Consider the following 55044-nt stretch of genomic DNA (forward strand, 5'->3'; position numbering starts at 1 on the left):
TGCCCCAGCCCGTGCAAGGGGCCATCACGCTGCAGGACGTGGGCTTTCGCTACGGCAGCCGCCAAGTCATCCGCCAGCTCAACCTGCACATCCGCCCGGGCGAAATGATCGGCCTGGTCGGCCACAGCGGCTCGGGCAAATCCACGTTGGTAAACCTCATCAACCGCTTTTACGACGTGACCGAAGGCAGCATCCAGCTCGACGGCATCGACGTGCGCCGCCTGGCCGTGGCCGACTACCGGCGCAACATCGGCCTGGTGCTGCAAGAGCCGTTTTTGTTTTTTGGCACCGTGGCCGAGAACATCGCCTACGGCAAGCCCGAGGCCACGCGCCAGGAAATCATCGCCGCCGCCCGCGCCGCGCACGCGCACGACTTCATCCTGCGCCTGCCGCACGGCTACGACTCGGTGGTAGGCGAGCGCGGCCAGGGCCTCTCGGGCGGCGAGCGCCAGCGCATCAGCATCGCCCGCGCCCTGCTCATCAACCCGCGCCTGCTCATCCTGGACGAGGCCACCTCGGCCGTGGACACCGAAACCGAAAAAGAAATCCAAAAAGCCCTGGACAACCTGGTGCAAGGGCGCACCACGATTGCCATTGCCCACCGCCTCTCCACCCTGCGCAAGGCCGACCGGCTGGTGGTGATGGACCGGGGCGAAATCGTCGAAGTCGGCCCGCACGACGAACTCATGGCCGCCCAGGGCGCGTACTGGCGGCTGTACCAAGCCCAGGCCCGCCGCGCCGAAGAAGATGCCCATGCCGCCGGCCTGGTGCTGGCCCAAGATCAATAAAACAGAAGCTGCACGCGCTTGTATATCAATCAATTAAAGGCTTTATCTTTATAAAAACCTTGTAGATCAAGTGCAAACAGCTCTTTATTTAACCAAGCCTATGTCCATCACCCTCTACCACAACCCCCACGGCCAACTGTGCTGGCGGGCCCCCGATGGCACCGAGCACCGTGGCCTGGTGCCCGTGCGGGCCTTTCCCATCCAGGCCCCCCAAGAAGGCATCTCCTTGGTCGGCCCCGATGGCAAAGAAGTGCTCTGGGTGGCCCACCTGAACGAGCTGCCGCCCGCCACCCGCCAAGTGCTGGAAGCCAGCTTGGCCGAGCGCGAATTTATCCCGGTGATTGAGCGCATCGACGCCGTCGACTCCATCTCCACCCCCAGCCACTGGCAGGTCCGCACCGATCGGGGCCCGGCCACCTTGGTGCTCAAGGGCGAGGAAGACATCCGCCACCTCAGTGCCCAGCACCTGCTCATCACCAGCCGCGAAGGCGTGCAGTTTCGCATCCCCGATTTAAGCCAGCTGGACCGCCCCTCGTTCAAACGCATCGAGCGTTTTCTCTGAACTTTGCGCCGCCGTGGCCGATATCCCCTACAGGCGACACAGGCCGGGGGGTGTAAAAAATTGCAACCAAGCTAAACTTTGGCTGAAGCCTGCCGATAAGGCGTACGAGGCACCATTATTTTCATCCAAATGTTTGATGTAGTTTGATTTTTTCACGAGAGGCACACCATGCAAATTTCACCACTAGACCGCCAACCCATCGAATGGGCCAACCCGCAAGGTGCCAATTTGTATTCCACCGGTGCCTCGGGGCCTGCCGCCGTGCGCCCCCCCCACGCGGTCAATGCCGTGGAATCGACCGACAAACTGGGCGAAGGGGTGACCGTCAGCATCAAAACCCCAGAAAAGCCCACCGATGCCAGCGCCCAAGACCTAGACTGGACGGCCAAGCCCGAAGAGTTGGAAACAAAAAAATCGCTCAAGGAAATTCAAGAAGAGCAAAACAAAGAGCCTTTGTCCAAGCAGCTCATCGAATTCATCCAGTCCATGTGGCGGGCCAGCGCCATGGCGGTGGAGGCGGCCGAGCAAGCGCAAAAAACCGACCAGCAAGAGCGCAATATGCTGCAGGTGCGCACCCAGCCCCTCACCTACGAAGAGCCCAAAGTCAAACGCACCGGCGGGCTGTAAATGGCTGCACAACACCCCCGTACCCCGCCCCACCGCCTGCTGCCCTAGCAGGCGGTTTTTTTATGGGCCAGCCTGTTAGAACGTGTTCACGTTCTTAGCTTTGCAGCGCCCCCTCGACCAGAAACTGCACCTTGCGTTCGCCCTTCCACTCATTGATATCCAGGCGAAAGGCCAGGTGCTCCCAAGCGTCCAGCGGCTCGGTGCGGCCAAACCAGATGCCATCGACCACCTCGCCCTGGTGGCGCAGTTGCAGCTTCAGGTGTTTTTCGCCCACCAGGCGCTGCGAGACGATTTCCATGTCCTCGCTGAACGTGGGCGGCTCAAAGCCCTGGCCCCAAACTTGCAAATTGAGCTGTTCGACCACGGCCGAGTGGCGAAACTCGGCCGGCAGTGCGCCATCGGTGTGCAGGCAACGGGTGAGCACGTCGGCACTGAGCAGCTCCTGCGCCACCTGGGCAAAGGCGCTGCTAAAGCGCTCAAAATGTTCCATGCGGATGGTGCAACCAGCGGCCATGGCGTGGCCGCCAAAGCGCAGCAACACATCGGGGTGGCGTTTGGCGAGCAAATCCAGCGCATCGCGCAAATGAAAACCGGGGATGGAGCGGCCCGAGCCCTTGAGCTCATGCGTCTTGCCCTCGGCCTGGCTGGCGGCAAACACAAAGGTGGGGCGGTGCAGCCGGTCTTTGATGCGCGAGGCGACGATGCCGACAACGCCTTCGTGAAATTCGGGGTCGAACACGCTGATGGCCGCCGGGGCGCTGCCGCTGTCCTGGCACAGCCCCTCGGCCAGGGCAAAGGCTTGCTGGCGCATGTCACCCTCCAGGTGCTGGCGCTGGCGGTTGATGCGGTCCAGCGCCTGGGCCAGTTCCAGCGCCTGGCCAAAATCGTCGGTCAGCAGGCATTCGATGCCGATGGTCATGTCCGCCAAGCGCCCTGCCGCATTGATGCGCGGCCCCAGGGCAAAGCCAAAATCCTGCGTGCTGGCTTGCTGCCAGGTTTTGCCCGCCGCCTGGTACAGCGCCCGCATGCCGGCGGGCATGTGGCCTTTGCGAATGCGCAGCAGCCCCTGATCGACCAGGCGGCGGTTGTTCGTGTCCAGCCGCACCACGTCGGCCACCGTCCCCAGGGCCACCAGGGGCAGCAGGGTATCGAGCTTGGGCTGGGGCGCGGCGGCGTAGGCCCCGCGTTCGCGCAGCAGCGCCCGCAGTTGCAGCAGCACATAAAACATCACGCCCACCCCGGCCAGGCTTTTGCTGGCAAAGCTGCAGCCGGGCTGGTTGGGATTGACCATGGCCTCGGGCGTGGGCAGCTCGGCACCGGGCAGGTGGTGGTCGGTCACCAGCACCTGCAGACCCAGGCGCTGCGCCTCGCGCACCCCGGCGATGCTGCCAATGCCGTTATCCACGGTGACCAGCAGGCCGTAGCCCTGGGCGGCCACGCGCCGGGCGATGGCGGGCGAGAGGCCGTAGCCGTCCTGCACCCGGTCGGGCACTTCGTAGCTGACGTGCTGCGCCCCCAGCATGCGCAGACCGCGCACGGCCACAGCGCAGGCGGTGGCACCGTCGCAGTCGTAATCGGCCACGATGCAAATGCGTTGCTGCGCGGCAATGGCTTGGGCCAGCAGTTGGGCGGCGGCCTCAATGCCCTTGAGGCCACTGGGCGGCAGCAGGTGCTGCAGGCCAGTGTCCAGCTCCTGTGGCGATTGCACGCCCCGCGCCGCAAATAAGCGCGCCAGCAGCGGCGCAACGCCGTTTTGCACCAGCGCATCGACCTGGGCCTGGGAAATTTCCCGTTCAATGATTTTCATAGCTGGTTGCGCAGAGAATTAAATGTTTTTTGCTTAAAAAGGCTCTGAAAGCGCTGCATCAAAGCGGAACGCGCTCTTTTAAAGTGCAGCGCTTGGGCTTCGCCGCACAGCGTCAGCGTGGCCTGGCCACCGGCGCGCACATGGGCCAGCAGCTGGGCAATCGGCCCGGCCTCGGCCTGCTGCCAGGCCTGCTGCCAGGCGGCCCAGTCTTGGCGCAAGGCGGCTTGGCGCAAGCCATCGACCAAGAGGATGGGTGTGGGGATGGGGGTGGGCCCCTGCGCCAGCGCCCCGGCCCCGTGCAGCCAAAAGCCATTGACGGGCGGCAGCCCCCGCGCCTCGCGCGCGTCGTTGAAGGGATGGCTGTACAGCAGCATTTGCGCCTCGCTGTGCAGGCGCTGAAAGGGCTGGGTCTGCGGCAGCCAGCGGCTGGCATCGCGCAGCAGCACCCGGTCAAGCGATGCGGTGCTTAAACCGGCCAGCGGTGCGCCGCTGACGCGCCACAGCAGGGGCGAGAGCACTTGCAATTGCAGCCCGTCCTCGGCCCACCAGGGGGCCAGGATGGCGCACAGCGCCTGCGCCTCGGCCAGGGTGAACTGCAGCTGCGCCGGGTCGTCCAGCCGCACCTGGTCGGCCCCGGCGTGCAGGTGGCAGGGCGTGAGCCAGGCATGGGGCAGCCGTGCTGGCGCGCCCACCGCAGCCCAAGCGGGGGCGGCCGCGTTCAAACCCCAGGCTTGCGCCACGGCGCGTTCGTGCGGGGGAATGGGAAAATCGTACTCCTGCCCGTCGCGCTCGGTCTCCTGCAATAAAGCCAGCAGCGCATCGAGCTGCGGCGTGGCCACGGCCGGGGCGTTTTCGGCCGCCGCATAGGGCAGGATCAGGTGGGGCACGGCGGCAGCAGGGGCGCGGTTGGGCCCATCAAGGGGCGCAGGCAGGGCAAAAGGCAAGGGCAGGTTGGCAGCAGGCATGGGGGGTGATTGTCGCCAAACTGGCGCAGGGCTGCCCGCACGGTTTGCCAAGCCTGTGGGGCGACTGGTGCCACAATCCACCCGCTATGCAAATACCTTTTGAAATTGCCTTGGGCTGGCGCTACACGCGGGCGGGGCGGGCCATGCGGCGCAATGGCTTTATCTCGTTCATCTCGGGCGCGTCGATGCTGGGCATTGCGCTGGGGGTGGCGGCGCTGATCATCGTTTTAAGCGTGATGAACGGTTTCCAAAAAGAGGTGCGCGACCGCATGCTCAGCGTGGTTTCGCACATCGAAATTTTTGCCCCCAATGGCCAGCCCATGCAGGACGTGGCCGGGGCCATGGCGCAGGCCAAGCAGCATCCTGAAGTGGTGGGCGCGGCCCCCTTTGTGGCTGCCCAGGCCCTGCTGGCACGCGGCGAGGACATGCAGGGCGTGCTGGTGCGCGGCATTGACCCCGCGCACGAGGGCGAGGTGACCGACTTGGCCGCCACCAACACCGAGGTGCTGCAAGCCTTGCAGCCGGGCAGCTTTGCCATCGTGCTGGGCGTGGAGCTGGCGAAAAACCTGGGCGTGGCGGCGGGCGATACCGTCACCCTGATCGCCCCCAGCGGCCAGGTCACCCCGGCCGGGGTGGTGCCGCGCATGAAGCAGATGCAGGTGGCCGGGGTGTTTGACTCGGGCCATTACGAGTACGACGCCAATTTGGCCATGCTGCACTACCAAGATGCGCAAAAGGTTTTTCGCCTTGAAGGCCCAACAGGCGTGCGTTTAAAGCTACAAGATTTGCACCAAGCCCCGCGCGTAGCCAAAGAGCTGGCCAGCCAGTTGCAAGAATTTTTGTACCTGCGCGACTGGACGCAGCAAAACAAAACCTGGTTTGCCGCCGTGCAGGTGGAAAAACGCATGATGTTCATCATCCTCACGCTGATCGTGGCGGTGGCCGCGTTCAACCTGGTGTCCACCCTGGTGATGACGGTGCAGGACAAGCGCTCGGACATCGCCATCCTGCGCACCCTGGGCGCATCGCCCGCCTCCATCATGGGCATTTTTGTCGTGCAAGGGGCGATGGTGGGCGTGCTGGGCACGCTGGGCGGGTTGGCGCTGGGGCTGCTGGTGGCGTGCAATATTGACGTGATCGTTCCGGCCATCGAGCAAGCGCTGGGCGCGAGCTTTTTGCCCAAAGACATTTACCTCATCAGCCGCATGCCCAGCGAGCCGCTGGCCAGCGACATCGTGCCGATTGCGCTCATCGCCCTGCTGCTGGCCTTTGTCGCCACCCTCTACCCCAGCTGGCGCGCCAGCCGCGTGAACCCTGCGGAGGCCTTGCGCTATGAATAACAAAGCAAACACCGTCGTTTTGGCCGCCCAGGGCCTGTCCAAACGCTTTGACGACGGCGCGGTGCAAGTGCAGGTGCTGCAGGGTGTGGACATCCAGGTGCATGCGGGCGAGACGCTGGCCATCATCGGTGCCAGCGGCTCGGGCAAAAGCACGCTGCTGCACCTGCTGGGCGGCTTGGACGCGCCCAGTGCCGGCCAAGTGGTGCAACTGGGGCGCAATCTGCACAGCATGAACCCGCGCGAACAAGGCCAGTGGCGCAACCAGCACCTGGGCTTTGTGTACCAGTTCCACCACCTGCTGCCTGAATTTACCGCCCAGGAAAACGTCGCCATGCCGCTCTTGATCCGCCGCATGGAGCGGGCGCAGGCACTCAGCCAGGCCGATGCCATCTTGGCCGCCGTCGGCCTGGGCCAGCGCACGGCGCACAAACCGGCCCAGCTCTCGGGTGGCGAGCGCCAACGCGTGGCGATTGCCCGCGCCCTGGTCACGCAACCGGCCTGCGTGCTGGCCGATGAACCCACCGGCAACCTCGACCGCAGCACGGCCGACAACGTTTTTGCCCTGATGCTGGAACTGGCCCGCGCACGCGGCACGGCCTTTGTACTGGTCACCCACGACGAAACCCTGGCCGCACGCTGCGACCGGCAACTGCGCCTGGTGCAAGGGCAGCTGCAATGAGCATGGGCACGCGCCCCGGCACCACCCTTTGGCAGCCCATCACCGATTGCGCCGACTTGCAAACCCGGCTGCCGTCAGCGCCCACAGCGCTGGTGCTGTGGGGCGGTACGCACTGCGGGGTGTGCCAAGCCATTGCGCCGCGCTTGGCCGCCATGGCCGCAGAACATTTCCCACAGCTGCCTCTGCTCTACGTGGACTGCCAGGCCACCCCTGCCGCCTGCGCCCAATACGGCGTGTTCACCCTGCCGGTGCTGCGCCTGTACGTGAACGGGCACAGTGCGCTGGAATACGCCCGCGCCTTTGGCGTGGCCCAGGTGCAGCAGGAGGTGGCAGCGGTGCTGGCGCGGCTGGCAGCGCTGGAGGATTGAAGAGCGCCATGCCCCTTTCCTGGATCGACACCCACTGCCACCTGGACGCGCCCGCGTTCGCCGCCGACCGCCTGGCCGTGCGGGCCGCAGCGCGGGCTGCCGGGGTAGCGCATTGCGTGCTGGTGGCGGTAGAGCGCAGCAACTGGCAGGCGGTACGCGATCTGGCGCACGCCACGGGGGACAGCTACGCGCTGGGCATTCACCCGCTGTTTACCCCGCAGGCGCAGGAGGGCGACATCGCCGCGCTGCGGGCCCAGCTGGAACAGTGGCAGGGTGACCCGCAGCTGGTGGCGGTGGGCGAGATTGGGCTGGATTTTTTCGTCCCCGCGCTGACCACGCCTGCGGCCCGCGCCCGGCAGGAATGGTTTTATGCGCAGCAGGTGCATTTGGCGCGGGAGCTGGCGCTGCCGGTGATCGTGCATGTGCGCCAAAGCAGCGATGCGCTCTTGAAAGTATTGCGGGCCATGCCTGTTATTAGCGGCATTGCACATGCTTTTAATGGAAGTTTGCAGCAAGCCCAAGCGTTTACAGCTCTTAACTTTAAACTAGGCTTGGGTGGGGCCATGACCCATGCCCGGGCGCTCAAGCTGCGCGATCTGGCCCAGCGCCTGCCGCTGGACAGCCTGGTGCTGGAGACCGATGCCCCCGACATGCCCCCGCAGTGGCTCTACCGCACCGCCGCCGAGCGTGCCGCTGGCCAGCCCCAAGGGCGCAACACCAGCGCCGAACTGCCGCGCATTGCCCAGGTGCTGGCCGACTTGCGCGGCCTGCCGCTGGCCGCCTTGGCACAGGCCACCACCGCCAACGCCCGCGCGGCGCTGCGGGGGCTACCCGCTTGCCCCTAAGAACGTGTTCACGATCTCCTCATGGGTGTGCGGGCGCGGCTTCGGGCGGTCTGCGTCGTTGCAAATCCTCGCAATAGCCAAGCTATTGCTGTGGTTTGCGCCTCGCAACCCATCCCGAACCGCATCCCCCACACCTTCATTCGAGATCATGAACACGTTCTAAGATCAACCCCATTTCAACCCCGTTCCACCCCCCTGCGCTACGCGGAAGAATTTCGCCCGCTGGGGAACAAACCAGCGCTCAGCAGCTTCTGAACAAGCCTCTTGCTGATGAAAAAATGCCCAAAGAAAGGATACCCCCCATGCCCCGATTCAAACCCCTGCACGCCGCCTTGCTGTCCGTTGCTTTTCTGGGTGGAGCCGCTGGCGTAGCAGGTTGGGAACATTTCTCGCCTCCGCTGGCGGCCGCCCAGGCCCAGGCCCCGGCGGCCAATCCGCTGTTGGTGCAAGGCCTGCCCGATTTCAGCCCCCTGGTCGATGCCGTCGGCCCCTCGGTGGTGAATATCCGCACCATGGAAAAAGTCACCCGCCAAGGGGTGGAGTTCCAGGGCTTTCCGGGCATGGACCCGGACATGCTCGAATTCTTCCGCCGCTTTGGCCTGCCCGTGCCGAATATGCCGCCCCAGCAACGCCCCGGCCCCCAGGGCAATGAGGGCGGCGATGACGGTGAGAGCCAGCCCAGCGGCGTCGGCTCGGGCTTTATCCTGAGCAGCGATGGCTACATCATGACCAACGCCCACGTGGTCGAGGGTGCCAGCGAGGTCATGGTCACCCTGGCCGACAAGCGCGAATTCAAGGCCAAAATCGTCGGGGCCGACAAACGCACCGACGTGGCCGTGGTCAAAATCGATGCCAAGGGCCTGCCCGCCATCAAAATTGGCGATGTCAATCGCCTGAAAGTGGGTGAATGGGTCATGGCCATTGGCTCGCCCTTTGGGCTGGAGAACACCGTCACCGCCGGCATCGTCAGCGCCAAGCAGCGCGACACGGGCGATTACCTGCCCTTTATCCAAACCGACGTGGCCATCAACCCCGGCAACTCGGGCGGGCCGCTGATCAATATGCGCGGCGAAGTGGTCGGCATCAACAGCCAAATCTATTCGCGCTCGGGCGGCTTTATGGGCATCAGCTTTGCCATCCCCATGGATGAAGCCATTCGTGTCAGCGACCAACTGCGCGCCACCGGCAAAGTCTCGCGCGGGCGCATTGGCGTACAAATTGGCCCGGTTGATAAAGAGGTGGCCGAATCCATCGGCCTGGGCAGCGCCACCGGGGCCTTGGTGTCGGCGGTCGAACCCGACTCGCCCGCGGCCAAAGCCGGTTTACAAGCGGGCGATGTGATCGTGCAGTTCAACGGCACCAAGATCGACAAAGTCTCCGACCTGCCGCGCCTGGTGGGCAACACCAAGCCGGGCAGCAAGGTCAGCCTGACCATTTTCCGCCGGGGCAAGCAGCAGCAGCTGGCCATCACCGTGGCCGATGTTCCGGCCGATGAAAGCCAAGTCGCCCAAGCCCCTGAGGCCAGCGGTGCCACGGCCAACGCCAAAACTTTGGGCCTGCGCGTCACCGACCTGACGGCAGCGCAGAAAAAAGCCTTGGGCGTGCGCGGCGGGGTGCAAGTGGCCGAAGCCAGCGGCCCGGCCGCGCGGGCCGGTATGCGCCCCGGCGATGTGGTGCTGGCCATTGCCAACACCGAGGTGGCCAGCGTGAAAGACTTTGAAGCCGCCTTGGCCAAGGCCGACCAAAGCAAGCCGGTCAACGTCCTGGTGCGCCGCGATGAATGGGCACAGTACCTGCTGATTCGCCCGCAAAAATAAAGCAGCACCAGCAAAGGGGTGGGCTTGGGTAAAATGCGCTGTTTTTTTGCAGGCTTACCCGCCCATGCCTGCCCCTGACTGTGCGGCCGCTGGCCCAGCGGTCTTCCACCTCCCAGCCCGGATTGACAAGCAAGGTGCGCTGCGGGCGCACTTTTTTTTATCCAGGCCTAGCTTTTTATTGTTGATGAAACACATCCGTAATTTCTCCATCATTGCGCACATTGACCACGGCAAATCGTCCCTGGCGGACCAACTGATCAAGCGCTGCGAAGGCCTGGCCGCACGCGAGATGGAGGCCCGTGTGCTCGACTCGATGGACATCGAGAAAGAGCGCGGTATCACCATCAAGGCGCAAACGGCCTCCTTGCAATACCACGCCAAAGATGGTCAGGTCTATAACCTGAACCTGATCGACACCCCCGGCCACGTGGACTTTTCTTACGAAGTCAGCCGCTCGCTGTCGGCCTGCGAAGGCGCTTTGCTGGTGGTCGATGCCAGCCAGGGCGTCGAGGCGCAAACCGTGGCCAACTGCTACACCGCCCTGGATTTGGGGGTGGAAGTGACCGCCGTGCTCAACAAGATGGACCTGCCCCAGGCCGACCCGGACAACGCCAAGGCGGAGATCGAGGACGTGATCGGCATTGATGCCAGCGATGCCATCCCCTGCTCGGCCAAAACCGGCATGGGCATTGACGACATTTTGGAAGCCATCGTCGCCAAAGTGCCGCCCCCGGTGGGCGATGCCGATGGGCCGCCACGGGCCATGATCATCGACAGCTGGTTTGACAGCTATGTGGGCGTGGTGATGCTGGTGCGCATGGTCGATGGCCAGATCAAAAAAGGCGAGCGCATCAAAATGATGGCCACCAACGCCGCCTACGAGGTAAACCAGCTGGGCGTGTTCACCCCGGCCAACCAGCCGCGCGAGGTGCTCAAGGCGGGCGAAGTGGGTTACGTGATCTGCGGCATCAAAGAATTGAAAGCCGCCAAGGTGGGCGACACCATCACGCTAGAGAAAAAGCTGCCCAACAACATGGGCCCGGCCGCAAAACCCCTGCCCGGCTTTAAAGAAGTCAAGCCCCAGGTGTTCGCCGGCCTGTACCCCACCGAAGCCAGCGAGTACGACCAGCTGCGCGATGCGCTGGAAAAACTGCAGCTCAACGATGCTTCGCTGCACTTCGAGCCCGAAGTCTCGCAAGCGCTGGGCTTTGGCTTTCGCTGCGGCTTTTTGGGCCTGCTGCACATGGAAATCGTGCAAGAGCGCCTGGAGCGCGAGTTTGACCAAGACCTCATCACCACCGCCCCCAGCGTGGTTTACAAGGTGGTCAAGGGCGATGGCGAAATCATCGACGTGGAAAACCCGGCCAAAATGCCCGACCAGGGCCGCCTGCAAGAGGTGCAAGAGCCCATCGTCAAGGTCAGCCTGATGATGCCGCAAGATTATGTCGGCCCGGTCATGACGCTGTGCAACCAAAAGCGCGGCATCCAGGTGAACATGCAATACCACGGCCGCCAAGTGGTGCTGATCTATGAGCTGCCGCTGGGCGAGATCGTGCTGGACTTTTTCGACAAGCTCAAATCCGTCTCGCGCGGCTATGCCTCGATGGATTACGAGTTTTTGGAGTACCGCACCTCCGACGTGGTGAAGGTCGATATCTTGCTCAACGGCGAGAAAGTCGATGCCCTGTCCATCATCGTGCACCGCAGCCAGGCCACCTACCGTGGCCGCGCCGTGGTGGCCAAGATGCGCGAAATCATCAGCCGCCAGATGTTTGACGTGGCCATCCAGGCGGCCATCGGTGCCAACGTCATCGCCCGCGAAACCGTCAAAGCGCTGCGCAAAAACGTGCTGGCCAAGTGCTACGGCGGCGACGTGTCGCGCAAGCGCAAGCTGCTGGAAAAGCAAAAAGCCGGCAAAAAGCGCATGAAGCAAATCGGCTCGGTCGAAGTGCCGCAAGAGGCCTTCCTGGCCATCTTGCAAGTGGAGGAGTAAGCCCATGACCAAGCTCATGTCGGCCATGCCGGCCCTGACCGCCGTGGTGTTGGCCGCTTTTGTCGGCTACATCGGCGCGTGGTACACCGGGGCGATCGAGGGCAACTTTGCCCTGGTGATGCTGCTGGCCACTTTTGTCACGGGGGTGTACTGGGTGGCCGAGAAGCTCCTGTTTCTGCCCCAGCGCCAACGCGCAGCACAAAAACTAGAGCAGCAAGCGCAGGCCCGTACTGCGCAATTGCAGCGCCAAGGCATTGCCCAGCACGATGTGAATGTGGATGCAAGCAAAGAGCACCTCCTGCGCCAGCCCTGGTGGCTGGACTGGACAGCGGGGCTGTTCCCGGTGCTGTTCGTGGTGTTTGTGCTGCGCTCGTTTTTGTTTGAGCCGTTCAAAATTCCCTCGGGCTCCATGATCCCCACCCTCTTGGTGGGCGACTTGATTTTGGTGAACAAATTCACCTACGGCGTGCGCCTGCCGGTGATCAACAAAAAAATCACCGAAGGCCAGGCAGTCGCACGCGGCGATGTCATCGTCTTTCGCTACCCGCCCCAGCCCAGCCTGGACTACATCAAGCGCGTGGTCGGCCTGCCCGGCGACAAGGTGGAGTATTTGAACAAGCGCCTGCGCATCAATGGCCAAGAGGTCCCCACCGAGGCCCTGCCCGACTTTTTCGATACCGACGCCATGCGCTATTTCCAGCAGTTCGAAGAACGCCTGGGGCCCCAGCCGCACCGCCTGCTCAACACCCCCGGCATTGCGGGCTACATCCAAGGGGCCAGCGACTTTGCCGGGCGCGACCAATGCACCTACAGCGTCGAGGGCGTGACCTGCACCGTGCCGCCGGGGCAGTATTTTGTGATGGGCGACAACCGCGACAACTCCCTGGATTCGCGCTACTGGGGGTTTGTGCCGGACGAGAACCTGGTGGGCCGGGCCTTTTTCGTTTGGATGAATTTCGGTAACCTCAAGCGCATTGGCAGCTTCCACTAGCGACCAAGCCGTCCATTTTGAAAGGAAACCCTATGCAGCACAGCCTTCGCCGCCAGCGCGGCCTGTCTTTTGTTTCGGTCGTCTTGATCGGTTTTATCTTGGTCGCCGCCTTTGCCATTGGCGGCCAGTCGGTGCCCATCTTTACCGAATACATGGCCGTGCAAAAAGCGGCCCAAAAAGCCGCCGACGAAGCCACCAGCGTCACCGAGCTGCGCGCCGCCTTTGACCGCTCGGCCAGCATTGACGACATCCGCAGCATCAACGGCAAAGACTTGGAAGTGAGCAAAAACGGTGACCGTTTTACCGTCCACTATGAATACGAGCGCGAAATCGGCCTGGCCGGCCCAGCGTATCTGGTGTACCGCTTCAACGGCAGCACAAAGTAACGCATGCACGATGATTTAGCCGCACTCCAGCAGCGCCTGGGCTACCGCTTTCAAGACACCCGCCTGCTGCAGCGGGCGCTGACGCACCGCAGCTTCAGCAGCGACCACAACGAGCGCCTGGAGTTTTTGGGCGATTCGGTGCTGGGCTTGGCCATCTCCAGCTGGCTGTACCACAAGCTGGCCGACTCGCCCGAGGGCGACCTCTCGCGCGCCCGTGCCAACCTGGTGAAAGAAGGCAGCCTCTACCAACTGGCCCTGGGCCTGGGCCTGCCCGAGCTGCTGCGCCTGGGCGAGGGCGAAGCGCGCTCTGGCGGCAAGCGCCGTCCCTCCATCTTGGCCGATGCGGTTGAGGCGATTTTGGGCGCGGTGTACCTGGAGGCCGGTTTTCCCGTGGCCGAGCAGGTCGTACACCAACTGTTTGCCAAGGTGGACATCACCCCGCAAATGCAGGCCGTTGGCAAAGACCCCAAAACCGCCTTGCAAGAATGGCTGCAAGGCCGGCGCATGGCGCTGCCGCAATACGATGTAGAAAAAATCAGCGGCGCGGCGCACAAACAAACCTTCACCGTGGCCTGCATGATCCCGGCCCTGCGCTTAGGCGCCAAGGGCCAGGGCCACAGCCGCCGCACCGGCGAACAAGCGGCCGCTGCGGCCATGTTAAAACTCTTGCAGGAAAAGCATCCCTCATGAATTCAAAAAAACAAGCTACTCCCGCTGATCAATCCAAGGGTTTAGAGAAAAAACAACCAAAAAACAAGACAGCATCAGCGCAAACAGCTCCTGATTTAAAAGAGTTTCCAGCCATCACCCCGGCCGGCCAAAGCATGGCTGAACTCAACGCCATGCTCCTGGCCGCCAAATCCGGCGGCGCAGCCCGCCTGCCCGACGCTGCCGTGGCAGAAACCGAGGCAAGCCAAGGCGACGGCGAAAGCGACCCCCAAGCCCCCGCCCGCATCTATGCCCCCGAAGAGCAGCGCTGCGGCCTGATCGCCATCGTCGGCAAACCCAACGTGGGCAAATCCACGCTGATGAACGCGCTGGTGGGGCAAAAAATCTCGATTACCAGCCGCAAGGCGCAAACCACGCGCCACCGCATCACCGGCATCCGCACGCGGGAAGAGACGCAGTTTGTCTTTGTCGATACCCCCGGTTTTCAAACCAAGCACAGCACCGCGCTGAACAAATCGCTGAACAAAACCGTCATGGGCGCCATTGGCGATGTGGACTTGATCCTGTTCGTGGTCGAGGCCGGCAGCTTCACCCTGGGCGATGCCAAGGTGCTCTCGCTGTTCAAGCCCGGCATCCCCACGCTGCTGATTGCCAACAAACTCGACCGCGTCCACCGCCGGGGCGACATCGCCCCCTGGCTGCGCGACATGCAAGAGCGCCACCCGTTTACCGAATTTGTGCCCATGTCGGCCAAAAAGCGCGACGACATCCAGCGCCTGCTGGGCATCTGCGCCCCCTACCTGCCGCAGCAGCCCTGGTTCTACGGGGCCGACGAGCTGACCGACCGCAGCGAAAAATTCCTCGCCTCCGAAACCGTGCGCGAAAAGCTCTTTCGCTTCACCGGCGATGAGCTGCCCTACACCTCCACCGTCGTCATCGACAAGTTCGACGAAGAGCCCAGCCCCAAGTTTGGCCGCTTCATGCGCATTGCTGCCACCATCGTCGTCGAGCGCGACGGGCACAAAGCCATGGTCATTGGCGCTGGCGGCGAGCGCCTGAAAATGATCAGCACCGAAGCGCGCCAAGAGCTGGAAAAGCTGCTGAACGCCAAAGTCTTCTTAGAGGTGTGGGTCAAAGTGCGCTCCGGCTGGGCCGACGATGCCGCCCGCGTCAAATCCTTCGGCTACGAATAAGCCCCTGCCACCATGGCCAGCGCCCAGCGGGTCAGCGATGAGCCCGCCTTCATCCTGCACCGCTACGACTGGAGCGAATCGAGCCTGATCCTCGAAGTCTTCACCCGCCACCGCGGCCGCGTGGCCTTGGTGGCCAAGGGCGCAAAAAAACACACCTCCAACTTTCGCCCCGTGCTGCTGGGCCTGCAGCCGCTGCGCCTGTCCTACACCCTGGCGGGCAGCAGCAGCGCCGACATCCACACCCTGCGCGGCGCGGAATGGGCCGGTGGCCACATCATGCCCATGGGCGCGCGCCTGCTCTCGGGCCTGTACATCAACGAATTGCTGCTGCGCCTGCTGGCCCGCGACGACCCCTACGCCTATGTCTTTGACGTGTACGCCGCCCTCATCAAACTGCTGGCCACCCAGCACGATGTGGTGCAAGAGCCGGCCCTGCGCGCCTTTGAACTGATCTTGCTGCGCGAACTGGGCCTGCTGCCCAGCCTGCACGCGCAAACCCAAACCCTGCAGCCCCTGGCACCCCAGGCCCCCTACGCCCTGGCCCCCGAAGTGGGCCTGCGCCCGGCCGAACCGGGGGAACGGGCCGTGCTGACCGGCCAGCAATGGAACACCCTGGAAACCGCCCTGCGCCAAGAGCCGCACAGCTTTGCCCCCATCCTGCAAGCCTGCGCCCACCTGGCCCCGGCCCTCAAGCCGCAATTGCGCACCATGCTGCAATTTCATTGCGGAAGTCCTATGCTGCGCACACGCCAGTTGATGATGGATTTACAAGCCTTATGACCCCACCTGCCGCCCCCACCCATCCCTCTACGCCCGCCATCCGCACCGCCTTGTCGGTGAACGTGAACAAAGTCGCCCTGGTGCGCAACACCCGCCACCTGGGCATCCCCTCGGTGGCCCGCGCGGCCTTTCAATGCCTAGAAGCCGGTGCCCAGGGCATCACGGTACACCCCCGCCCCGATGGCCGCCACATCCGCAGCAGCGACGTGTACGAGCTGGCCGAACTGCTGCAATCCTGGCCCGAAGCCGAGTTCAACATCGAAGGCAACCCCACCCAGAACCTGATGGACTTCATCCGCCAGGTGCGCCCGCAGCAGGCCACCTTCGTGCCCGACAGCGAAGACCAGTTCACCAGCGACCACGGCTGGAGCTTCCCGCAGGATGCCCAGCGCCTGCGCCCCCTGATTGCCGAATGCCGCAGCCTGGGCGTGCGCGTCAGCCTCTTCATGGACCCCCTGCCCGAACAGATGGCCGCCGCCAAAGCGGTTGGTGCCGACCGCATCGAGCTCTACACCGAGCCCTACGCCGCCGCCTGGGGCACGCCCGAGCAGACCGCACAACTGCAGCGCTACACCGCCGCCGCCCAGGCGGCCCTGGCCGCTGGCTTGGGCATCAACGCCGGCCACGACCTGAACCGCGACAACCTCTCGGCCTTTGTTGCCGCCGTGCCCGGGCTGCTGGAAGTGTCCATCGGCCACGCCTTCATCGCCGAAGCACTGGAGCTGGGCTACACCGACACCGTGCGCGCCTACCAGCGCTGCATCGACCAGGGCATGCAAGAGCGCAAGCTGCTGCACCCTTGATGCCCGGTGCGCCTACAACATAAAAAAGTGGGCTTGCTCCGCTCAGTTTCATTGGTTTTTATTAAGAAACTCATTTGAAATTCAATACCCATCTACGGGAACAGCTACTTTTATTAAAGCACCCACCCCATGATCTACGGCATTGGCACCGACATCTGCGACATCCGCCGCATCCGCGCCAGCTTTGAGCGCCATGGCGAACGCTTCGCCGAAAAAATTCTGACCGCCAACGAACTGGCCACCTGGCGCACCCGCAGCCAACGCTGGCCCGAGCGCGGCCTGCGCTACCTGGCCACGCGCTTTTCCGCCAAAGAAGCCTTTAGCAAAGCCGTTGGCCTGGGCATGGTCATGCCCATGACCTGGCGCCACTGCGAAATTGGCAACCTGCCCAGCGGCCAGCCCACCATCCTGCTACACGGTGCCATGCACACCTGGATGCAAGAGCGCCAGCTGCACGCCTGGATCAGCCTGACCGACGAAACCGACTACGCCGCCAGCTTTTGCGTGGTTGAGCGGCGCTGAGACGGTGAACCCGTTCTAGCACCACGAACAATAGGCATAGAGGCAGGGCGAACACCCAGGTTCGCCCCTGCGGGGGACATGCGTGGCCAAACCCGCAGGGGCAGACCTGCGTGTCTGCCCTGGCAACAGCGCAAACAGCGCAGGCATAAAAAAACCAGCCTCGGTAAAGAGGCTGGTTTTTAGTTTCTTAACCAAAGCTGGGTGACCCCAGCTTTAGATTAGAAAGCGTGGCGAACGCCAACTTGCAGGCCGTGCTGGGCACCGCTGTCGGACAGACCAGCGCCACTCATAGCGCCGTTCAGCTGCAGGCCCATATTGACACCGCTGTCGTTTTTGTTTTTCAGGTAAGCGTAAGTACCGTACAGAGCTGTGCGCTTGGACAGGTTGTGCACATAGCCCAGGCTCAACTGGTTAGCTTTGAAAGTCGGCACGGAAAAACCAGTGACGTCTGCCGACAGACGGTAGTGGTTGTACGAAGCACGCACTTCACCAGCAGCCCCCACAGGAGCAGTTACACCCAAGCCAAAGGTCTTGAATTTCACGCTATCGCCAGCTGCACCTACGCCAGCATCTTTATCTTTGCTTTGCTTGTAGAAGCCCATCAACTTAGCAACGCCAAAGTTGTAAGCGGCACCCAGATGCCAAGTCGTCAGATTTTCGGTTCCAACGGTATTGTTACGTGTATCTCCGTTCAGGCGATCGAAGCCCAAGCCCAGGCTCAGAGGGCCGTTGTCGTACGTAGCACCGATGCCGATGTAGCGCTTGTCGCTGGCTTTTTGCTGTTCGCCAAAACCGTATTCAGCACCAATTTTGAAACCGCTGAAGTTGGGGCTGGTGTAGGAGATAGCGTTCTCAGTACGAGGGGCATAGCCTGTTTGAGGGATGTTCCAAGCCAGCGAAGCGCCGATACCGGTGTCACCGAAAGCATCGTAGCGGTTCACAGCCAGGTAGGAAGAGGTCAGCATGCGACCCAGGCGCACGGAGCCGAAGCCACCTTCCAGGCCCACGGTCGAGGTACGGCGGAAAGCCATGCCATTGCCGGTGAAGTAGTCGGTACCATCATCCACACCCATGCCTGCTTCCAGGTTGAAGGTGGCTTTCAGGCCGTTGCCCAGGTCTTCCACGCCGCGGAAGCCCAGACGGCTGTTCACGTTACCACCGACGTGGGTCATGCCGTAAACGGATTCGTCACCTTTGCTGTAGGTCAGGCCGGTATCCAGAACACCGTACAGGGTCACGGAAGATTGGGCCATAGCAGCGCCGGAAGCAGCCAGCACAGCCAGGGCGATCAGGGATTTTTTCATTGCAATTACTCCAAGGTTTGACAGAGGGCGCAGTGTTTGCCACCAAAAAAGGCGGCCTTTCGAGCCGCGCCAACCTCCTTTTCGGGAAGCTGGGGCTATTGCACCAGAGATGCCCAGCGGGGTAAACAAAACAGCCCCTTGCGGGGCCAAAAATGGTGTTTTTTGTTGCGCGACCGCAACAAACCAAAAATACGGGCGGTCAAGCCCGGCAAGGCTTACTGCGCATAGGCTTTGATCGCAGCCGCCAAGGCAGCGATGCCCTGGGCAATTTGTGCCGGCGGCACCGTCACATACGACAGGCGCAGGCAGTTGTGCTGCGGATTGCCCGGGAAGAAGGGGGCGCCAGGCACAAAGGCCATGCCACGCTCCACCGCCAGGGGCAGCAGTTTTTGCGCATCCATGCCTTCGGGCAGTTGCACCCACAGGAACATGCCACCAACGGGGCGCGTCCAGCTCACACCCAAGCCCACCATCTCTTGGTCCAGGGCGGCCAGCATGGCATCGCGTTGGTTTTTGTACAGGGTGCGAATGGTGGGGATGTGGCGCGCTAAGAAGCCATCTTTCATCACCTCGGCCACCACGCGCTGGTTAAAGCTGGGGGTGTGCAAATCGGCCGCTTGTTTGGCTTGCACCAGTTTGCCGTAGACCGATTTAGGGGCCACCACAAAGCCCAAGCGCAAGCCCGGGGCCAGCACTTTGGAGAACGAGCCCATGTAGAGCACGCCCTCGGGGTTGCGGGCTGCCAGTGGCAAGGGGGCCTCACCTTCAAAGCGCAGATCGCCATAGGGGTTGTCTTCAACCAAAGGAATGTCCAGCTCGCGGGCTTTGTCCACCAGGGCCTGGCGGCGCTCCTCGCTCATGGTGCGCCCCGTGGGGTTTTGAAAGTTGGGCAGCACATAGGCAAAGCGGGCTTTGTCAGCACCGCTGCCCGCTTGGGCAGCGAAATCATCAACCAACATGCCTTGATCGTCGCTGGCCACACCGACAGCGATCGGCTCCATCGGGGCAAAGGCTTGTAAAGCGCCTAGGTAGGTAGGGCGCTCAACGAGCAAGCGGCTGTCTTTGTCCAAAAAGATCTTGCCGATCAAATCCAGGGCCTGTTGCGAGCCGCTGACGATCAGCACCTGCTCCGGATCGACATCCCAGGGCAAAAAATCGGCCACCGCCTGGCGCAGTGCGGGCAGTCCTTCGGTGGTGGAATATTGCAGGGCTGCCGCGCCATCACGCTCCAGTACGGTATTGCACGCGGCCTGGAAGGCGCTGATCGGGAAGGTTTGCGGGGAAGGCAGGCCGCCTGCCATGCTGATGATGCCGGGGCGGTCGGTGAGTTTGAGAATCTCGCGAATGGCTGACGAGTTCATCTTGGCGGCACGGCTGGCCAGGGTCCATTGGGTCATGTTGGGTCTCTCAAGAGAAAAGCCGGGGATCACCCAGGCAAAAATTTTCAACAGGTGGCAGCCGCTGGTGGCAAGGCTGGCCTGCTCCGAAGAGCGGCCATTGTCAGCAAGTTCATCTGTGGTGCCTAGGGCACAAACCCAGGGGTTTGCCCTTGCAGCATCCACAACGCCGTCACCGCCAGCAACAACGCCATACCGCGATTGAACCATAGCAGGCGCTGCCCTTGGGCTAACCAGTGGCGCAATACGGCCCCGAGGCAGGCGTACGTAAGATTGCTGCTAAAAGCAAAAAACACCATTACCGGCACCACAATGCCCAAGCGCAAGCCCATATTGGGCTGTCCTGCGACCCAGCCTGCGATGATCGTCAGCGCCAAGAACCATGCCTTGATGTTCACAAACTGCAGCAAAACGCCTTGACCAAAACCCACCTGCAGCCGATCCGCCCGCGCCTGGGCCAGTTGCCGAGTGCCCGCCAGCCGCCACGCCAGCCACAACAAATAGCTGCAGCCCCCCAGCTGAATCCCCCAGCGCAGAGCAGGAACTTGTGCCACCAATGCCCCTACCCCGACGCTGCACAGCAACAGGAGCAAACACCAGCCCACTGGCACAGCCAACACAAAGCGCAGGCTGTGGCGCAAGCCAGCATTGGCGGCCATGGCGGTGGCCAAAGCGGTATTGGGGCCCGGGGTAAAGCTCATGGCAGTGGCCAAGAGCAGCAACGCAGTAAATTCAGTCCAAAGCATGGGGCCGATAATGCCGCGTTATTGGCCATAAAGTGAGTTTGCAATGAGCGAAACAAAGGATTTCGGTGCGGTGATTCCCGCCCATGGCTATGCCGGCGACATTCCCCCCGCCTTGGCATGGCAATGGGTACAAGCGGGGAATGCGGTGCTGGTGGATGTGCGCACGGATGCCGAACGTGCCTGGGTGGGCCAGGTGCCAGGGGCCAAAGTGGTAGCTTGGAAACAATGGCCGCAAATGCTGATGAATCCCGATTTTGATACCCAGCTGCAAGCTGTGGTGCCATCAGGCAGCAAGGTGCTGCTGCTGTGCCGCAGTGGAGTGCGATCGGTAGCTGCTGCGCAGCGGGCAACCGAGCTTGGGCTGCAGGCCTACAGCATTCTGGAAGGTTTTGAGGGCGATTTGGATGCCAACGGCCAACGCGGCAAGCTCAATGGCTGGCGCTATCGAGGGCTGCCTTGGCAGCAGTAAAACGAATGAAGTGCTGAGGCCGCACGCTGCACGGGGCTGAGTGGCCCAGCGGGACCGGTTCAGTCATTCAAGCACCAACTCTGCCAGCCCGTACAGCGGCGCACTGTGCCCCCAGGGATTCCACATGGCTTCCATAGCCACCCCCATCCAGCCATGGCTGGGGGCCACGCTGTGCGATTGGCGCAGTTGCAGGCGAGGATGGCAGGCAGTCAATTCCTGCATTTGGCCAATGCCCCACCGAAACTGGGCCTGGGTGCGCCCCACACTGGCGTGCCATTGGGCTTGACCGACGGCGCAGCGGGCCATGGTATCGAGCACCAACACGGAGCCCGCAGGCGCTGCCTCGGCAAACTCTTGCAGCACCGTTCGCACTTCATCGGGCTGGAAATACAGCAGCACCCCTTCAATCAACAGAAAAACCGGCTGCGCTGTGGCCCGTTTAGGCAGGCGCAAACGCTGCCACCAGCCAGGTTGTTGTAAATCTGCCGTACCAGCCCGCAGCCGGGGCATTTGGGCAGGCAAGAGCGTTTTGCGCAAGGCCATCACTTCAGCGAGATCCGCATCCAGCCACGTGTTTTGGCCATTGTTCAGCCACTGAAAATAATCTGTCAGCCCGCAGCCCAAGTTGATGCCCCAGGCTTTGGGGTGTTCAACAAAAAAGGCTTGGGCGCACTCCCGAATCAAGCGCGTGCGCCACAGCACATTCAGCACGGTAGGGCGATCGGCCAGATAGGCTTGGCCATCAATCTCCAGGGTGCGCAAAAGGCGGCTGGCCTGCTCATCCCCACAGGCATGCCCCGGGTAAAGCCCCCCACCCAAAGCCCGCGCGACCAGCGGAATAATCAAAGTTTGCTGCACCGGCGTAAACGCCTCGCAGTGTCTGCGCACTGGGGGTGGCGGCGCTGGCATGTGGCATCCGGGCAACTTATGCCCACTCGATCCAACAATGGTGTTATTCATACCACCCCTTTCTTCCGAACTGAGCCCAACGATAAACAGCGATGCACTCGATAATATTTACTCAACCTTATTGGCCACCCAGCAATATGTCGCGCCCACAGCCTATTGCTTGTAAGTTTTTTGTCAGTATTTAGTTTTGATACCCATCAAACTTTAAGGATTTCCATGCAGTTTCGCCCTCGGATTCTTGATATTCGGCACAACTACAACCGCCAGCGCCTGGTCGGTGATCTGGGTGCTGGGGCCACCGTGGGTGTCGTAGCGTTACCGCTGGCCATGGCTTTTGCCATTGCCAGCGGCTTGCCCCCTCAAGCAGGATTGTGGACCGCCATCATTGGCGGCGCGTTGGTCGCGCTCCTGGGCGGCTCGAACGTGCAAATTGCCGGGCCTGCGGGGGCATTCATCGTCATTGTCTATGGCATCGTCCAGCGTCACGGAGTGGGTGGACTTTTGATTGCCACCTGCGGCGCGGGGGTGCTGCTAATGCTGATGGGAATCTTCCGCTTGGGCAACTTGGTGCGCTTTGTCCCCGTGAGCATCATCATTGGCTTTACCAACGGCATTGCGGTGTTGATTGCCCTCTCGCAACTCAAAGATGCGCTGGGCCTGCCCATTGCCAAAATGCCAGGTGATTTTTTTGGCCAAATGCAAGCCATTGGCAGCCATTTAAACCAATGGAATCCCACCGCCCTGGGCTTGGCGGTCGGTTGTTTGGCCCTGCTGTTTATCTGGCCGTATTTGCTGCACCAAAAATCCCCAATCCAACGTTTTGATGGGGTTACCGTGCGTACTTTTGCCCGCCTGCCCGCCCCGGTGGTGGCGTTGCTGACCTTCACGGCCTTGGCCTACTTTCTGCACCTACCAGTAGAAACCATTGGCAGCCGCTTTGGCAGCATTCCCCAAGAACTGCCAGCCTTGGTGTGGCCCGAATTGTCCTGGGACAGCGCGCGGCGTTTGCTGATGCCAACCATCACCATCGCCGCGCTGGGCGCGATTGAATCGCTGCTATGCGCCCGCGTGGCCGACCAATTGGCCACCAGCCCCAGCCATCGCAAACACGACCCCAACCAGGAGCTTTTAGCCCAAGGAGCAGCCAATTTTGTCGTTCCCTTCTTGGGCGGTATGCCTGTGACCGGCACGATTGCCCGCACCGTCACCAATTTGCGCTCGGGGGCAACTTCGCCCATCTCCGGCTTGGTGCATTCCCTGGTACTGATGCTGATTGTGCTGCTAGCAGCCCCTCTGGCCGTGCATGTCCCCCTGGCCGTACTGGCAGGGGTTTTGTTGTTTGTGGCTTGGAATATGGGCGAGTGGCGCGAGTTTGTCCGCCTGCGCCAATTCAGCAACCATTACCGCCTTTTGCTGCTGGGTACCTTCTTTTTAACGGTGGTGTTTGACCTGATGGTTGCCATGGAAGTGGGCTTGGTACTGGCCTGCGTGCTGTTCGTGCGGCGCATGGCCACCTTGTTCAAGGTGCATGCCACCAGCGCCGATGGCCTAGCTTGGCGTTTACACGGGGCGCTCTTTTTTGGTGCCACAGACAAGCTTGATGTGCTGCTTGAAGCGGCTCAAACCGTACCGGTCGGCAGCACCATGACCTTGGACATGGCCGCCTTGTTTGCACTGGACACCACGGGGGTCGATAGCCTGGAGCAGCTGCTCAAAGCATTGGAGCAGCGCGGGGCCCACTTGGCCCTCGAAGGTATGCAACCCCAAGTGCAATCTTTGCTGGAGCGCTCGGGTTTGACAGAAAAATTAAACCTTGCCCGTTGAGCCATACCCCCCCGTGCCGCGCTCGCTCACCTGGGCAAAGTCTTGCACCTCGTTGAACTGGGCTTGCACCACGGGAACGATCACCAACTGCGCCAAACGCTCCATGGGTTGCAAGGTAAAAGCGGTGCTAGAGCGGTTCCAGGCGCTGACCATGAGCTCGCCCTGGTAATCCGAATCAATCAGCCCCACCAGATTACCGAGCACGATGCCATGCTTATGCCCCAAGCCTGAGCGCGGCAGGATCAGGGCGGCATAGCCGGGATCACGCAGATGCACCGCCATACCCGTCGGAATCAATTGCCACTGGCCCGGCTGCAGCAGTACGGGCGCTTGAATACAGGCCCGCAGGTCTAAGCCGGCGCTGCCAGGGGTGGCATAAGTGGGAGGGGTGTCGCGCAGACGCGCATCGAGAATTTTGAGATCAACTTGCATGGGGCGTGACTACAGGCCGTTATTTTTTATGCCGCAGCATCCAAATACGACGCGCAAGCAGACGCAGGCCAAAAACAAAAAAAGCCAAAAAACAAAGTTTTTGGCTTTTTTAGCTATCTATGAACGTTGTGCAATGTCCATAGAAAAATTTGGAGCGGGAAACGAGACGTTTACTAAGACCGTAAGCCGTTGTTTCCCAATCACTTTCTTCGCTGGCTTGACTAGCGAAGACCTTAATTGTAGCCTCATTTTTCACCCTCGGCAACAAGTTCGTCCAGAAACTTCCAGTAAGGTCCAAGGACACCTCCTCAGCGCATCGTCCCCACACCTCGTTCATCGCCGGCTACGGTGGTCTCGAACTCACCAATGATCACCTTTCCATATGCTTGGCTAGCTGCGTCGAAAGGCATTCGAGCACGTCACGCAAGTCCGCATAGAGGTCATGCCCGTTGGGCCGAGCCGAGCGCACCAGGCTCATCACCGAAACAGCGCGCTGACCGGCACGCAAGCTACCGACGAACAACTGGTTCGCCCTTTGAAGTGCCACTGGACGAATTTGCCTCTCGACGCGGTTGTTGTCTGGCGGCAGACGCCTGTCGTCGTTAGCGCCTCCCGGCGACCAAGGTTGGACTGCATGGCTCTCGCCGTGCCTGAGCTGTTCGGCACACCGGCTCGCTGCAGAAGCGACCACCCATACCCGTCTGCGCAAGTTGCGCGGGAAGAACCCATACGCTTGTCACTGGGACTGGATGCGCGATTCTTTATCGGTATATCAGGATACCTGGGAACGCATGACAGGCTCGGGATCAGTACGCCTGCCTTGGCATCTAGAAGCCACTGCGCGCCTATTGCGCCCTGTGAAACCGCAGGGGTATCACACCATGACAAATTGCTCTTGATGAGATTGCGGTAACGCATGACGCTGCCAGTGTGAGCGCCATTCTTCGTGTTGATCAGCGACAGGACCGATCAACCTACCACTCACGGATTCTTACACATTGAGCACATGGCGGCTACCACTGACTTGAGCTACTGAAAAGTGCTCAGGGCTCATGAAGAAGCGAGACTCGGGACTCGCTTCATCCACAGACAACTGCCCGGCCATGAGGTTGGCGCCAAAGGAGTCGGCCATGTAGTTCTCCTGGAAGGAGATGGGAGCATGAACCACAATGCACCAGCATCGAAGGTGTTCTATCGTCCGATCGAAGCCTCCCTCCGGTGGGCTGGGCTTCTGCGGTTTGAGCATGTCATCCTCACTTCGGTCTCGTCGTCAAGGAACCTGCCACAGTCGTTGGATTGCCCACGTTGGGGTGAGCTGAGGCTGTATACCGAACGCATCTACGATGGCATCCTCAATGCGGAACTTCCTTTCGGGAGGAACGGCATCACGACGCACGACACCGCGCTGATCGACTCCCCTGATCTCACTGTCCGTCACGTCGATCTGAAGCGTTGGATGCGCCAGCACTACCCCGAACAGCGCCCCGGCTTTCTCTTCTCGCGCAGCGAGCGCATCGCCCATCCCTCCATCTCTCTGGAAACCGGGCAGGCCATGCTGGTCGAGCGCTTGGCCCTCAAATCTGCCCTGGAGCAGTCCAAGCGCCAACTCCGCGAGCTGCAAGACAAGCACGACGCACTGCTCAAACAGTCCAAAATCATCCCGGCCTGCGCGCAGTACCCAATCAGTGATCGGGCCGAAGCCACCTACCTGAACATCATCGGCGGCATATTGGAGCTGATGCTCGGCCAATCGCCCTCGGGCACACCGTACTCCAGCTTCAAAACGCAAGAGGCTGTCGTAAGCGCATTGGTCGCCCATCACCACGGCGTCATGGGGATCGCCGAGCGGACGTTGAACGGCAAGTTCGCCACGGCCAGACGCCGGCTGCATAGCGCCACCCTCTGAGGATTGCCAGCTTGTATGTGCAGTCGCGGAGATTGCATTTGCAATGTCTTTCCGTAGCCATGTCTATTGAATAGAGGTCACGCCAACAAACGCCACTGAGCGTTCAGGAGTGACCACCATGTCGCAAACACCTGTTCTGCCGCCCAACGAGCGCCGCATCCTGCGCTTGGAAGAAGTCGAATCGAAGTCCGGCTTCAAGCGCGCCCACCTCTACAACCTGATGCGCGCGGGCAAGTTCCCCAAGGCGCTGCGCCTGGGTGTGCGCGCCGTCGGCTGGGATTCCATCGAAATCGATCAGTGGATCGCCGAGCGCGTCAACAACCGGGCCTGACCCATTCTCCCGCGGACCTTCCATCCTCACACGGAGAACGCCATGCAGGTTGTATCCATCATTTCAACGAAAGGTGGCGTCGGCAAGACCACCACTGCCGCGAACCTGGGCGGGCTCGTCGCCGACGCGGGGCTGCGCGTGCTGCTGCTCGATCTCGACGTGCAGCCCACCTTGTCGTCCTACTACGAACTGGGACACCGTGCGCCTGGTGGCATCTATGAGCTGCTGGCCTTCAACGAGCGCGACCTCGGCCAGCTCGTGTCCCGCACGATCATTACGGGTCTGGACCTGGTGCTGTCCAACGACCACCGGGGCGAGCTGAGCACCTTGTTGCTGCACGCGCCGGATGGGCGCCTGCGGCTGCGGCACCTGCTGCCCATGCTGGCTCCTCTCTACGACCTGGTGCTGATCGACACCCAGGGCGCGCGTTCGGTGACGCTGGAGATGGCGGTGCTCGCTTCCGATCTCGCGCTGTCACCCGTGACCCCGGAAATCCTCGCCGCCCGCGAACTGCGGCGCGGCACCATGCAGTTGCTGGAGGACATCGCTCCGTACCGGCACCTGGGCATTGAGCCGCCGCCGCTGCATCTGCTCATCAACAGGGTCCACCCGGTGTCGGCGAACGCCCGGCTGATCCAACAGGCCTTGCGCGACCTGTTCCAGGACCACGCCGGCATCCGCGTGCTGACCACCGACGTGCCGGCCATCGAAGCCTATCCGCGCGCCGCGACGCGCGGCCTGCCAGTGCATCGGGTCGAATACCGCCAGCCACCGGGCAGAGTCGCCCCCGCCGCGCTCGACACCATCCGCGGCCTCGCCGGCGAACTGTTCCCGCAATGGCAGCACCGATTTGCCACGGTGTCCGGCCGCCCGCCATTTCCTCTGGATACCGGGAGGCCCCATGGCGAGCGCACATGAACTGGCCCGAGGCCATAAGCGGCTGCGCGCCCTGATCGAATTCGCCGTCGGCGAGGGCTGGCACGTCAAGCGCACGCCGGGCGGCCACCTCAAATTCACCAAGGCCGGCTGCGCCGCGATCTACACCAGTTCGACGGCCAGTGACCACCGGGCCGCCCTCAACGCCCGCGCGCAGATCCGCCGCGCCGAGCGCGAGGCCCGGTCCCCAGTGCAGGGAGGCCGCCATGGCTGAAATGACCTCCCAGCAGATGGCCGGCAAGCTGCTCGCGGCCGGGTTCGAGCGCAGCGGCCCGTCCACCTCGGCCTTGAGCGACCCGATCGCCGACACGCCCATGGTCGTGACCCTGGACCAGTTGCGCCCCTACGACCACGATCCCAGGAAGAAGCGCAACCCGGCCTACGAGGACATCAAGGCGTCCATCCGCGAGCGCGGCCTGGACGCAGCCCCGGCGATCACCCGGCGCCCGGGCGAGGACCACTACATCATTCGCAACGGCGGCAACACGCGCCTGGCGATCCTGCGCGAACTGTGGTCGGAGACCAAGGACGAGCGGTTCTTTCGCATATCGTGCCTGTTCCGGCCGTGGCCCAGCCGCGGCGAAGTCGTCATGCTGACCGGCCACCTGGCCGAGAACGAATTGCGTGGAGGCCTGACGTTCATCGAGCGCGCCCTCGGCGTCGAGAAGGCGCGCGAGTTCTACGAGCAGGAAAGCGGCGCCGCCCTGAGCCAGTCCGAACTGGCACGCCGCCTCGCCGCCGATGGTTTCCCGGTCCAGCAGTCGCACATCAGCCGGATGAACGACGCGGTGCGCTACCTCCTGCCGGCGATCCCGACCGTGCTCTATGGCGGGCTCGGCCGCCACCAGGTCGAACGCCTGTCGGTCATGCGCAAGGCCTGCATGCTCGCGTGGGAGCGCTACGCCAAAGGCCGCACACTACTGGTACAGGACTTCGATGACTTCTTTCAGGAGGTGCTGTCGCAGTTCGACACGCAGGCCGACGAGTTCGCCCCCCAGCGCGTGCAGGACGAGCTGATCGGCCAAATGTCCGAACTGCTCGGCATCGACTACGACGTACTGGCGCTCGACCTCACCGAATCCGAAAGCCGCCATCGCGCCCTGGTCAGCGATCCGACCCCACCAACGGCACCCCCCACGCTGCCTGAGCCTGACACCATGGCACGCCCGCCCGCGGCGCCGGCCCCATCGGCCCCGACGCCGGCAACCACACCTGGGTCGCGCGAGCGCGAGGGCGGCTCAGGGTCGGACGGCTCACCCGCAGGAAGCCCCATGGCTGCTCCTGGTGATCGGCTGCAGGGGCACATCGTTTCGCCTGCACCGACGACGGAGCGGCTGCAATCCATTCAGCGGATGGTCGCCGACGAGCTGGGGGATGCGCTGCCCGATTTCTCGGCCAACGTCTTGCAGTCCATTCCCGTCCAAGCAGGCGGTCTCTACCCGATTTCCGACGTCTGGCACATCGACGCGAGCCTGGACACGCCCGAGCGCCTGCGCATCCACGTCGCGCAGTTCGCCCGCGAGATCGCGGGCGAGGCTCGCCTGGACGAGTGCATCGATGACCGTCCAGACGGCATCGGTTTCGCCTGCCGTGCCCACGCCCAAGACCTGGAGCCGCTGGGCCGTGCCGTCCTGGCGCTGCTGGCATGCATGGCCGGTCAGCAGCCCGCCGACGTCGGCTTGGATAACAGGCAATTCGTCATCGACCTGTCGGCGTTGCTGCACGGACAAGGCGACGCAACCCGGCGACTGAGCGACACCGCACTGGTCAAGCTGTTCCGGCTGCTGCGGCTGGCCCGCCGTCTGCTCGACCTGGACGCCGGCGCTGCGGACCCTGGAACGTGACCGAGGGAGACCAGCATGTCCGCACCACACCCACTCAACCAGGCCGTCATCGCCCAGGCCCTCTATGACCTGCGCAATGGGCAACTGCGCCGCTGCAAGCTGATGGGGTTTGGCGAGGAAGAGCTGGACGCCCTCAAGCATCCCGCGCTGATCAGCGTGCTGGCCAACGCCAACGTCTCGTGGTGCTCGGTGACGGTCAACCGCGAAGTGCTCCGGCGTCTGCTCAGGCAGGCGCAGGATGTGGAGAAGGAGATCGCCACGGTCGATCGCATGCTGCGCCTCGGCGCGAGCACCGAAATGGTCAGCCGCTTCTACGGCCTGACCCACCAGGAAGTGGCGCTTCGCCGCGAAATCCTCGGCCTGCCCAAGCGCAAGGGTCGCCATCCCGTGCTGGACGAGAAGCAGGACACGGAGCTGTGGCGGCAATGGAAGGCCGTGACCAGCAGCAGGAACGTCGATCTCGAAGACGAAACCTCCATCCTCGATGCCGCCATGGACCTCGCCGAAGGCATGTCGCTGCCTCTGTCGGTGGTCTGGGCTTCGATCAAGAGCTGGGTCGATCAAGGATTGGGTTAACCATGGCCGTGGACGACACCGCACCACGTCGTGGCCCCATCGCACTCGCAGACCTGTTCGACGCTGCGCTGAAAGACCTTGTGCCCAAGCCCAACGCCGACGCGCCCCCGCCCACACCTACACCTGTCGCGATGCCCACTGGTCCGGCGTCTGGCGATGCCTTCCTGTTCAGCGGCAACCGGCACGAGACCGTACCGCGACGGCTGTTCCTCGACCGCCGCCTGACGCCGCTGGAGCGCAATGCCTGGCAGGTCTTCCGGCTGATGCTCAACGACGATGGCGTGACGGCGTTCCCGACGTATGAACAGCTTCGGCCCTGGCTGGCGTCGATGCCCTGCGCCGGGCAAGCCTCGCACGAAACCGTGGCGCGAGCACTGACGCTGCTGCGGCTGACTCGATGGCTGAGCCTGGTGCGGCGACGGCGCGACGCCAAGACCGGCCGCATCCTCGGCAACCTCTATGTCCTGCACGACGAGCCGCTGACCCCCTTTGAAGCGATGCAGCTCGACCCGGACTACCTGCAACTCGTCAGCCAAGCGCTCGGCCATTCGGCCAAAGCCGTGCAGATCGTAGGCCTGCACACCCTCAAGGAAATCGGCGAAGACCCGATGCTGGCCGGGCGCACCCTGCCATCGAGGCTGCAAGTCCTGGCCGAACGCCTCGCCAGCCAGGGCGTCGGGGCGCACGAAAGTTATCCACAGGAGGACGCCACGCACGAATCCGAAGAAGGGGCGACGAGCCTTCTTCGGAATCCTGACGATCCCACTTCGGAATCCGAAGCAGGGTCGAAACCCGCGCCAGACGCCTCTCTTCGGAATCCGAAGCAGGCCCGTACAGTACGTAGTAGTCGTATTAATGAAGTACGTACTACCGCGCAGGCACAAGCGCATGCGCGCGCGCTGGGCGACCTGCAATGGCCCAAACGCTTCGCGGAACTGAAGGCAGAGCAGCAGACAGGTGCGAGGGTGGCACTACAGCAGGTCGATGCTGCGCTGAGGCAGGCCGTGCTGGACGAATGGGCTGCACGATGCAGCAACCATGGCATCCGCAATCCTGCAGGGTATCTGTTCGGCATCATCCAGCGGGCCATCCATGGCGAGTTCAACGCCTGGGCCAAGAAGGACGCGCCATCGGCGCCCGTTGCGCCGAACGAGCGGCCGCCACCACCAGCACCGCCACCATCCCAGCCGCAGGGCAAGCCTGTGCCGCCAGAAGTCGCCAGGCAGCACATCGAGCGGCTGCGCAACCTGCTCGCCAGCAAGTGAGCGGGCCTGCAAGGTGGTGAAGTGGATGCCGGTGGCTTCCAGTAGAGCTATCCCCTGGGGATAGTTCCACTGACGGCTACACGTCGAACCGCTGCACGCCAGGCCTCGATCGCCTGCAGCGGGATCGGCCTTGTTCGCGCTGATCCGGGTGTGCAGCGTTCCTTGGCGCTCCATGGCGCTATCCCCAGGGGATAGATCGCGACGCATGCACCCACCGCGCCGTGAACCGGGGACGGGCGGGTTTCGGTTTGTTGACTGACTGCCTTCCGCTACCTGCCGAAGCTGTCCGCTCTTTTCCAACAACGAGCGGACACCATGGCAACCACCAACGAACCCCTGCAACTGAATCTCGGCTCCTTGCGCAGCGCGATGTCGCTGACGCTGCACACGCACCACGCCTCGCGCATCTGGCACGGCCGCGCCGCCGCCGAAGGGCGACCGGGCATCGTCGGCCTGAACGGCTACATCGCCCAGATGAACAAGATGCGGCGCGGCTCGGAGCAGGACGACCCGTACAGCGACTTCTGGATGCTCCGCATCGAGGACAAGCTCGACCAGACCAAGGCCACGCTGCAATCGCTGCGCGAACAGGTGGACCAGGCCCTGGCGAGCGTGCCGCCGGCACTCACCCTGGGCGAAAACCTCAACGTCCAGCCGGTCAAGCTGCCGCTGTTCGTCAATGCGCAGCTCGGCTTTGCCGCCGTGTACCTGCTCGCCGACTACGACGATATCGCCCGCAAGCTGATCCTCGCGCACCACACCGCGCTGATCGATCGCTCGACGCTCGAACGCTGGCTCAACGAAGGCGCGCATGCACTGCGCAGCCTGTTCTCGCTGGCCCAGCAGTACCGCTACTCGGGCTGCACCCGCGACGACTTCGCCGCCAAGAATGCCGCAGCGCGGGCGGCGTTGGAAAAGTTCGGCGAGATGCCGCCGGACGTGCTGGAGGGCACGCGCCGCTCGAAGTTCGCGCCGCCCATCATGCGCCGTGGCCTGCAGCAGCGCGGTGACGGTCCTGCCGCAGCCGCATCGCCCAGCGACGAGGCCGCCGCCCCCGAAGCGACGGCCGGCGAGGACGCGCAGGCATGAGCGACCCAAACCGCGACACCCGCTACTTCCGCCCTCTGCAACAGACAGCCTTCATGCAGTTGGAACACGCAGCCTCTCAAAAAGGCCTTTTAAAGCCCTTTAAGGGTAAAGGGGACTTGGAGGCCTGGGCCAGCCAGTGCTTCGCCATGCGCGACGAGTTGATTGGCTTGGCGCAGCGACAGGTGCTGCAACAAGCCCTCGGGCATCCCTTCCACCTGCTCCCCATCGAACTGGCCCAGCAGACAACTGGCGCAGGCACGGCGTTTCTTCGCTGGCGCAAGCACGACCGCTCGGCCATGGGCGTGGCACTGTGGCAGGAGCTGATGGCGAGTACCAGCACGCCGGTCAACCTGCTGGCCGACTTGCACGCCATCGAGCTGCAGCGCATCACGCTGAACATGCAGATCAGCCTGTTGCACACCTTGGGCAGGCTGGCCCAGGAGTGTGCCAGCAAGGCCACCGAGGCGGAAGACGCTTACCTGCGTCGGCTCAAGTCCATCCCACCCGCACTGCGCGATCAGTGATCGCGCCGGGCAACCCAGCACGCGCTCGTCACCGACCAGGTGCGGGTATTTCAACCACCACGGAGATTGCAACATGAGTACGCATTTTTCTGGCGAGGGCAACATCGGCTCGCCCCCCGAGTACCGGGAGTTCCCCAACGGCAACGACGAGCCCAGCCGCCTTCTGCGCCTGAACGTCTATTTCGACAACCCCATTCCCAAGAAGGATGGCACCTTCGAGGATCGCGGCGGCTTCTGGGCGCCGGTGGAAATCTGGCACCGCGACGCCGCGCACTGGAAGGACCTCTACCAGAAGGGCATGCGCGTGCTGGTCGTCGGCCGGATGGAGCGCGAACCTTGGACGGACAACGAGGATCAGCCGCGCGAGACCTGGCAGATCAACGCGCGCAGCGTCGGCATCCTGCCGTTCCGCATCGAGTCCGTAGCCCTCAGCCCCAGGCAGCAAGAGGCCGCGCAGGATGCGCAGCCGAAACCCCCGGCCGCCCAGGAACCGACCGCGCCGAAGGAGCCGAAGCGCAGGAAGTGATCCGGCATGGGGCGGTGGCAGTCGTCCGTCGCCCCCATGCCCTCGCGAGCTATCCCCAGGGGATAGCTCCATCAACGTCCACCGGCGTCCGTGCGCTCCAAAAAATCGCGGCTCCCGGCCCGCACATCCCCGGCCGAACGCCACTCCCGTCCCCGCCATCCCATCCCGTAAAAGTGGTCGCCACCGCATGCGGCTTGTTTGCTGCTGCCCTTGGTGGTGTTCGGCATCCTCGATTCCCGCAACTCAATGAACCATGGAAATCGGATGGACTGACATGCGGCTGTTCTTGTGCGAGAAGCCCTCCCAGGGCAAAGACATTGGCCGGATTCTCGGCGCGACGCAGCGCGGTGAAGGCTGTCTCAGCGGCTCCGGCGTCACCGTCACCTGGTGCATTGGCCATCTCGTAGAAGCAGCAGCTCCCGAGGTCTATGACGCGGCGCTCAAGCGCTGGTCGCTGGAGCAGTTGCCCATCGTTCCCCAGCAGTGGCGGGTCGAGGTCAAACCGAAGACCGCCACGCAATTCAAGGTCGTCAAAGCGCTTCTGGCGAAGGCGACCCATTTGGTCATCGCCACCGATGCCGACCGCGAGGGAGAGCTGATCGCCCGCGAGATCATCGACCTGTGCGGTTACCGCGGCCCCATCGAACGGCTGTGGTTGTCGGCGCTCAACGATGCGTCGATCCGCACCGCGCTCGGCAAGTTGCGGCCCTCATCCGACACGCTGCCGATGTACTACTCGGCGCTTGCGCGCTCACGCGCCGACTGGCTCGTGGGCATGAACCTCAGCCGGTTGTTCACGGTGCTCGGGCGTCAGGCCGGCTACGACGGCGTGCTGTCCGTCGGGCGCGTGCAGACGCCGACCCTGAAGCTCGTCGTGGACCGCGACCGCGAGATCGCGGCCTTCAAGTCGGTGCCGTTCTGGGCCATCGACGTGTCCCTGTCTGCGGGTGGACAGGCTTTCAGCGCGCAGTGGGTTCCGCCCGATGGCTGCACCGACGACGCTGGCCGCTGCCTGCAACAGCCGGTTGCCCAGCAAGCCGCGCAACAGATCCGCGCTGCGGGTAGCGCTCAGGTGGTGTTTGTCGAGACCGAACACATGCGTGAAGGCCCGCCGCTGCTGTTCGACCTGGGCACCTTGCAGGAGGTCTGTTCCAAACAGCTTGGGCTGGATGTTCAAGAAACCCTGGAGATCGCCCAGTCCCTGTACGAGACCCACAAGGCCACTACGTACCCGCGTTCCGATTCAGGCTACCTGCCCGAAAGCATGTTTGCCGAGGTGCCCACTGTTCTGGACAGCCTGCTCAAGACCGATCCCTCGCTGCGCCCGATCATGGGCCAGCTCGACCGCTCCCAGCGCTCGCGCGCCTGGAACGACGGCAAAGTGACGGCGCACCATGGCATCATTCCCACCTTGGAACCCGCGAACCTCTCGGCCATGAGCGAGAAGGAACTGGCGGTGTACCGGCTGATCCGCGCGCACTACCTGGCGCAGTTCCTCCCTCACCACGAGTTCGACCGCACTGTCGCCAAGCTGTCCTGCGACCAGCAGAAGCTGGTGGCCACCGGAAAACAGGTGATCGTCAAGGGCTGGCGCCTGGTGCTGGCCGAGCCGCAAGCGGACGAGGACGGTGAAGCCACGGCACGCAGCCAGGTACTCCCCGTGCTGCGCGAAGGCATGGCGTGTCAGGTGACCGAGGCCGAGATCAAGGCGCTCAAGACGATGCCGCCCAAGCCTTACACGCAGGGCGAGCTGGTCAAATCCATGAAGGGGGTCGCCAAGCTGGTGACGGACCCGCGCCTGAAGCAGAAGCTCAAGGATACGGTCGGCATCGGCACAGAGGCCACGCGGGCCAACATCATCAGCGGGTTGATCGCCCGCAGCTACCTTGTGAAGAAAGGACGCTCCATTCGCGCATCGGATGCAGCGTTCACCCTGATCGACGCCGTACCCGCGGCGATTGCAGACCCCGGCACGACGGCAGTGTGGGAACAGGCGCTCGACATGATCGAGGCTGGTCAGCTCACCCTGGATGTGTTTATCGGCAAGCAGGCCGCATGGATTTCGCAACTGATCGCGCAGTACGGCAGCACCTCGCTGTCCATCAAGGTTCCCCAGGGACCCGCTTGCCCGCAGTGCGGCGCACCCACGCGCCAGCGCACCGGCAAGACCGGCCCCTTCTGGTCGTGCAGTCGCTACCCCGACTGCAAAGGTACGCTGCCGGTCGAATCCGGCGCGTCCAAACGCGGAGCCTCGCGATCTCTACGCCTTTATGGCAGTAGCGGCCGCAAAGGCTCTTGACCGACCCCGTTCCCCGAGAGCCGTGTCCGCCATCGGCGGCGTGGCCCATGTCCCGCACGCCCTGCGGGACGCCCAGCGCGCAACGCCTTCTCTTGTCCGTGTGCGCGTCCCGCCCGGCCGTCCCCGGCCGCGGGACCTGAAGGTAGCTTCTCCACGAACCATGTCCGGGGTTTCCCGGCGCGTTCTACTGATCTGCATTTTTCCGCTTCTGCGAAGGGTCCCCCGATGGCTTGCCCGCCTGCGAGCCACCCGGAGACCCTTCGTGGTCAGCGGTATTCGATGCCGTGCCCAACGGCGAAAAACTGGGCTCCTTTTGTGCGCGGATGTGCGCCAGAAGATGCCGGCGCCAACCACGACATGCGCCGGGTGCGATTGCTTGATGAGCAGCCGGTTCTAGCGACAACCGGGCCTGCAACAGCCCACGGGTGGTTCTGTCATCCCGAGCCGGAGGCCACTGGGCCTTCGGCGCCTTTCTCCTGCCGATCAACGTCCCGGCCCGGCCACACAGTCCAAGGCCACACAAACAGGAGACCCGACATGAACCCGCAACCTCGCCCCCCACGCGGTGTGCCCCAAACCGCGCCACTGCTGTACGGCAGCGTGTGCAGCGGCATTGAGGCCGTGAGCCTCGCCTGGCAACCTCTCGGCCTCGAAGCCGCATGGTTCGCCGAGATCGAGCCGTTCCCGAGCGCCGTGCTCGCCCACCGTTACCCCCGCGTGCCCAATCTGGGCGACATGACCGCGATCGCCCGCCAGGTGCGTGCCGGCACTGTGCCAGCGCCCGACATCCTGGTCGGCGGCACGCCGTGCCAGTCGTTCAGCGTTGCAGGTAGCCGTCGCGGGCTGGATGACCCGCGCGGTGCCCTTTCCCTTGCCTATGTGGAGCTTGCCAATGCCATCGACCAAACCCGCCAACAAGACAGCCGCCCGGCGGCCACGCTCGTCTGGGAAAACGTCCCAGGCGTACTCAACGACCGCAGCAATGCCTTCGGGCATTTCCTGGGCGCACTGGCCGGAGAAAGCCGTGCGCTCCAGCCGCCAGGGGAAAAATGGGCGTACGCTGGTTGTGTGTCTGGACCCCGCCGCCGCATCGCCTGGCGCGTGCTCGATGCTCAATATTTCGGTGTCGCCCAACGCCGCAAGCGTGTGTTTCTTGTGGCAAGTGGTGGAGATGACCTCGATCCCGCAGAAGTACTTTTTGAGCGCGCAGGCCTGCTCGGGGATTCTTGTGCGGGCAGCGCGCCGTGGCAAGAAGCTGCCTGCACTGCTGAACCTAGTGTTGACCCAGCAGACGGATATGCAGGACTGAAGCAGCCCTGCGGCAAGGTCACGACGACGTTTGGGTTCAGCAATGGGCGTGGCCCGACCGATCTTGCAGCCAGTTTGATGGCTGGCGGCCCGAAGCACGACATCTGCACCGAGACCTACTTGGTGCAATCCGTCGCAGGCAACATCAGCCACACCCTCGACACCGCCAACAACGGCAAGGGCAGCAGCGAGGACGGCACCGGCAAGGGTGTTCCGATCATCGCCTTCATCGCGCAGGGCAGCGGCGCCGATGCCACGCTCGACCTGACACCGACGTTGCGCGCTGGCGGCCATTGCAACAGCCATGCGAACGCCGGGGTCGTGCCCGCCATCGCGTTCGCGCAGAACAACCGCGGTGAAGTGCGCTTCGAGTCGGGCCATGGCCAGGTCGCTTGCACCGTGCTGTCCAACGGCAAGCCGGGCTACGGCGTACCTATGGTGGCCTGCGTGTCTCTGCACGGCCGCGAGCAGGGTCTTGCCGCCGAGCTGGGCGGCAGCGTAGCGGGCGCACTGCGCACCAGCGGCGGCGGCGCGGACAAGCCCTATGTCCTGGCTCCCGACTTCGAGGCGCATTTCCGCTACGACTGGAACGACCCTGGCCCCGGCGACTGGTCGCATTGGCGGGTGCGGCGGCTGATGCCCGTGGAGTGCGAGCGGCTGCAAGGCATGCCCGACGACTACACGCTGATCCCGTACCGCGGCAAGCCCGCTGCAGATGCTCCGCGCTACAAGGCGATCGGCAACTCCATGGCCGTCCCGTGCATGGCGTGGCTGGGCCAGCGCCTGGTGCAGTACCTGCACAAGACGGGCTCGACCGCTTCGGATTGATCGGCGACGCAGCCTGCGGGCCACTCCATTCTCCCTCTTGCATTGCCGATGGTTCGGCAACAGCCCGTAGCCAGGGTGTCAAGGCTGCCGCGGGTTTCACCCACGCCACCCGCCAGTTCGCCTCGGCATCTCACCGGCGAACGCTGCCCACTGGGCATCGATGCCTCATTTCTCCAACCCACGGGATGGCCGCCACGTCCCGTCAGGAGCATGTCGCCACCCGGTCGATCTCAGGACTTCCCCATGGACAACATCACCAAGCAAGACCGCATTACGCTGAAGAACCTCAAGGTGGCCGACTTCGCCAGCGAGGAAACACTGTGCTTCAACGCAACCGTCGTGTTCGACGGTACTCCCATCGCCGAGGCCCGCAACGACGGCCACGGTGGCTCGACGTTCCTCCACGCGCTCAACGGCAAGGCGGGGCTACTGGCGCAGGCCGAAGCCTTCGCCAAGGGCCTGCCGCCTGCGCCGCTTGACCTCGGCCACGAGAGTGAAGACCCTCACTACATCGACATGACGCTCGACTTCCTGGTCGATGAGCTGGCCGACGCCATGCACGCGGAACGCAAGGTGCGAGCCGCATTCAACCGCGACATCGGCAACAAGGTGCTGTTCATCAAGGAAGGCAAACTGCTGTTTATCAAGGGCATCAAGCTCAAGGCCATCGCCGACCGGAAGGCGTACTTCGCTTCGCTGCGCGCCCGGCAGGCCCAGCCCATCGTCATCCTGGCCGAGCTTCCACCCGAGCAGGCATTCGATTTGTGGAAGCAGTATGTCCTGGGCGACAAGCCCGACTGACCCAGCGTCACCGCACCCTCCTGACAGCCCCGCACTCGATGCGGGGCTTCTTTCTTTCGGTCCCCATCAATCGGGTCTGGGCTGGATGCCATTTTCCAACTGACGCAGCGCGGTCCGCGCACGAAGCTGCCCGCATGTTCGCTGATTCGTCAGCACATGCCAGCAGCCAGGGTTTTAGGCTGTCGCGGGTCTCTCCCGCGTTACCCACCAGTCCGCATCGCATCAAGTCTGCGGACGCGCGTCCTCGTGACGTCGATGCCTTTTATCAACCGCGTGCGGGAGCCGCCATCCCGTGAGGGACGAGGCCCCGCTTTTCCAAGGAGCCTATCCATGTCCCAGCAAGCCTCTTTCGGCCAAACCTTCGGGCAATTGGCCTCGACCTACTGCGGCAAGTTCCTGCCGCTCGAAGTCCTGCAAAGCGCCGCCGGCCACTACATCGGCACGCGCGATACCGAAGGCCCCGTTTCGCGGGAATCCCGCGAGTACTTCCGCAGCTATGCCGCGGCTCAACGTGCCCTCGAAAGAGGCGGCTGGTCCCAGCTCGCCGTTCCTTGATCCAAACTGGAGGAATCACGTCATGAACCAGCTACTGCCGCGGGAAGTCGTCGATCAGATCATGCGGGAAGAACAGCATTTCGCCGCCGCGCCTCAAGCCTTTTTCGAGGCATGGAAGCGTGGCGTCGAGATTGCTGGCCCCGAGTGGTTCGGCGACGGCACCCGTGAAGGTCTGAACCAGGCCAAGAGCAAGTGGGATCTGCGTCCCAACATGCTGCGGCTCAACGACGCCCTCGGCGTCCTGAGCAGCGGCGAACGCATGTTCCTGTCTGCCATGGTCAGCTTCTACAACGCGCGTGAGGGCGGTGCCATGCTCAAGCGCTGCCACTTCCACGGGCTGTCGGACTTCGACGGTCTCGACCTGCAACGCCGCAAGGTCATCGCCGACCTGCTCGTGAACTACAACGGTTGGTGAGCCGGTCTCCGGCACACCACTGTCTTTCGTTCCCCCCGAGAGGGACATGCGCCCAAAAGGCCATGTCCCTCAATTTCTTCTCCATCACCCTGCGGATGCCATCGTCCGCATGGGCTGGCTCCGCTTTCTCGAAAGGAGCCACCATGGCGAACAACTACTACGAAGGCACGGGCGTTCTCGTGCTGGAGCGTGTCACCCCCGTCATCAAGGCGCTGTTCGGCGCCTTCGCGCTGAACGAAGGCCATCCCGGCAACGGGCAGGCCTACATCGCCCAGATCGCCGAGACCAATGATCCGCGCTGGACGGATGTGCTGGACGGCCTGGAAGACCTGGCCGCACAACTCGGCATCCCCATGCCCGACGACGAAGAGTTGTCGATTCCACCTCTGCTCGAACGGCTGGCCGCGCACTTCGGTGCCGAGCAGGACGCGGAGCTGGAGAACCTGATCGAGCACCACAAGTTCGAGGACAGCGCCGACCTGGAAGCCTTGCTTCTGATCGCTTCCTGCTTCGATGACGGCCATCGCCTGACCGCCATCCAGTTCGAAGGCTGCTGGCATTGCAGCAGGCCGAGGCTGTTCGAGTTCGGCGGCAACGGCTGCTACCTGAGCCGCGAGGTCCAGGTCTTCAGAACGTCCTCGCAGGCGCTCCAACTCGGCGACCAACTGCGCAAGACGATCCTGTCCGCCGACATCGAAGAGGCCTCGGCATTGATCGCGCTGGAGGCCGCCAACCTGCTCGCAGGCATCAACGACGAGCAGTTCCGCCTGAATGTGCGCCGTCGCGTCGCCGACCGACTGGCCCAGATGCCAACGATCAGCGCCGCCTGACGCATTTTCCATTTTCAACCCACCGGGTCCAATTCCCGGTGGCGGGAATTGGCTCCATTATTCAATCTGGAGAGTTCCCAATGTCCCAGAAACCCAATCCCTTTCACCGTGGCTACTGGAATCTGAAAATCGTCCGCACGCTGTGCATCAGCTACGAGGACGGAAGCCCGCATGTCTGGCGCAACATCCACGCGAGCCAGCAACACCTCTCCGACGAGGAACTGGTTTCATCGTCCTGCATCGTCGCCAACGATTTCGCCGTGGTCAGCGATGGCCGCGAAGCCGTGAACGCCGAGGTACTGGCCGAATGCGATGCCGGTGAAGGCGTCAGCGGCGAAGGTGTGATCGGTGCCGTGGTCTATGCCATCCATGGCGAGGACTTCGACGGCCGCCCAGTCCACGTCGGTGACGCCTATTCGGCCGAGGCCGCGCGGGAAGCGATGCAGCGCCTGAGTTTCGAGACCGGCTACTACAGCCGGTGCTGGGAAATCAGCCGTGAGCACATCACGGTCGATAGCTGGCACTACCTCGCCGGCCTGGCGGACATCGCCACGCCGGAGGCCATGTTGTTCATCGCCTTCCGTGTGCCGTACAGCCCGGCGATCGGCGTCAAGCTGATTTCCACGCCCTGGACGGACCAGAACCTGGAGCACGCCGAGGGCATCACCGCCGAGCAGCTTCGACAGGAGCACCGGAACAAGGGCATGCCGGACGACCTGGCGAACATCCTTGAACTGGCTGGCCAGGCCGATGTGCGCATCCTCATCCTCGATGCAGACGCACCCGCGTTGCTGGGCCTGCCGCTGGCCGAGGGCTAGCAGCCGCGCGACACGCGGGTCTTCCTCTTTGTCCCCTCATGCCAGCCCGTCTCCCCCAAGAGTCGGGCTGGTCCATTTTCATAGGAGCAACCTCATGTTCCCCAACCTCATTTCGCGCGCACCGGACTTCGAGCACCAGCTCGGAGCCTGCGTCAACGCCATGAGCCAGGACGACGCCATCGGCCAGATCCTGGTATTCGAGCGCACGCACGGCACGCTGCACATGCGCCATATCGCCGGCGCCGACTTGGTGGACACCGACATTGACGACTACGAGATGGTCGTCTTCGACGGTGGCAACACCGGCGGCGACACGTGGAAGCATGTGTTCTTCCCGCGTCAGCGCGAACACTACTTCGTGTACCAAGCCTGATCCAACCAGCCCCTTTCGAGGGGCCTTTTTCTTGTCCCCAGCGCGGGAAACCGGGTGCGGCGCAGTGCCGTTTCATGCGGGCGGGTAGCCCGGCCCAGGGCCATCCTTGCCCCCATGTTCGTCGGCGTTGCCGACACATGCCCAGGCAGCCGAGACCTTCGAGGCTGCAAGCACGGGAAACCGCGCTGGTTGTTTCTTCCTACGGACGCACCGCGTCCATCCACCCACAAGGGACCTCTCCCTTGCGGGCGGGGAATCCCTTGTTCTTCCTCAAGGAGATTCCCATGGACCGTTCCCTCATCAAATCCATGATGCCTTCGCTTGTCGCAGGCCATGTGCCCCGCAACGTGCGGTCGTTCAAGTATCGCGTGTTCGATGATCAGCCGCAGTCCTCGACGCTGGGCTTCGCCATCGACCCCCAGCCCTTCGACGGCAAGGTGGTCGCGGCCAGCGACGACGCCATCGTCGTCAAGCTCAAGCCCAGCGAGTTCGCGGTGCTCGACCCCCACCTGGTGACCACCCTTCCCAGCGAAGGCGCCAAGGTGCATGTCCAACCGTATGCCCGCCGCCGCTTCGACGGCCTGCGCGCGGACACCCCGGAAGTAATCACCGAGAAGACCGCGGACGGTGTTCCCTACACCATCACCAGGCACATCCTCGGCTCCGCGCCTGCCAAGCTGCCCATCCCCGAGCCGCAGTGCATGGAACTGGGACAGCTCATCCAGCAGTTGGAGGAAATGCCGGCTCCCGATGGGTTCCGGCGCATCACCCACATGCTGGTCGATGCGGGTGCCCGCGACTTCACCTGGGTCGATCCGAAGCCGTCCAAGATCATCGAGACACCCCCGGCGATCAGCTTCTCGGTTTCGACCTCGAAGTTCGAGGGCCAGGTGACGATCCTCTACGACCGCGGCGGCGACACCTACGCGGTGGAACTGAGCCGCGACGGCGAACTGGTCGATCGGCACGACGAGGTGTATTTCGACATGCTCGGTGAAGTGCTGGAGCGGCTTATCGACGACGGGCACTGGCGTCTGATCGACGTGAGCGTCATCGACGCCAAGGCAACCAAGCGGCGCTACGGCTGACCGCAGCCTACCGGCGACTTGCCCCCATAGGCCTTCCATCCATTCGGGTGGAGGGCCTTTTTCTTCAGGAGATCAACCATGTCACTGCGATTCAAAGGTTCCGACCTGCGCCCCGTGCTGGCCGAGGCCGTTGCCAACCAATGCCGCGTCGTCCTCGCCAAGGACCAGGGCGTGTACTTCCTCGCCGAGCAGGGAGAGCGCCGTCCCGATGGCCGCGTGAAGCTGCTGGCCTATGCCGTCGGCTGCAACCCGGATACCGACCCGTTTGACGGCTGGTGGGAACTGGCGCGTGCCGAGCTGGGTGGCGACGACTTCGGCGAGTTCTTCGATCCGAAGGAAGGCGTCTTCGCCCGCATCCTGCGCGGCATGGACGATCTGATGCTATCCGCCACCACGACGCACCTGTCGCTGGAGGTGGTGCCATCGATGTAGTGCGAATACCACTGTCCCCTCACGGCCCCCTTCATGGGGGCTTCTTTTTTTGCGGCGCTGGCGGCATGGACAAAGGGAAGCGTCCGGATGCCGATTGATTACTGCCGCGCGCGCGAAGCCCGTCCATGCTGCCCCCATGCCTGCTGACGTTGTCAGCGACATGCCAGGCAACCATCGGTCTTCGAGGTTGCCGCGCAGTTTCCACTGCGTGACCGAGCCAGCTCGCACCGCATCCATCCGCGAGCGGCCACCAGTCCTGGTGGCGGATGCTTTCGCCTTATCAACCCACCGCGGGGTTACGCACCTTTCCCCGCATGCGTGGGGCCGGTGTGTCTCCGCTTCATCCCAATGGAGATTCACCATGAGCACCACGTCCAACGAGAAATCGTATTTCGACCTCCACACCTCGGGCATCGGCTACATCCAGCGTGTCCGCGAGGTTCCCGTCCGGGGCGGCCGCCGTGCGCAGCCCTTCCTGGCATGCACCATCGCCGCGCTGGTCGGCTCCGCCAAGGACCCCAGCTACCGCTACTTCGACGTCAAGGTCTCGGGTGCCGAGGCCAAGAAACTGGTCGAGCGCTACATCGGCGTTGACGATCCCAAGCAGCGGCCGCTGGTGCGCTTCCGCCTCGGCGACCTCTGGGGCGATGCGTACATCCGCGACAAGGGTGAGCACAAGGGCCAGGCCGCCGCGTCTCTGAAGGCGCGACTGCTGAAGGCCGAGCCGCTTGACCGGGCCGAACTGGCTTCGATCAAGCTGCACGAGCTGATCACCCGCGGCATCGGCTACCTCAGCCGCCCGAAGGACGTCTCCCCCAAGGATGGCGATCCGTTCCTGTCGTGCTGCGTCGCGGCGCTGGCCGGACCTGTCGGTGAACCGGAATATCGGTACTTCGACACCATCGTCGCCACCCCTGAAGCCGAGCACCTGGTTCGCCGGTGCGTGCAGGCCATCGAAGGGGACCGCAAGGTGCTGATCGCCTTCCGTCTGAACGACATGAAGATCGATCCGTACATCCGCACCAAGGGCGAGCGCGCCGGGGAACCGGGAGCGAGCCTGGAATCGACGCTGGTCCACATCGGTCTCATCAAGATCGACGGCACCCAGGTCTATCCGACGAGCCAGGCGCAAGCCGAGGCGCCGCAAGCCGAGGACGCACCCGCGCCCGAAGCCGAGGTTGCCGCCGACACCGCTGCCGACCAGCCTGTCGAGCCCGCCGTGCGCGAGCCCGCAGGTGAAGTCGAGGAGCAGGAGCCGGCATTGGCTGCTTCGTTCTGATCCGGCATGGCCCCTCACGGGGCCTTGCCTTTTTCCTATTCCCCAAGGAGAACCATCATGGCAGTCACATCGGCGCCCGACCAATCGGGTTCGCCCATCACCGTCCCAGGCCAACTCACGCTGCGCACGATCCGCGGAAGAAACGGCCCTTTCAACGTCGGCCGACTTGTCACCCCCATCGGCAAGTTCGCGGTGAAGGATGCGGAGCTGGAGCAGTACCCCGAAGGCAAGTACGACGGGGAGTTCGTCATCCGCTACATCTTCCCGAAGTCCTATCCCGTCGGCGACGGCATGCGGTTCGAGATCCGTGCCAACCTGGACGGGATGACGCTCAACGGCATCGACAAACTGAGCCGTGACGAGGCACGCAGCTTCACCACCCAGGAAGTCGATCCGCTCGATGAAGAACTGGGCGCGCAGCCTGCGTCAACGCCGGCCAAGCCCGCCAAGGCATCCAGACCCGCCAAGCCCGCATCCGTGCAGGCGTCCGCGGACCCGCTGATCGATACCACGCCTTTTGGTGTGGATGCCCCGCCGCCCGCTGCGGCTGCTGCCCCCGGCAGCACCGAAGATGGCGACGCCGCGCTGTTCGGGCTGCTCTGGCCGCTGGGAGAGTCCGTGAAACTGGATTCGACCATCGACCGCCGCACCCTGCGCGCGCAGATCGCCCGCCTGGGTGAACTGGGCTACGCGCTGGACTTCAAGACGCAGGAGTGGAGCCGCCAGGCCGAACTGCAACCTGCGTGATCGCAGACGCCGCATCCGCGGTGTTCTTGATCCATCCGCCGGGGTTCCTTCCCCATGCGGGGGAGGCTCCGACTTTCTTCTGGAGGTCTCCATCATGTCCACCATCGCTTGCGATGCACCTCATTGCACGCTGGACGAACCCGCGTGGCGCGCTGTCTGCAAGACGGCCGCCGAGCACGCCCAGCGTGGTTGCGGCCTGTCCTGGGATCACTGGGTCACGCTTTTCAGTTCGGAGATCGACGCGCAAGCCAGTCGGTTGCCGGAAACCCAGCGGGCTCAGGCCCTGGAAATCGCGACCCAGGAATGGGACTACGCAACCCCTGCCGAACGGCAGGAAACGCAGGAGTGGAACGCTGCGAACGGCTACTGCTCCCATGGCATCGAACTGGGCTACTGCCCAGCCGGTTGCGGCTCCTAGTCCGCACCGGACTCCATCGCCGCACGCGCGGCATTCCATCACCCGCTGGGGGCTCTCCCCCACGGGGAGGCCTCCGGCTCGATTCTTCAGGAGGCCTTTCATGGGCTGGTATTTCTCCCCCCAATCGCGGTCTGAACTGATCGCGGAACTGATCGCACCGCAAGAGACCGAGCGCGCCAGCGTCAAGGTCATCGCCCACGCGCTGCGCGGCAACGTCCTGTGGTCCGTCACGGAAGTGACGGCCAAGGTCGAAGGCGTGCATCGTCATCTGGCGCCAGGCCAATCCCTGCGCTACATCCGCTGCGATCTTCTCGAACGCAGCGGCGACCAGTGGGGCTACAAGCCACTGGACGAGTCCATGCACCCGTACTACTACACGTGCCCGCTGTCCTATCTGGACCTCGCACCAGAGCAGTCCGCCGACTGGCGTGCAGGCGTTCGCGCCTACCACGCGCGGCGGCGCACACCCACGGCACCTGCGGCACCCACCGCAGCGCTGATGGCCTGAGCCAGGAGGAACCGACATGGACCCGATCCTGGCTGCGCTTCCGCCCTCGCTGTTGAAGCTCGTTGAAGGGAGTTTGTCCAACGACGAAGTTTCTTCCGACGAGGAAATGCTGGAGTACTTCATCAGCAACGGCCTCACCGAGGCACAGGCACGGCAGGCACTGACCCACCGCGACCAGTACCTCAACAACATCTACCTGGAGGGCTTCACGCCAATCACTTCGGTAGATGAGGCGCTTCACTTCAACCCGCACACCCGGCAGTTCGAGCCGGACTGAGCGGCTTTCTTCCACCCCCTGGGGCAGTACTTGCCCCAGCGGGCGGTGCTGTTCCCGTTCATCCGAGGACACCACCATGCCCGAAAACACTTCTTCCACCACGCTGTATCGCATCGACGAATGCTCCGACGTGATGGCCGATGCTTGCGTCGGCGATGACCAGGGCAATCTGATCTTCCTGTCGATCTGGGCGCGCGACACCGCCGTCCAGCAGTTCCTCGCTCGTCTGACCCTCGGGCGCGACGAACAGGGCCTGGACCAGTTCCACGTCATCACCGACCAGGGCGGCAGCGTCCCGGTGTTCGTCAGCAACGTCGATCGTCTGGAAAAGCGCATGACCCGCGCCTACCGGCGAACGCTGTTCGGTTCGCTGTCCAACGTGTGGCTGTTCGACCGCCGCTGCGTCAAGCCCGACAAGGCCAACGCCAGCGCACTGGCATTGCTGCCCAAGGGCAGCGCCCACCGGCTTGACCGCCTGTGGATGCTGGTGCGGGACACCTGCCCACTGCCGCTGCTCGACCACTGGCGCGAAACCGTGCTGGAGCTGCTACAGACCCGCGAGATGCTGGCCCGTCTTCCGTTCGCCCTCGGGTCGCTGGAAGGCCATCGGCTCGCCATCGACGTGCCGGCGCTGACCCTGGCGCTGGGCTCCCTGATCCGCAGTGACGTGCTCACCGCCTATCCGTATCCGGCCAAGATTTGGACGCCGGAAGCGGTAGCGGCTTGACCCGCCCGCGAGAGCACGCCAAGGCGTGCTTTCGCACTTCATCCCCGCCAACCAGGAGACTTCCATGGCCCTCATGTTCCCGCGGCTCGCCCGCAATTTCTCCAAGAACGGGTACTACCCGACCGACGAACCCACGCTCGAAAGAGCCCTCAACGCACTGATGCCCAGCGATGGCCCGATGTGCATCCTCGATCCCTGCGCCGGCGAAGGCGTGGCGATCGCCGAAGCCGCTCATGCTCTCGGGCGCGAGCAAGCCAAGGCGTTCGCCGTCGAGTTCGACGCGGAGCGGGCACGCCATGCCCGCGGCCTGGTCGATCATTGCCTGCACGCGGACCTGATGGACACGATGATCTCAAAGCAGTCGTTCGGGCTGCTCTGGCTCAACCCACCGTATGGCGATCTGTCCAAGGACGTCAACGGCAACATCGGCTATCAGGGCCAGGGCCGTGCCCGCTTCGAGAAGCTCTTCTATCAGCGCAGCCTCTCGCTATTGCAGTATGGCGGCGTGCTGGTCTTCATCGTCCCTGGCTACGTGCTCGACGCCGAGCTGGTCGGCTGGCTGACACGCCACTACACGGACCTACGCATCTACCGAGCGGTGGAAACGCAGTTCAAGCAGGTGGTGATCTTCGGCCGCAGGGTGCGCCAGCGCGAGCTGGCACCCGATGGTCTCAAGGCCGTGCGCAATCTGCTGCTGCAGATCGGGCTTGGTGAAGTCGAAGCCGAGGAACTGCCGAGCGAATGGCCGTTCCTGCCGTACATCGTCCCCGCCAGTCCGGCCGAGCCGGAGCATTTCTTCCGCGTGACGATGGAGCCAGAGCAGTTCGCCGATGAAGTCGGCCGGCTGCAAGGCCTCTGGCCGTCGCAGGACACGCACCTGGGGGCCGCGCAGCAGTCGCTGCGTCCACCGGCGCGTGCCTTGTCCCACTGGCATCTCGCCCTGGCTCTGGCCGCGGGCGCGATCTCGGGGGTTGTGCGCTCCAAGACCGGGCGCGTGCTCGTCGTCAAAGGTGACACCCACAAGGACAAGACGCTCCAGCGGGAATTCACCGAACGCGAAGACGGCTCCATCGCCGAGACCCGCATCCTCACCGACAAGTTCGTGCCCGTCATCCGCGCGTGGGACATGACGCCCGGCTCCGCCACGCGGGGCGAGGTGTTGACCATCCGCTGATCGCTTCTCTACCGCTGACGGTCACCGTCGGCTTCCTCCACCCACCGGGGTCCAGTCGCCCCGAGGGGGCGCCGTGGCCCCTTCATCTTCAAGGAGCCTTTCCATGGCAGCCCAAGCACTTCCCATCGGCCAAGCATCGAGCCGGCGCTTCTTCCCTGGCGAGACCGTCGTGACCTGTGGCGTTGACGCCCTGGTCCAGCAGGGCCGGCTCAACCCGGTGCCGTATCTGCACCGCCACCTCAATGGCGACTGGGGCGACCTCGACGACTACGACAAGCGGCAGAACGATGCCGCGCTGGAGTCCGGCGAGGACCGCCTTTTCTCTTCCTACCAGGTCGCACCCGGCCTGCAGCTTTGGATTATCACCGAATGGGATCGCAGCGTGACCACGCTGCTACTGCCCAGCGAGTACTGATCTCTCCCAGACGACGGCCGCCTGCCGTCTCTTCATCCCACCACGGGGCATGCCATCGCCCCGCGGGGGTGGTGCATGCCCCATTTTCTTTGGAGCATCACCATGTCCCTCGATCTCGAAACCACTGCCGCTGAAGCCGCGCCCGTACAGGGCGAACTGCTCGATGCGGAATCTTCCCCTCTGACCCTGAGCCTTCAGGATTTCGTCGGCGAGTTCGGCGACGAACTGCTCGACGCCCTCAACAGCGCGAACCCGCCGGTCTATAACGGCCAGCCGCAGGCGCACCGGCAACTCGTCGTCGCCAGCCTCAAGCGCAAGCTGTTTCCGGCCCAGGCCGAAGTCGTCCACGCCGCCGCCGAGCTGCTGATCGACCGTGGCGAACGCGCCGCGATCGTCAATGGCGAAATGGGCTGCGGCAAGACGACCGTCGGCATCGCCACGGCCGCCGTGCTCAACGCCGAAGGCTATCGCCGCACCCTGGTTCTTTCGCCGCCGCACCTTGTTTACAAGTGGCGGCGCGAGATCCAGGAGACGGTGGCAGGCGCCAAGGTGTGGGTGCTCAACGGGCCGGACACGCTCATCAAGCTCATCAAGCTGCGCGAGCAGTTGAATGTCCAGCCCACGGGCCAGGAGTTCTTCGTCTTGGGCCGGGTCAGGATGCGGATGGGGTTCCACTGGAAGCCCGTCTTCACCCAGCGGCGCACCCGTCACGGCAACGTGGCGGCGTGCCCGGACTGCGGCACGGTCATCACCGACCTCGACGGCGAGCCGGTCAATCCGGTCGCGCTCCAAGCCGAGGAATACCGCAGGAAGTGCAGCCATTGCGCCGCCCCCCTGTGGACGCTGATCCGCCCGCGCAGCCTGTCCGGCAGCGACCAGTCCTCGGCCGTGCTGAAAGCCCTCAAGCGCATCCCGACGATCGGGGAAGTCACCGCGCAGAAGCTGATGCAGAAGTTCGGCGAAGGCTTCCTCGCGTCGATGCTGGGCGACAACATCCATGAGTTCATCAACCTCATGGACGGCAACGGCGAACTGGTCTTCTCTGACCGCCAGGCGCATCGCATGGAAAGAGCGATGGCGAACATGGAGTTCGGCTTCGGCGAAGGCGGCTACCAGCCGTCCGAGTTCATCAAGCGCTACCTGCCTCAAGGCACGTTCGACCTGTGCATCGCGGACGAGGCCCACGAGTACAAGAACGGTGGCAGTGCCCAGGGCCAGGCCATGGGCGTGCTGGCGGCGAAGGCTCGCAAGACCTTGCTGCTGACAGGCACGCTGATGGGCGGCTACGGGGACGACCTGTTCTACCTGCTGTTCCGAGCCCTGCCTGGGCGGATGATCGAAGACGGCTACCGCCCGACCACGAGCGGCAGCATGACCTCGGCGGCCATGGCGTTCATGAGGGACCACGGGGTCCTCAAGGACATCTACTCCGAAAGCACCGGCACGGCGCACAAGACGGCCAGGGGCACCAAGGTATCGGTGCGCACGGTCAAGGCTCCCGGCTTCGGGCCGAAAGGGGTCTTGCGGTGCATCCTGCCGTTCACGATCTTCCTCAAGCTCAAGGACATCGGCGGCAACGTCCTGCCGCCGTATGACGAGGAGTTCCGTGAAGTCGCAATGGACACGGCGCAAGCCGCGGCCTACCGCGACCTGGCGGGTCGGCTGACCGCGGAGCTGAAACAGGCTCTGGCGCGACGCGATACGACGCTGCTGGGTGTGGTGCTCAACGTGCTGCTGGCCTGGCCGGACTGCTGCTTCCGGTCGGAAACCGTGGTGCATCCGCGCACGCGCAACACCTTGGCGTTCGTCCCGGCTCAGTTCAACGAGTTTGAGGTGACGCCGAAAGAGCGCGAGCTGATCGACATCTGCAAAGAAGAGAAGGCGCAGGGCCGCAAGGTCCTGGCCTACACGGTCTATACCGGCACGCGCGACACCACGTCGCGCTTGAAGGTGCTGCTGGAGCAGGAAGGTTTTCGGGTGGCGGTGCTGCGCGCAAGCGTGGACGCCAGCCGCCGCGAGGACTGGATCGCCGAGCAACTGGACCGTGGCATCGACGTGCTCATCACCAACCCCGAGCTGGTCAAGACGGGCTTGGACCTGTTGGACTTCCCGACGATCGTTTTCATGCAGTCGGGCTACAACGTGTACTCGCTCCAGCAGGCGGCACGCCGCTCCTGGCGCATCGGACAGAAACAGCCGGTGCGCGTGATCTACCTCGGCTACGCCGGTTCCTCGCAGATGACCTGCCTGGAGCTGATGGCCAAGAAGATCATGGTCTCGCAGTCCACCTCGGGCGACGTGCCCGAATCGGGCCTGGATGTGCTCAACCAGGACGGTGATTCCGTCGAGGTCGCGCTGGCCCGGCAACTGGTCGCCGCCTGATCCCCACGCCAACGCCGGCCTCGCGCCGCCGGCTTTCCATTGTTCCCACCTTGCAGCCACGCCCACGGTCTCCGTGGACGTGGCTGCGCATTTTTCATTCCAAGGAGATTTCCATGAACACCCATACCCAATCCACGCCCGAAAACGTGAAGGCCCGCCTGACGCTGGACGTGACCTGTTTGCTCAACGGCGAGGCCGCGTCGGAAATACTGGCACGGCTGCAACGCATGTGGGTCCGCGCCATCGGCGAGAGGTTGCTAATCGATGAGACCGCCGCGAAGGTGGATGTTTGGTCGATCGAGGTGACCGAGTTGCCCTCGGCGACTAACAGCGATGCGCTCGAAGCCGAGATCGCCGCCTTCATGCAGCAACGCATCGGGGACGGCAACCTCTGTGCAGAGGACATTCCCTTGCGCCTGGCGAGCTATGGCCTGATGGCCCCCGAGGATTTCATCGACGAAATGCGCGAGCGCATGGGCATGGAAGACGACGCCCCCACGGGCCGAGCCGTCATCCCCTCGACCGAACCTGCCGACGGCGGTGAGATCGAGATGCAAGTCGCGGTCGTCTGCATCGGTGCCTCCGGTAGCCCCAACGTGCCGGTCTTCAAGGTCAGGATCACCCAGGAGGAATACGACCTGGGTATCCACTACGACAAGGCCAGGGACCTGGCCGAAGAGGCCCGGTACGAAGGGCCGTTCATCTGCTTCGACGCCGCCGAATATGGCCCCATCCTGTCGGCCGCCCGCGAACTTGGCCTCGTTCCGCAGGTCGTCGTGGTCGATATGACCGACGGCCAGATCCACTCCATCCGCTGCGACAGCGGCGAGATCAAGGTCATCTGCTACGACACCAGCGACACTGACGAGTATTCGGCGGCGGTGGCGAACCGGCCGCTCGGCGAGAACGGGCAGTTCGTGCGCTGCTGGTCGCACACCCAACTGGCACGGGTCGATCCCGGCCTGAAGCTGGCTCGGGATTGATCGGGCGAAGCCCGATGCGTTTTCACAGGCCCCTTCGGGGGCCTTTTCCTTTGGAGGGAGGCTGCCGGGAAATCGGGCGCTGCCTGGTTCGCATTGTTTGCTGCCGCTCGTGGCCCGAGCGGCGATGGTGAGGGCTCGATGTTTCAGGACGACGCGCCATGTGCCCCTCTCCACCTTGGTTTCACCATCCCGAACGCCGTCTGCTGGCGGGTTTTCTCGGCCTGCTTTGGTCGGTGCTGGCTGGCGGCTGCGCGACGACGAGCGCGCCGGTCGCGCCCGACACCATCGAGGAAGTCTCGGCCGCACCCGTACCCGAGGCGCCCGAATACATCCCCGTTGTGCGCTACGGCCGCTACACCCTCGTGGAACTGGCACCGACAGCAGCGCAGCGCGACCTGCTGTTGCAGACCATCGACGTGTCGATGCCCGAGGATGCACGCGCTACGGTCGGCGACGGGCTACGGCATGTGCTCAAGCGCAGCGGTTACGGCTTGTGCCAGACGACGCACGCGGTGATCGAGCTGTACGCACTGCCGCTGCCGGCGGCCCACCTGCACCTCGGCCCCATGACCCTGCGGGATGCGCTGCTCACCCTGGCTGGTTCGGCCTGGGAACTGCACGCGGATGACCGCGCGCGGCAAATCTGCTTCGAGCGGCCCGGCGACAGCATGACCGCCGACAACGTACCCGCGCCGCCTGCCACCGAGGCGGTGCAGACGTTCCCGCTGGCGCCCGCGGCATCGGGAGGCCAGCCATGAACGCCCCGCAGCCCGCCCATCGTTCAACGGCCGCCGTGGTGGTGCAGAGCCTGATGTGGCTCTGGCTGATCGGCCTCAGTGTCCTCGTTGCCCTCGGCTACCAGACGATGAACGACCAGGCCGACCAGGAGCGCCTCGATTCCCGCCTGCAACGCCTCGAAGCGCAGGCAACAGGCCTGGCCGAGACCGTCGAGGCCATCCAGCAGCGTCCAGCCGTCGCCACGGCGGCAGACCTCAAAGACACCCGCCAAATCCTGGAAGCACGCGCGGCCCAGGTCGAGAAATCGCTGAGCGCCTATGCCTCCGCCGACGACCTTCAGGCACTGCGCGCCGAAGTCGAGCAAATCAAGGCGCGGCAGACCGCTGCGCGCGCCGCTGCACCCGCCCAGCCGCGCACCAGGAACAAGCCCACCGCCAAGCCCGAACCGACGCCGCTCCCGTTCCGCATCGTCGGTGCCGAACTGCGTGCCGGCGAGCGCAGCGTGTCCGTCGCGCCGAGCAATGGCGACTTCACGCCCGACCAGCTTCAGGTGCTGCTACCCGGCGATGCGGTCGGCCCGTGGCGCTTGCAGGCCGTCGAGGGCAGCACTGCGGTGTTCCAGGCCGGCGACCAGACCCGCCACGTGGCGATCCCCTGAACGGAGCACACCACATGAAGCCGTCGATCATCCTTTCCGCGCTTCTGCTGGCGTCCACCCAGTTGCCCGCGTGGGCGCAGCAATCCGCCACGGCTCCCGCCCGCAATGCGCAGAGTCAGGAACGCCCGCTGGTCGCCCGCATTCTGGACGACCGGGTGGCGAGCGACTGGGGCCTTCAACCTCAGGAGTGGGCGCGCTATCGCGAACTGATGGACGGTCCACTGGGCATCTATTCGCCCAACCTGGACCCGCTGTCGGCCCTGGGCATCGAGGCGCGTACCGAAGAGGAACGGCGACGCTACGCCGAGCTGCAGGTGCAGGTCGAAGCGCGCCGCGTGGAGAAACTGCTCGCTTATCAGCGGGCCTATGACGAGGCCTGGCAGCGCCTGAACCCCGGGATGCAGCGGGTGAACCTGCCGGACGACAAGCCGGTCGCCGGGGCCACGCGCGGCTCCGGCCGCACGGCAGTGTTCGTGAAAGATAACTGCGTGGCCTGCGGCCAGCTCGTGCAGCGCCTGCAATCCTCGGGCGCCGAATTCGACCTGTACATGGTCGGCAGCCGCCAGGACGACGCGCGCATCCGCGATTGGGCCAAGCGCGCGAACGTCGATCCGGCGCGCGTGCGCAGCGGCAGCATCACGCTCAACCACGACGGCGGCCGCTGGTTGACCTTGGGGGTACCCGGCGACCTGCCGGCGGTCGTGCGCGAGGTGAACGGCCAATGGCAGCGCCAGCCATAGCCGCCCCCCTGCGCACACTGGTGCTCGCCGCTGGCCTATGCGCCTGCGTCGCCCAAGCCCAGGAGGTTCCGCCACCGGCCTACCAGCTCGCCGCGCAGCGCGCAGGCATCCCCTCGACGGTGCTCTACGCCGTGGCCTTGCAGGAGAGTGGCATCCGCCGTAACGGACGCATCGTCCCGTGGCCGTGGTCCCTCAACGTCGCCGGCCAATCACGCCGCTATGCGACCCGCGCCGATGCCTGCGCGGGTTTGCAGCAGGCGATGCGCTCCACGCCGCACACGCGCATCGACGCGGGCCTGGGCCAGATCAACCTCGGCTACCACCAGCAGCGCTACGCCAGCGCCTGCGACCTGCTCGACCCGTACCGGAATCTCGCCATCGCTGCCGAGATCCTGCGCGAGCAACACGCCCCCGGCGAGGACTGGTTGCTGGCGATGGGCCGCTACCACCGCCCCGCGGGTGGCGAGCCCGCCGCCCGCTACCGGCGCAGCGTGTCGCGCCACCTCGCCCGGGTGCAGGGCGCACGCCCAACCGCCGCGGTTCTCGCCGCACGCAAGGAGACATCCCCATGACGACATCCCATCTGGCCTTGCGTGGCCTGCTCGTACTGCTGGCGGGTCTGCCGCTGGCCTCGCTTGCCGGCGAGCCGCTGATCGTGGTCGAAGACCGCGGCGGCGCGTCGGCGCTGCCGTACTACGAAGCCCTGAACCTCCAGCCGCGCACCAACGCACCGGCCCGGCCGCCGATCCCGACGCCCCAGGTTCCCGCCACGCCGGCGGACGAGGCCGCGATGCTGCCGGTGCGCAGCGCCAAGCTCACCCCCGGCACCGTCCCGCGGCGTGTCATCGAGGCTCCGGGTCTGCGGCCTTTCGTTGTCGTCGGCGACGACGAGGCATCTCGGGCCTGGCTGCGCAGCCAGGCAGCCGCGCTGCGCGAGCGCGGCGCGGTCGGTCTGGTGGTCAACGTCGAGACCGTGCAGGGCCTGGCGCGGCTGCGCACCCTGGTGCCCGGCGTACCCCTCGCGCCCATGTCCGGCGA

General features: G+C 63.9%; 62 protein-coding genes (1 of these 62 only partly in view). 53 read left to right on the plus strand and 9 right to left on the minus strand.

Annotated elements, in window-relative coordinates; genetic code table 11:
* The 3 genes from J1777_RS09705 to J1777_RS09715 all read left to right on the plus strand — a co-directional run.
* A partial coding sequence (locus tag J1777_RS09705) for an ABC transporter ATP-binding protein (RefSeq protein WP_207575536.1) occupies positions 1-788 on the plus strand: 788 nt, incomplete at its 5' end.
* A 100-nt stretch (positions 789-888) separates the two neighbouring features.
* The gene (locus tag J1777_RS09710) at positions 889-1350 is read left to right on the plus strand and encodes a cyanophycin metabolism-associated DUF1854 family protein (protein ID WP_207575537.1); all 462 of its coding nucleotides are present in this window, start codon (positions 889-891) and stop codon (positions 1348-1350) included.
* Between the two features lie 168 nt (positions 1351-1518).
* Entirely contained in the window at positions 1519-1977 is a 459-nt protein-coding gene (locus J1777_RS09715; RefSeq protein WP_207575538.1) for a hypothetical protein, read from the plus strand.
* A 94-nt stretch (positions 1978-2071) separates the two neighbouring features.
* On the opposite strand, the gene recJ is transcribed toward J1777_RS09715, so the two are convergent.
* Positions 2072-3784 carry a single-stranded-DNA-specific exonuclease RecJ gene (recJ, locus tag J1777_RS09720; protein ID WP_207575539.1) on the minus strand — a complete coding sequence of 571 codons (1713 nt, stop codon included), beginning with the start codon at positions 3782-3784 and terminating at the stop codon, positions 2072-2074.
* Positions 3781-4749 (minus strand): phosphoglycerate mutase, encoded by a 969-nt coding sequence (locus J1777_RS09725; protein ID WP_242700485.1) that lies wholly within the window; start codon positions 4747-4749, stop codon positions 3781-3783. The genes recJ and J1777_RS09725 overlap by 4 nt, the downstream gene beginning before the upstream one ends.
* Before the next feature lie 86 nt (positions 4750-4835).
* Between J1777_RS09725 and J1777_RS09730 the strand changes: the two genes are divergently transcribed.
* The 13 genes from J1777_RS09730 to acpS all read left to right on the plus strand — a co-directional run bounded on the left by J1777_RS09730 (position 4836) and on the right by acpS (position 17135).
* A complete protein-coding gene (locus J1777_RS09730; RefSeq protein ID WP_207575540.1) occupies positions 4836-6089 on the plus strand; it encodes a lipoprotein-releasing ABC transporter permease subunit in 1254 nt (417 codons plus the stop codon).
* Entirely contained in the window at positions 6082-6768 is a 687-nt protein-coding gene (gene lolD, locus J1777_RS09735; RefSeq protein WP_207575541.1) for a lipoprotein-releasing ABC transporter ATP-binding protein LolD, read from the plus strand. The genes J1777_RS09730 and lolD overlap by 8 nt, the downstream gene beginning before the upstream one ends.
* Positions 6765-7136 carry a thioredoxin family protein gene (locus J1777_RS09740; RefSeq protein ID WP_207575542.1) on the plus strand — a complete coding sequence of 124 codons (372 nt, stop codon included), beginning with the start codon at positions 6765-6767 and terminating at the stop codon, positions 7134-7136. The genes lolD and J1777_RS09740 overlap by 4 nt, the downstream gene beginning before the upstream one ends.
* An 8-nt stretch (positions 7137-7144) precedes the next feature.
* Positions 7145-7981 (plus strand): TatD family hydrolase, encoded by an 837-nt coding sequence (locus tag J1777_RS09745; protein WP_207575543.1) that lies wholly within the window; start codon positions 7145-7147, stop codon positions 7979-7981.
* Between the two features lie 302 nt (positions 7982-8283).
* Entirely contained in the window at positions 8284-9798 is a 1515-nt protein-coding gene (locus J1777_RS09750) for a DegQ family serine endoprotease (protein WP_207575544.1), read from the plus strand.
* Positions 9799-9982: 184 nt separating this feature from the next.
* Positions 9983-11791: a translation elongation factor 4 gene (gene lepA / locus J1777_RS09755; protein ID WP_207575545.1), complete on the plus strand. Its 1809-nt coding sequence runs from the start codon at positions 9983-9985 to the stop codon at positions 11789-11791.
* A 16-nt stretch (positions 11792-11807) separates the two neighbouring features.
* The gene (lepB, locus tag J1777_RS09760; RefSeq protein WP_207575558.1) at positions 11808-12782 is read left to right on the plus strand and encodes a signal peptidase I; all 975 of its coding nucleotides are present in this window, start codon (positions 11808-11810) and stop codon (positions 12780-12782) included.
* Between the two features lie 32 nt (positions 12783-12814).
* The gene (locus tag J1777_RS09765; RefSeq protein WP_207575546.1) at positions 12815-13168 is read left to right on the plus strand and encodes a DUF4845 domain-containing protein; all 354 of its coding nucleotides are present in this window, start codon (positions 12815-12817) and stop codon (positions 13166-13168) included.
* Between the two features lie 3 nt (positions 13169-13171).
* On the plus strand, positions 13172-13858 hold the full coding sequence (rnc, locus tag J1777_RS09770; protein ID WP_207575547.1) for a ribonuclease III: 687 nt from the start codon (positions 13172-13174) through the stop codon (positions 13856-13858).
* Between the two features lie 134 nt (positions 13859-13992).
* Positions 13993-15030 carry a GTPase Era gene (gene era, locus J1777_RS09775; RefSeq protein WP_207575559.1) on the plus strand — a complete coding sequence of 346 codons (1038 nt, stop codon included), beginning with the start codon at positions 13993-13995 and terminating at the stop codon, positions 15028-15030.
* A gap of 12 nt (positions 15031-15042) precedes the next feature.
* Positions 15043-15810: a DNA repair protein RecO gene (recO, locus tag J1777_RS09780; RefSeq protein WP_207575548.1), complete on the plus strand. Its 768-nt coding sequence runs from the start codon at positions 15043-15045 to the stop codon at positions 15808-15810.
* The gene (locus J1777_RS09785) at positions 15807-16613 is read left to right on the plus strand and encodes a pyridoxine 5'-phosphate synthase (RefSeq protein WP_207575549.1); all 807 of its coding nucleotides are present in this window, start codon (positions 15807-15809) and stop codon (positions 16611-16613) included. The genes recO and J1777_RS09785 overlap by 4 nt, the downstream gene beginning before the upstream one ends.
* A 129-nt stretch (positions 16614-16742) precedes the next feature.
* Positions 16743-17135, plus strand: coding sequence for a holo-ACP synthase (gene acpS, locus J1777_RS09790; RefSeq protein ID WP_207575550.1), 393 nt, complete (start codon positions 16743-16745; stop codon positions 17133-17135).
* A gap of 218 nt (positions 17136-17353) precedes the next feature.
* Here acpS and J1777_RS09795 read toward each other — a convergent pair whose 3' ends face one another.
* The 3 genes from J1777_RS09795 to J1777_RS09805 all read right to left on the minus strand — a co-directional run bounded on the left by J1777_RS09795 (position 17354) and on the right by J1777_RS09805 (position 20582).
* Positions 17354-18439 carry a porin gene (locus J1777_RS09795; protein WP_207575551.1) on the minus strand — a complete coding sequence of 362 codons (1086 nt, stop codon included), beginning with the start codon at positions 18437-18439 and terminating at the stop codon, positions 17354-17356.
* A 215-nt stretch (positions 18440-18654) separates the two neighbouring features.
* Positions 18655-19836 (minus strand): aminotransferase-like domain-containing protein, encoded by a 1182-nt coding sequence (locus J1777_RS09800; RefSeq protein ID WP_207575552.1) that lies wholly within the window; start codon positions 19834-19836, stop codon positions 18655-18657.
* A 125-nt stretch (positions 19837-19961) separates the two neighbouring features.
* Positions 19962-20582, minus strand: a complete 621-nt coding sequence (locus tag J1777_RS09805; protein WP_207575553.1) for a LysE family translocator — start codon at positions 20580-20582, stop codon at positions 19962-19964.
* Between the two features lie 43 nt (positions 20583-20625).
* Between J1777_RS09805 and J1777_RS09810 the strand changes: the two genes are divergently transcribed.
* Positions 20626-21051: a rhodanese-like domain-containing protein gene (locus J1777_RS09810; protein ID WP_207575554.1), complete on the plus strand. Its 426-nt coding sequence runs from the start codon at positions 20626-20628 to the stop codon at positions 21049-21051.
* 63 nt (positions 21052-21114) lie between these two features.
* Here the strand turns inward: J1777_RS09810 and J1777_RS09815 are convergent, their stop codons facing one another.
* Positions 21115-22011 (minus strand): class I SAM-dependent methyltransferase, encoded by an 897-nt coding sequence (locus J1777_RS09815; RefSeq protein ID WP_242700486.1) that lies wholly within the window; start codon positions 22009-22011, stop codon positions 21115-21117.
* 165 nt (positions 22012-22176) lie between these two features.
* On the opposite strand from J1777_RS09815, the gene J1777_RS09820 reads away from it, so the two are divergent.
* Positions 22177-23784 carry a SulP family inorganic anion transporter gene (locus tag J1777_RS09820; RefSeq protein ID WP_207575555.1) on the plus strand — a complete coding sequence of 536 codons (1608 nt, stop codon included), beginning with the start codon at positions 22177-22179 and terminating at the stop codon, positions 23782-23784.
* Here the strand turns inward: J1777_RS09820 and dut are convergent.
* The 3 genes from dut to J1777_RS09835 all read right to left on the minus strand — a co-directional run bounded on the left by dut (position 23767) and on the right by J1777_RS09835 (position 25348).
* Positions 23767-24216, minus strand: a complete 450-nt coding sequence (gene dut / locus J1777_RS09825; RefSeq protein ID WP_207575556.1) for a dUTP diphosphatase — start codon at positions 24214-24216, stop codon at positions 23767-23769. The two genes, J1777_RS09820 and dut, sit on opposite strands and share 18 nt — an antisense overlap.
* A 370-nt stretch (positions 24217-24586) precedes the next feature.
* Complete coding sequence (locus tag J1777_RS09830) at positions 24587-24907, minus strand: IS66 family transposase (RefSeq protein WP_074167576.1); 321 nt, start codon at positions 24905-24907, stop codon at positions 24587-24589.
* A 300-nt stretch (positions 24908-25207) separates the two neighbouring features.
* Positions 25208-25348 (minus strand): hypothetical protein, encoded by a 141-nt coding sequence (locus J1777_RS09835; RefSeq protein ID WP_153573857.1) that lies wholly within the window; start codon positions 25346-25348, stop codon positions 25208-25210.
* Between the two features lie 27 nt (positions 25349-25375).
* On the opposite strand from J1777_RS09835, the gene J1777_RS09840 reads away from it, so the two are divergent.
* The 35 genes from J1777_RS09840 to J1777_RS10010 all read left to right on the plus strand — a co-directional run.
* Positions 25376-26122 carry a hypothetical protein gene (locus tag J1777_RS09840; RefSeq protein WP_003821040.1) on the plus strand — a complete coding sequence of 249 codons (747 nt, stop codon included), beginning with the start codon at positions 25376-25378 and terminating at the stop codon, positions 26120-26122.
* 118 nt (positions 26123-26240) lie between these two features.
* Positions 26241-26453: an AlpA family transcriptional regulator gene (locus J1777_RS09845; protein WP_003821041.1), complete on the plus strand. Its 213-nt coding sequence runs from the start codon at positions 26241-26243 to the stop codon at positions 26451-26453.
* 42 nt (positions 26454-26495) lie between these two features.
* Positions 26496-27371 carry a ParA family protein gene (locus J1777_RS09850; protein WP_003821043.1) on the plus strand — a complete coding sequence of 292 codons (876 nt, stop codon included), beginning with the start codon at positions 26496-26498 and terminating at the stop codon, positions 27369-27371.
* Positions 27355-27603 carry a hypothetical protein gene (locus tag J1777_RS09855; RefSeq protein WP_003821044.1) on the plus strand — a complete coding sequence of 83 codons (249 nt, stop codon included), beginning with the start codon at positions 27355-27357 and terminating at the stop codon, positions 27601-27603. The genes J1777_RS09850 and J1777_RS09855 overlap by 17 nt, the downstream gene beginning before the upstream one ends.
* Positions 27596-29233 carry a ParB family protein gene (locus J1777_RS09860; protein WP_033470938.1) on the plus strand — a complete coding sequence of 546 codons (1638 nt, stop codon included), beginning with the start codon at positions 27596-27598 and terminating at the stop codon, positions 29231-29233. The genes J1777_RS09855 and J1777_RS09860 overlap by 8 nt, the downstream gene beginning before the upstream one ends.
* A gap of 15 nt (positions 29234-29248) precedes the next feature.
* The gene (locus tag J1777_RS09865) at positions 29249-29809 is read left to right on the plus strand and encodes a DUF2857 domain-containing protein (RefSeq protein ID WP_003821054.1); all 561 of its coding nucleotides are present in this window, start codon (positions 29249-29251) and stop codon (positions 29807-29809) included.
* A 2-nt stretch (positions 29810-29811) separates the two neighbouring features.
* Positions 29812-31074: an STY4528 family pathogenicity island replication protein gene (locus J1777_RS09870; RefSeq protein ID WP_003821055.1), complete on the plus strand. Its 1263-nt coding sequence runs from the start codon at positions 29812-29814 to the stop codon at positions 31072-31074.
* A gap of 315 nt (positions 31075-31389) precedes the next feature.
* A complete protein-coding gene (locus J1777_RS09875; RefSeq protein WP_003821056.1) occupies positions 31390-32163 on the plus strand; it encodes a PFL_4669 family integrating conjugative element protein in 774 nt (257 codons plus the stop codon).
* Complete coding sequence (locus J1777_RS09880) at positions 32160-32687, plus strand: DUF3158 family protein (protein ID WP_003821057.1); 528 nt, start codon at positions 32160-32162, stop codon at positions 32685-32687. The genes J1777_RS09875 and J1777_RS09880 overlap by 4 nt, the downstream gene beginning before the upstream one ends.
* 73 nt (positions 32688-32760) lie before the next feature.
* Positions 32761-33213 (plus strand): single-stranded DNA-binding protein, encoded by a 453-nt coding sequence (locus J1777_RS09885; RefSeq protein WP_003821059.1) that lies wholly within the window; start codon positions 32761-32763, stop codon positions 33211-33213.
* 274 nt (positions 33214-33487) lie between these two features.
* Positions 33488-35512, plus strand: coding sequence for a DNA topoisomerase III (locus J1777_RS09890; protein ID WP_003821061.1), 2025 nt, complete (start codon positions 33488-33490; stop codon positions 35510-35512).
* A gap of 537 nt (positions 35513-36049) precedes the next feature.
* Positions 36050-37648, plus strand: coding sequence for a DNA cytosine methyltransferase (locus J1777_RS09895; RefSeq protein ID WP_003821062.1), 1599 nt, complete (start codon positions 36050-36052; stop codon positions 37646-37648).
* A 243-nt stretch (positions 37649-37891) separates the two neighbouring features.
* Complete coding sequence (locus J1777_RS09900) at positions 37892-38449, plus strand: hypothetical protein (protein WP_033470935.1); 558 nt, start codon at positions 37892-37894, stop codon at positions 38447-38449.
* 330 nt (positions 38450-38779) lie between these two features.
* On the plus strand, positions 38780-39004 hold the full coding sequence (locus tag J1777_RS09905) for a hypothetical protein (protein ID WP_033470933.1): 225 nt from the start codon (positions 38780-38782) through the stop codon (positions 39002-39004).
* 22 nt (positions 39005-39026) lie between these two features.
* Entirely contained in the window at positions 39027-39419 is a 393-nt protein-coding gene (locus J1777_RS09910; protein ID WP_003821065.1) for a hypothetical protein, read from the plus strand.
* A gap of 143 nt (positions 39420-39562) precedes the next feature.
* Entirely contained in the window at positions 39563-40249 is a 687-nt protein-coding gene (locus tag J1777_RS09915) for a hypothetical protein (protein WP_003821066.1), read from the plus strand.
* Positions 40250-40329: 80 nt separating this feature from the next.
* Positions 40330-41067, plus strand: a complete 738-nt coding sequence (locus tag J1777_RS09920) for a DUF5983 family protein (RefSeq protein WP_003821067.1) — start codon at positions 40330-40332, stop codon at positions 41065-41067.
* A gap of 94 nt (positions 41068-41161) precedes the next feature.
* The gene (locus tag J1777_RS09925; RefSeq protein WP_003821068.1) at positions 41162-41440 is read left to right on the plus strand and encodes a hypothetical protein; all 279 of its coding nucleotides are present in this window, start codon (positions 41162-41164) and stop codon (positions 41438-41440) included.
* A gap of 284 nt (positions 41441-41724) precedes the next feature.
* The gene (locus J1777_RS09930; RefSeq protein ID WP_003821069.1) at positions 41725-42528 is read left to right on the plus strand and encodes a hypothetical protein; all 804 of its coding nucleotides are present in this window, start codon (positions 41725-41727) and stop codon (positions 42526-42528) included.
* A 78-nt stretch (positions 42529-42606) separates the two neighbouring features.
* Positions 42607-42960, plus strand: coding sequence for a DUF3085 domain-containing protein (locus J1777_RS09935; RefSeq protein ID WP_003821070.1), 354 nt, complete (start codon positions 42607-42609; stop codon positions 42958-42960).
* A gap of 361 nt (positions 42961-43321) precedes the next feature.
* Entirely contained in the window at positions 43322-44239 is a 918-nt protein-coding gene (locus tag J1777_RS09940; protein WP_031692692.1) for a DUF3577 domain-containing protein, read from the plus strand.
* Between the two features lie 57 nt (positions 44240-44296).
* Positions 44297-44986 (plus strand): DUF3275 family protein, encoded by a 690-nt coding sequence (locus J1777_RS09945; RefSeq protein ID WP_003821074.1) that lies wholly within the window; start codon positions 44297-44299, stop codon positions 44984-44986.
* A 94-nt stretch (positions 44987-45080) separates the two neighbouring features.
* Positions 45081-45404 carry a hypothetical protein gene (locus J1777_RS09950; RefSeq protein ID WP_003821078.1) on the plus strand — a complete coding sequence of 108 codons (324 nt, stop codon included), beginning with the start codon at positions 45081-45083 and terminating at the stop codon, positions 45402-45404.
* A 100-nt stretch (positions 45405-45504) separates the two neighbouring features.
* Entirely contained in the window at positions 45505-45912 is a 408-nt protein-coding gene (locus J1777_RS09955; RefSeq protein ID WP_003821084.1) for a hypothetical protein, read from the plus strand.
* 16 nt (positions 45913-45928) lie between these two features.
* Complete coding sequence (locus tag J1777_RS09960; protein WP_003821086.1) at positions 45929-46189, plus strand: hypothetical protein; 261 nt, start codon at positions 45929-45931, stop codon at positions 46187-46189.
* 76 nt (positions 46190-46265) lie between these two features.
* Positions 46266-46916, plus strand: coding sequence for a hypothetical protein (locus J1777_RS09965; protein ID WP_003821087.1), 651 nt, complete (start codon positions 46266-46268; stop codon positions 46914-46916).
* A 40-nt stretch (positions 46917-46956) separates the two neighbouring features.
* Positions 46957-48090 (plus strand): DUF6094 domain-containing protein, encoded by a 1134-nt coding sequence (locus tag J1777_RS09970; RefSeq protein ID WP_255632234.1) that lies wholly within the window; start codon positions 46957-46959, stop codon positions 48088-48090.
* A 103-nt stretch (positions 48091-48193) separates the two neighbouring features.
* Positions 48194-48505 carry a hypothetical protein gene (locus tag J1777_RS09975; RefSeq protein WP_003821089.1) on the plus strand — a complete coding sequence of 104 codons (312 nt, stop codon included), beginning with the start codon at positions 48194-48196 and terminating at the stop codon, positions 48503-48505.
* 102 nt (positions 48506-48607) lie between these two features.
* Positions 48608-50887 (plus strand): helicase-related protein, encoded by a 2280-nt coding sequence (locus J1777_RS09980; protein ID WP_021205692.1) that lies wholly within the window; start codon positions 48608-48610, stop codon positions 50885-50887.
* A 113-nt stretch (positions 50888-51000) separates the two neighbouring features.
* Positions 51001-51870 (plus strand): hypothetical protein, encoded by an 870-nt coding sequence (locus tag J1777_RS09985; protein ID WP_003821092.1) that lies wholly within the window; start codon positions 51001-51003, stop codon positions 51868-51870.
* Between the two features lie 158 nt (positions 51871-52028).
* Positions 52029-52628: a PFGI-1 class ICE element type IV pilus protein PilL2 gene (pilL2, locus tag J1777_RS09990; RefSeq protein WP_003821093.1), complete on the plus strand. Its 600-nt coding sequence runs from the start codon at positions 52029-52031 to the stop codon at positions 52626-52628.
* Positions 52625-53266 carry a hypothetical protein gene (locus tag J1777_RS09995; RefSeq protein WP_003821094.1) on the plus strand — a complete coding sequence of 214 codons (642 nt, stop codon included), beginning with the start codon at positions 52625-52627 and terminating at the stop codon, positions 53264-53266. Before pilL2 ends, J1777_RS09995 begins: the two co-directional genes overlap by 4 nt.
* 14 nt (positions 53267-53280) lie before the next feature.
* Positions 53281-54006 carry a TIGR03759 family integrating conjugative element protein gene (locus J1777_RS10000; RefSeq protein WP_003821095.1) on the plus strand — a complete coding sequence of 242 codons (726 nt, stop codon included), beginning with the start codon at positions 53281-53283 and terminating at the stop codon, positions 54004-54006.
* Positions 53988-54578 carry a transglycosylase SLT domain-containing protein gene (locus J1777_RS10005; protein ID WP_003821096.1) on the plus strand — a complete coding sequence of 197 codons (591 nt, stop codon included), beginning with the start codon at positions 53988-53990 and terminating at the stop codon, positions 54576-54578. Before J1777_RS10000 ends, J1777_RS10005 begins: the two co-directional genes overlap by 19 nt.
* On the plus strand, positions 54575-55044 hold the 5' portion of the coding sequence (locus J1777_RS10010) for an integrating conjugative element protein (protein WP_003821097.1). Its footprint extends 70 nt past the window's final position; 470 of the gene's 540 nt are visible here — the first part of the coding sequence; its start codon is at positions 54575-54577; the stop codon falls past the right edge of the window. Before J1777_RS10005 ends, J1777_RS10010 begins: the two co-directional genes overlap by 4 nt.

It is taken from the genome of Comamonas denitrificans, assembly GCF_017368815.1.
GTDB classification, from domain to species: domain Bacteria; phylum Pseudomonadota; class Gammaproteobacteria; order Burkholderiales; family Burkholderiaceae_C; genus Comamonas; species Comamonas denitrificans.

Excerpts from the sequence above, each read along its gene's own strand:
- J1777_RS09710 (WP_207575537.1), top strand. The coding sequence starts at position 889 with ATGTCCATCACCCTCTACCACAACCCCCACGGCCAACTGTGCTGGCGG.
- J1777_RS09715 (WP_207575538.1), top strand. The coding sequence starts at position 1,519 with ATGCAAATTTCACCACTAGACCGCCAACCCATCGAATGGGCCAACCCG.
- recJ (WP_207575539.1), bottom strand. The coding sequence starts at position 3,784 with ATGAAAATCATTGAACGGGAAATTTCCCAGGCCCAGGTCGATGCGCTG.
- J1777_RS09725 (WP_242700485.1), bottom strand. The coding sequence starts at position 4,749 with ATGCCTGCTGCCAACCTGCCCTTGCCTTTTGCCCTGCCTGCGCCCCTT.
- J1777_RS09730 (WP_207575540.1), top strand. The coding sequence starts at position 4,836 with ATGCAAATACCTTTTGAAATTGCCTTGGGCTGGCGCTACACGCGGGCG.
- lolD (WP_207575541.1), top strand. The coding sequence starts at position 6,082 with ATGAATAACAAAGCAAACACCGTCGTTTTGGCCGCCCAGGGCCTGTCC.
- J1777_RS09740 (WP_207575542.1), top strand. The coding sequence starts at position 6,765 with ATGAGCATGGGCACGCGCCCCGGCACCACCCTTTGGCAGCCCATCACC.
- J1777_RS09745 (WP_207575543.1), top strand. The coding sequence starts at position 7,145 with ATGCCCCTTTCCTGGATCGACACCCACTGCCACCTGGACGCGCCCGCG.
- J1777_RS09750 (WP_207575544.1), top strand. The coding sequence starts at position 8,284 with ATGCCCCGATTCAAACCCCTGCACGCCGCCTTGCTGTCCGTTGCTTTT.
- lepA (WP_207575545.1), top strand. The coding sequence starts at position 9,983 with ATGAAACACATCCGTAATTTCTCCATCATTGCGCACATTGACCACGGC.
- lepB (WP_207575558.1), top strand. The coding sequence starts at position 11,808 with ATGTCGGCCATGCCGGCCCTGACCGCCGTGGTGTTGGCCGCTTTTGTC.
- J1777_RS09765 (WP_207575546.1), top strand. The coding sequence starts at position 12,815 with ATGCAGCACAGCCTTCGCCGCCAGCGCGGCCTGTCTTTTGTTTCGGTC.
- rnc (WP_207575547.1), top strand. The coding sequence starts at position 13,172 with ATGCACGATGATTTAGCCGCACTCCAGCAGCGCCTGGGCTACCGCTTT.
- era (WP_207575559.1), top strand. The coding sequence starts at position 13,993 with ATGGCTGAACTCAACGCCATGCTCCTGGCCGCCAAATCCGGCGGCGCA.
- recO (WP_207575548.1), top strand. The coding sequence starts at position 15,043 with ATGGCCAGCGCCCAGCGGGTCAGCGATGAGCCCGCCTTCATCCTGCAC.
- J1777_RS09785 (WP_207575549.1), top strand. The coding sequence starts at position 15,807 with ATGACCCCACCTGCCGCCCCCACCCATCCCTCTACGCCCGCCATCCGC.
- acpS (WP_207575550.1), top strand. The coding sequence starts at position 16,743 with ATGATCTACGGCATTGGCACCGACATCTGCGACATCCGCCGCATCCGC.
- J1777_RS09795 (WP_207575551.1), bottom strand. The coding sequence starts at position 18,439 with ATGAAAAAATCCCTGATCGCCCTGGCTGTGCTGGCTGCTTCCGGCGCT.
- J1777_RS09800 (WP_207575552.1), bottom strand. The coding sequence starts at position 19,836 with ATGACCCAATGGACCCTGGCCAGCCGTGCCGCCAAGATGAACTCGTCA.
- J1777_RS09805 (WP_207575553.1), bottom strand. The coding sequence starts at position 20,582 with ATGCTTTGGACTGAATTTACTGCGTTGCTGCTCTTGGCCACTGCCATG.
- J1777_RS09810 (WP_207575554.1), top strand. The coding sequence starts at position 20,626 with ATGAGCGAAACAAAGGATTTCGGTGCGGTGATTCCCGCCCATGGCTAT.
- J1777_RS09815 (WP_242700486.1), bottom strand. The coding sequence starts at position 22,011 with ATGAATAACACCATTGTTGGATCGAGTGGGCATAAGTTGCCCGGATGC.
- J1777_RS09820 (WP_207575555.1), top strand. The coding sequence starts at position 22,177 with ATGCAGTTTCGCCCTCGGATTCTTGATATTCGGCACAACTACAACCGC.
- dut (WP_207575556.1), bottom strand. The coding sequence starts at position 24,216 with ATGCAAGTTGATCTCAAAATTCTCGATGCGCGTCTGCGCGACACCCCT.
- J1777_RS09835 (WP_153573857.1), bottom strand. The coding sequence starts at position 25,348 with ATGGCCGACTCCTTTGGCGCCAACCTCATGGCCGGGCAGTTGTCTGTG.
- J1777_RS09840 (WP_003821040.1), top strand. The coding sequence starts at position 25,376 with ATGAACCACAATGCACCAGCATCGAAGGTGTTCTATCGTCCGATCGAA.
- J1777_RS09845 (WP_003821041.1), top strand. The coding sequence starts at position 26,241 with ATGTCGCAAACACCTGTTCTGCCGCCCAACGAGCGCCGCATCCTGCGC.
- J1777_RS09850 (WP_003821043.1), top strand. The coding sequence starts at position 26,496 with ATGCAGGTTGTATCCATCATTTCAACGAAAGGTGGCGTCGGCAAGACC.
- J1777_RS09855 (WP_003821044.1), top strand. The coding sequence starts at position 27,355 with ATGGCGAGCGCACATGAACTGGCCCGAGGCCATAAGCGGCTGCGCGCC.
- J1777_RS09860 (WP_033470938.1), top strand. The coding sequence starts at position 27,596 with ATGGCTGAAATGACCTCCCAGCAGATGGCCGGCAAGCTGCTCGCGGCC.
- J1777_RS09865 (WP_003821054.1), top strand. The coding sequence starts at position 29,249 with ATGTCCGCACCACACCCACTCAACCAGGCCGTCATCGCCCAGGCCCTC.
- J1777_RS09870 (WP_003821055.1), top strand. The coding sequence starts at position 29,812 with ATGGCCGTGGACGACACCGCACCACGTCGTGGCCCCATCGCACTCGCA.
- J1777_RS09875 (WP_003821056.1), top strand. The coding sequence starts at position 31,390 with ATGGCAACCACCAACGAACCCCTGCAACTGAATCTCGGCTCCTTGCGC.
- J1777_RS09880 (WP_003821057.1), top strand. The coding sequence starts at position 32,160 with ATGAGCGACCCAAACCGCGACACCCGCTACTTCCGCCCTCTGCAACAG.
- J1777_RS09885 (WP_003821059.1), top strand. The coding sequence starts at position 32,761 with ATGAGTACGCATTTTTCTGGCGAGGGCAACATCGGCTCGCCCCCCGAG.
- J1777_RS09890 (WP_003821061.1), top strand. The coding sequence starts at position 33,488 with ATGCGGCTGTTCTTGTGCGAGAAGCCCTCCCAGGGCAAAGACATTGGC.
- J1777_RS09895 (WP_003821062.1), top strand. The coding sequence starts at position 36,050 with ATGAACCCGCAACCTCGCCCCCCACGCGGTGTGCCCCAAACCGCGCCA.
- J1777_RS09900 (WP_033470935.1), top strand. The coding sequence starts at position 37,892 with ATGGACAACATCACCAAGCAAGACCGCATTACGCTGAAGAACCTCAAG.
- J1777_RS09905 (WP_033470933.1), top strand. The coding sequence starts at position 38,780 with ATGTCCCAGCAAGCCTCTTTCGGCCAAACCTTCGGGCAATTGGCCTCG.
- J1777_RS09910 (WP_003821065.1), top strand. The coding sequence starts at position 39,027 with ATGAACCAGCTACTGCCGCGGGAAGTCGTCGATCAGATCATGCGGGAA.
- J1777_RS09915 (WP_003821066.1), top strand. The coding sequence starts at position 39,563 with ATGGCGAACAACTACTACGAAGGCACGGGCGTTCTCGTGCTGGAGCGT.
- J1777_RS09920 (WP_003821067.1), top strand. The coding sequence starts at position 40,330 with ATGTCCCAGAAACCCAATCCCTTTCACCGTGGCTACTGGAATCTGAAA.
- J1777_RS09925 (WP_003821068.1), top strand. The coding sequence starts at position 41,162 with ATGTTCCCCAACCTCATTTCGCGCGCACCGGACTTCGAGCACCAGCTC.
- J1777_RS09930 (WP_003821069.1), top strand. The coding sequence starts at position 41,725 with ATGGACCGTTCCCTCATCAAATCCATGATGCCTTCGCTTGTCGCAGGC.
- J1777_RS09935 (WP_003821070.1), top strand. The coding sequence starts at position 42,607 with ATGTCACTGCGATTCAAAGGTTCCGACCTGCGCCCCGTGCTGGCCGAG.
- J1777_RS09940 (WP_031692692.1), top strand. The coding sequence starts at position 43,322 with ATGAGCACCACGTCCAACGAGAAATCGTATTTCGACCTCCACACCTCG.
- J1777_RS09945 (WP_003821074.1), top strand. The coding sequence starts at position 44,297 with ATGGCAGTCACATCGGCGCCCGACCAATCGGGTTCGCCCATCACCGTC.
- J1777_RS09950 (WP_003821078.1), top strand. The coding sequence starts at position 45,081 with ATGTCCACCATCGCTTGCGATGCACCTCATTGCACGCTGGACGAACCC.
- J1777_RS09955 (WP_003821084.1), top strand. The coding sequence starts at position 45,505 with ATGGGCTGGTATTTCTCCCCCCAATCGCGGTCTGAACTGATCGCGGAA.
- J1777_RS09960 (WP_003821086.1), top strand. The coding sequence starts at position 45,929 with ATGGACCCGATCCTGGCTGCGCTTCCGCCCTCGCTGTTGAAGCTCGTT.
- J1777_RS09965 (WP_003821087.1), top strand. The coding sequence starts at position 46,266 with ATGCCCGAAAACACTTCTTCCACCACGCTGTATCGCATCGACGAATGC.
- J1777_RS09975 (WP_003821089.1), top strand. The coding sequence starts at position 48,194 with ATGGCAGCCCAAGCACTTCCCATCGGCCAAGCATCGAGCCGGCGCTTC.
- J1777_RS09980 (WP_021205692.1), top strand. The coding sequence starts at position 48,608 with ATGTCCCTCGATCTCGAAACCACTGCCGCTGAAGCCGCGCCCGTACAG.
- J1777_RS09985 (WP_003821092.1), top strand. The coding sequence starts at position 51,001 with ATGAACACCCATACCCAATCCACGCCCGAAAACGTGAAGGCCCGCCTG.
- pilL2 (WP_003821093.1), top strand. The coding sequence starts at position 52,029 with ATGTGCCCCTCTCCACCTTGGTTTCACCATCCCGAACGCCGTCTGCTG.
- J1777_RS09995 (WP_003821094.1), top strand. The coding sequence starts at position 52,625 with ATGAACGCCCCGCAGCCCGCCCATCGTTCAACGGCCGCCGTGGTGGTG.
- J1777_RS10000 (WP_003821095.1), top strand. The coding sequence starts at position 53,281 with ATGAAGCCGTCGATCATCCTTTCCGCGCTTCTGCTGGCGTCCACCCAG.
- J1777_RS10005 (WP_003821096.1), top strand. The coding sequence starts at position 53,988 with ATGGCAGCGCCAGCCATAGCCGCCCCCCTGCGCACACTGGTGCTCGCC.